Origin of the sequence: Paraburkholderia sp. BCC1884, assembly GCF_900996225.1 — a bacterium.
Classification (GTDB): Bacteria; Pseudomonadota; Gammaproteobacteria; order Burkholderiales; family Burkholderiaceae; genus Paraburkholderia.
In genome coordinates, this window is record NZ_CAAJGL010000068.1 from 513,695 (window position 1) to 571,365 (window position 57,671).

Annotated in this window: 37 protein-coding genes (2 of these 37 running past the window's edge); 23 read left to right on the forward strand and 14 right to left on the reverse strand. The window is 63.5% G+C overall.

Annotated elements, in window-relative coordinates:
• The 3 genes in view from fhuB to FQ705_RS09260 are tightly spaced (at most 50 nt apart) and all read left to right on the forward strand, a layout consistent with a single transcriptional unit that may run on beyond the window.
• Positions 1–1,998: the 3' portion of a Fe(3+)-hydroxamate ABC transporter permease FhuB gene (fhuB, locus tag FQ705_RS09250; protein ID WP_144139992.1), read on the forward strand. Its footprint begins 111 nt before the window's first position; the window shows 1,998 of its 2,109 coding nt (coding positions 112–2,109); the start codon falls outside the window, past its left edge; its stop codon occupies positions 1,996–1,998.
• Positions 1,995–2,834, forward strand: a complete 840-nt coding sequence (gene fhuF, locus FQ705_RS09255) for a siderophore-iron reductase FhuF (protein WP_144139995.1) — start codon at positions 1,995–1,997, stop codon at positions 2,832–2,834. Before fhuB ends, fhuF begins: the two co-directional genes overlap by 4 nt.
• Positions 2,835–2,884: 50 nt before the next feature.
• Positions 2,885–3,916, forward strand: a complete 1,032-nt coding sequence (locus FQ705_RS09260) for an ABC transporter substrate-binding protein (RefSeq protein ID WP_186307817.1) — start codon at positions 2,885–2,887, stop codon at positions 3,914–3,916.
• Positions 3,917–3,989: 73 nt separating this feature from the next.
• Here the strand turns inward: FQ705_RS09260 and FQ705_RS09265 are convergent, their stop codons facing one another.
• Positions 3,990–5,756, reverse strand: a complete 1,767-nt coding sequence (locus FQ705_RS09265) for a cyclic peptide export ABC transporter (RefSeq protein WP_144139998.1) — start codon at positions 5,754–5,756, stop codon at positions 3,990–3,992.
• Positions 5,757–6,043: 287 nt separating this feature from the next.
• Here FQ705_RS09265 and FQ705_RS09270 point away from each other — a divergent pair, with 287 nt between their 5' ends.
• The 4 genes from FQ705_RS09270 to FQ705_RS09285 all read left to right on the forward strand — a co-directional run bounded on the left by FQ705_RS09270 (position 6,044) and on the right by FQ705_RS09285 (position 23,357).
• A complete protein-coding gene (locus FQ705_RS09270; RefSeq protein WP_144140001.1) occupies positions 6,044–15,748 on the forward strand; it encodes a non-ribosomal peptide synthetase in 9,705 nt (3,234 codons plus the stop codon).
• A gap of 64 nt (positions 15,749–15,812) precedes the next feature.
• Positions 15,813–20,840 carry a non-ribosomal peptide synthetase gene (locus tag FQ705_RS09275; protein WP_144140004.1) on the forward strand — a complete coding sequence of 1,676 codons (5,028 nt, stop codon included), beginning with the start codon at positions 15,813–15,815 and terminating at the stop codon, positions 20,838–20,840.
• Between the two features lie 101 nt (positions 20,841–20,941).
• Complete coding sequence (locus tag FQ705_RS09280; protein WP_144140007.1) at positions 20,942–22,321, forward strand: lysine N(6)-hydroxylase/L-ornithine N(5)-oxygenase family protein; 1,380 nt, start codon at positions 20,942–20,944, stop codon at positions 22,319–22,321.
• A 193-nt stretch (positions 22,322–22,514) separates the two neighbouring features.
• Positions 22,515–23,357 carry a formyltransferase family protein gene (locus FQ705_RS09285; protein ID WP_144140009.1) on the forward strand — a complete coding sequence of 281 codons (843 nt, stop codon included), beginning with the start codon at positions 22,515–22,517 and terminating at the stop codon, positions 23,355–23,357.
• Between the two features lie 107 nt (positions 23,358–23,464).
• Here the strand turns inward: FQ705_RS09285 and FQ705_RS09290 are convergent, their stop codons facing one another.
• On the reverse strand, positions 23,465–25,645 hold the full coding sequence (locus FQ705_RS09290) for a TonB-dependent siderophore receptor (RefSeq protein WP_144140012.1): 2,181 nt from the start codon (positions 25,643–25,645) through the stop codon (positions 23,465–23,467).
• A gap of 410 nt (positions 25,646–26,055) precedes the next feature.
• Between FQ705_RS09290 and FQ705_RS09295 the strand changes: the two genes are divergently transcribed.
• Entirely contained in the window at positions 26,056–28,284 is a 2,229-nt protein-coding gene (locus FQ705_RS09295) for an NADP-dependent isocitrate dehydrogenase (protein WP_144140015.1), read from the forward strand.
• Positions 28,285–28,409: 125 nt separating this feature from the next.
• On the opposite strand, the gene FQ705_RS09300 is transcribed toward FQ705_RS09295, so the two are convergent.
• The 4 genes from FQ705_RS09300 to FQ705_RS09315 all read right to left on the reverse strand — a co-directional run bounded on the left by FQ705_RS09300 (position 28,410) and on the right by FQ705_RS09315 (position 32,263).
• Positions 28,410–28,640 carry a hypothetical protein gene (locus FQ705_RS09300; protein WP_144140017.1) on the reverse strand — a complete coding sequence of 77 codons (231 nt, stop codon included), beginning with the start codon at positions 28,638–28,640 and terminating at the stop codon, positions 28,410–28,412.
• 328 nt (positions 28,641–28,968) lie between these two features.
• On the reverse strand, positions 28,969–29,787 hold the full coding sequence (locus FQ705_RS09305; RefSeq protein WP_144140020.1) for an alpha/beta fold hydrolase: 819 nt from the start codon (positions 29,785–29,787) through the stop codon (positions 28,969–28,971).
• Positions 29,788–30,407: 620 nt separating this feature from the next.
• Complete coding sequence (locus FQ705_RS09310; protein WP_144140023.1) at positions 30,408–31,727, reverse strand: DUF3443 family protein; 1,320 nt, start codon at positions 31,725–31,727, stop codon at positions 30,408–30,410.
• Between the two features lie 29 nt (positions 31,728–31,756).
• Positions 31,757–32,263 (reverse strand): DUF2844 domain-containing protein, encoded by a 507-nt coding sequence (locus FQ705_RS09315; protein WP_144140026.1) that lies wholly within the window; start codon positions 32,261–32,263, stop codon positions 31,757–31,759.
• 406 nt (positions 32,264–32,669) lie between these two features.
• Between FQ705_RS09315 and FQ705_RS09320 the strand changes: the two genes are divergently transcribed.
• On the forward strand, positions 32,670–33,779 hold the full coding sequence (locus FQ705_RS09320; protein ID WP_144140029.1) for an alkene reductase: 1,110 nt from the start codon (positions 32,670–32,672) through the stop codon (positions 33,777–33,779).
• Between the two features lie 3 nt (positions 33,780–33,782).
• Here the strand turns inward: FQ705_RS09320 and FQ705_RS09325 are convergent, their stop codons facing one another.
• The 4 genes from FQ705_RS09325 to FQ705_RS09340 all read right to left on the reverse strand — a co-directional run bounded on the left by FQ705_RS09325 (position 33,783) and on the right by FQ705_RS09340 (position 37,269).
• Positions 33,783–34,772 carry a LysR family transcriptional regulator gene (locus FQ705_RS09325; RefSeq protein WP_144140032.1) on the reverse strand — a complete coding sequence of 330 codons (990 nt, stop codon included), beginning with the start codon at positions 34,770–34,772 and terminating at the stop codon, positions 33,783–33,785.
• A gap of 13 nt (positions 34,773–34,785) precedes the next feature.
• Positions 34,786–35,370, reverse strand: coding sequence for a TetR/AcrR family transcriptional regulator (locus FQ705_RS09330; protein ID WP_144140035.1), 585 nt, complete (start codon positions 35,368–35,370; stop codon positions 34,786–34,788).
• Between the two features lie 121 nt (positions 35,371–35,491).
• A complete protein-coding gene (locus FQ705_RS09335; RefSeq protein WP_144140038.1) occupies positions 35,492–36,238 on the reverse strand; it encodes an SDR family oxidoreductase in 747 nt (248 codons plus the stop codon).
• A gap of 320 nt (positions 36,239–36,558) precedes the next feature.
• Positions 36,559–37,269, reverse strand: a complete 711-nt coding sequence (locus tag FQ705_RS09340) for a FadR/GntR family transcriptional regulator (RefSeq protein WP_144140041.1) — start codon at positions 37,267–37,269, stop codon at positions 36,559–36,561.
• A 290-nt stretch (positions 37,270–37,559) separates the two neighbouring features.
• Here FQ705_RS09340 and FQ705_RS09345 point away from each other — a divergent pair, with 290 nt between their 5' ends.
• The 4 genes from FQ705_RS09345 (at position 37,560) to gudD (ending at position 43,790) form a co-directional block, all read left to right on the forward strand.
• Entirely contained in the window at positions 37,560–39,953 is a 2,394-nt protein-coding gene (locus FQ705_RS09345) for a DUF6531 domain-containing protein (protein ID WP_144140044.1), read from the forward strand.
• Positions 39,953–40,234, forward strand: a complete 282-nt coding sequence (locus FQ705_RS09350; RefSeq protein ID WP_144140047.1) for a hypothetical protein — start codon at positions 39,953–39,955, stop codon at positions 40,232–40,234. The genes FQ705_RS09345 and FQ705_RS09350 overlap by 1 nt, the downstream gene beginning before the upstream one ends.
• Before the next feature lie 835 nt (positions 40,235–41,069).
• Entirely contained in the window at positions 41,070–42,314 is a 1,245-nt protein-coding gene (locus FQ705_RS09360; RefSeq protein WP_260854505.1) for an MFS transporter, read from the forward strand.
• A 126-nt stretch (positions 42,315–42,440) separates the two neighbouring features.
• Positions 42,441–43,790, forward strand: a complete 1,350-nt coding sequence (gudD, locus tag FQ705_RS09365) for a glucarate dehydratase (RefSeq protein ID WP_144140054.1) — start codon at positions 42,441–42,443, stop codon at positions 43,788–43,790.
• Between the two features lie 71 nt (positions 43,791–43,861).
• On the opposite strand, the gene FQ705_RS09370 is transcribed toward gudD, so the two are convergent.
• A complete protein-coding gene (locus tag FQ705_RS09370; protein WP_144142282.1) occupies positions 43,862–45,370 on the reverse strand; it encodes an MFS transporter in 1,509 nt (502 codons plus the stop codon).
• 178 nt (positions 45,371–45,548) lie between these two features.
• Between FQ705_RS09370 and FQ705_RS34025 the strand changes: the two genes are divergently transcribed.
• On the forward strand, positions 45,549–45,710 hold the full coding sequence (locus FQ705_RS34025; protein WP_186307818.1) for a hypothetical protein: 162 nt from the start codon (positions 45,549–45,551) through the stop codon (positions 45,708–45,710).
• An 18-nt stretch (positions 45,711–45,728) separates the two neighbouring features.
• Here FQ705_RS34025 and FQ705_RS09375 read toward each other — a convergent pair whose 3' ends face one another.
• Positions 45,729–46,607, reverse strand: a complete 879-nt coding sequence (locus FQ705_RS09375; protein WP_144140057.1) for an NmrA family NAD(P)-binding protein — start codon at positions 46,605–46,607, stop codon at positions 45,729–45,731.
• A 116-nt stretch (positions 46,608–46,723) separates the two neighbouring features.
• Here FQ705_RS09375 and FQ705_RS09380 point away from each other — a divergent pair, with 116 nt between their 5' ends.
• The 7 genes from FQ705_RS09380 to FQ705_RS09410 all read left to right on the forward strand — a co-directional run bounded on the left by FQ705_RS09380 (position 46,724) and on the right by FQ705_RS09410 (position 54,095).
• On the forward strand, positions 46,724–47,614 hold the full coding sequence (locus FQ705_RS09380; protein ID WP_144140060.1) for a LysR family transcriptional regulator: 891 nt from the start codon (positions 46,724–46,726) through the stop codon (positions 47,612–47,614).
• Complete coding sequence (locus FQ705_RS09385) at positions 47,611–48,990, forward strand: phospholipase D-like domain-containing protein (RefSeq protein WP_144140062.1); 1,380 nt, start codon at positions 47,611–47,613, stop codon at positions 48,988–48,990. The genes FQ705_RS09380 and FQ705_RS09385 overlap by 4 nt, the downstream gene beginning before the upstream one ends.
• Positions 48,991–49,113: 123 nt before the next feature.
• On the forward strand, positions 49,114–50,682 hold the full coding sequence (locus FQ705_RS09390; protein ID WP_144140065.1) for an amidase: 1,569 nt from the start codon (positions 49,114–49,116) through the stop codon (positions 50,680–50,682).
• A gap of 190 nt (positions 50,683–50,872) precedes the next feature.
• Positions 50,873–51,868 carry a porin gene (locus FQ705_RS09395; RefSeq protein WP_260854427.1) on the forward strand — a complete coding sequence of 332 codons (996 nt, stop codon included), beginning with the start codon at positions 50,873–50,875 and terminating at the stop codon, positions 51,866–51,868.
• Between the two features lie 32 nt (positions 51,869–51,900).
• Positions 51,901–52,794, forward strand: coding sequence for an alpha/beta hydrolase family protein (locus tag FQ705_RS09400; protein ID WP_144140068.1), 894 nt, complete (start codon positions 51,901–51,903; stop codon positions 52,792–52,794).
• Between the two features lie 46 nt (positions 52,795–52,840).
• Positions 52,841–53,284: a cyanase gene (gene cynS / locus FQ705_RS09405; protein WP_144140071.1), complete on the forward strand. Its 444-nt coding sequence runs from the start codon at positions 52,841–52,843 to the stop codon at positions 53,282–53,284.
• A 103-nt stretch (positions 53,285–53,387) separates the two neighbouring features.
• Positions 53,388–54,095, forward strand: a complete 708-nt coding sequence (locus tag FQ705_RS09410) for a dienelactone hydrolase family protein (RefSeq protein WP_144140074.1) — start codon at positions 53,388–53,390, stop codon at positions 54,093–54,095.
• 60 nt (positions 54,096–54,155) lie between these two features.
• On the opposite strand, the gene FQ705_RS09415 is transcribed toward FQ705_RS09410, so the two are convergent.
• Together FQ705_RS09415 and FQ705_RS09420 are read right to left on the reverse strand one after the other, a co-directional pair.
• On the reverse strand, positions 54,156–54,902 hold the full coding sequence (locus FQ705_RS09415; RefSeq protein ID WP_144140076.1) for an SDR family NAD(P)-dependent oxidoreductase: 747 nt from the start codon (positions 54,900–54,902) through the stop codon (positions 54,156–54,158).
• A gap of 49 nt (positions 54,903–54,951) precedes the next feature.
• Positions 54,952–55,815: an alpha/beta fold hydrolase gene (locus FQ705_RS09420; protein WP_144140079.1), complete on the reverse strand. Its 864-nt coding sequence runs from the start codon at positions 55,813–55,815 to the stop codon at positions 54,952–54,954.
• 185 nt (positions 55,816–56,000) lie between these two features.
• Between FQ705_RS09420 and FQ705_RS09425 the strand changes: the two genes are divergently transcribed.
• Together FQ705_RS09425 and FQ705_RS09430 are read left to right on the forward strand one after the other, a co-directional pair.
• Positions 56,001–56,900, forward strand: coding sequence for a LysR substrate-binding domain-containing protein (locus tag FQ705_RS09425; RefSeq protein WP_144140082.1), 900 nt, complete (start codon positions 56,001–56,003; stop codon positions 56,898–56,900).
• Between the two features lie 166 nt (positions 56,901–57,066).
• Positions 57,067–57,671, forward strand: the 5' portion of a protein-coding gene (locus FQ705_RS09430; protein ID WP_144140085.1) for an alpha/beta hydrolase family protein. 988 nt of this gene lie beyond the right edge of the window; the window shows 605 of its 1,593 coding nt (coding positions 1–605); it begins with the start codon at positions 57,067–57,069; the stop codon falls past the right edge of the window.

The window sequence follows — 57,671 nt, forward strand, 5'->3', positions numbered from 1 at the left end:
TTGATCTCCGTGGTTAGCGCGTTGCGTCTCGCGCCCGGCTTGCATGCGTGGCTCATCGCGCCCGCCCGCAGCGACGCGGCGCAACTGGCGAGCATTCTTCTATTCGACCTGAGCGTGCCGCGCGTGCTCGCCGCGCTGGTGGCAGGCGCTTGCCTTGCCGTGGCGGGCGCATTGTTCCAGTCGCTCACGCGCAATCCGCTGGCGTCGCCTGATTTGCTCGGCATCACCGGCGGCGCGCAACTGGGCTTGCTTGCGGCAATGCTCGTGCCGTCGCTGGCGGGCGTGGCTTCCGTGCCGCTGCTGTTTGCATGCGGGCTCGGTGCGGCGGCATGCGTGTCCGCTGCAGCCGGCGGCTGGCGCGCGACGCCGTTGCGACTCGTGCTGGCAGGCAGCGTCTGCATGCTGCTGTTCTCTGCATTGACTACGTTGATTCTCGCGTTCTTCGAGCAGAGCATCGTCGGCGTGTCGTTGTGGGCGAGCGGTAGTCTCTATCAACCTGGCGCCGCCGGACTGAAGGTCGCCGCCAGCTGGCTCATCGTTCCGTTGATCGCCTTGCCGTTCGTGATTCGTCCGCTCGATCCGCTCGCGCTCGGCGACGACGCGGCGGCTGCCGCCGGCGTGCGCGTCGATGCCACGCGACTCGCGGCGCTCGTGGTCGCGGTCGGTTTCGCGAGTGTCGCGGTGAGTGTGGCAGGACCGCTGTCGTATGTCGGGCTGATTGCGCCGAACCTGTTGCGGCAGATGCGTGGTGCGAAAGCCTCGCGCCTCGCCGCGCTGGTGCCGTTGTCCGCGTTGGTGGGCGGCGCGCTGGTGCTCGTCACCGATAGCGCCGTACAGGCACTCGATCTCGATGCGACGCTTTCCACAGGCGTGGCGATTGCCTTCGTCGGCACGCCGCTGATGCTCGCGATGATCCGCGGCGGCGCTGCATGGTCGGGCGCCTTGCATGCAGGCGAAGAACGCCGGGTGACGCGTACCGGTACACGTCTCGTGCGGAGGCTCGAAGCGTGGCCCTGGCCGCTGACGGCAACAGTCCTGAGCGTGCTCGCGGTCGTGATCGTCGTCGCAGGCGCGTCGTTTGGGCCGACCACGATCGGCTGGCATCGCTGGCTGGCCGTGCTCGATCAGCGTGATGCGCTTGCGCGGATGCTGGTCGATTTGCGGCTGCCGCGCCTGATCTGCGCGTTGCTGGCGGGCGCTTTGCTTGCCGCGAGCGGCGTGCTGATGCAGAGTATCGTGCGCAATCCGCTCGCAGGTCCTGAAGTGCTCGGAGTGACGCAAGGCGCGGGTTTCGCCACGCTCGCGGCGCTGGTGGTGTGGCCGCTTGCCTCGCATTCGACGCTGGCGCTGGCATCGCTCGTGGGCGGCGGCGTAACGCTAGTTTCGACGCTGCTGTTGAACCGCAAGCATCGGTACGCGCCATTGGCAGTTGCGCTTACCGGCATCGTGATCGGGACGCTGTGGACGACGCTGTCGCAATGGCTCATCACGCAGCAAAGCGTGCAGCCCGCGCGCTTCGTGGTGTGGCTGGTGGGCGGCACCTATGGGCGCAATTGGGGCGAAGTGACGACGTTGCTGCCGTGGTGCGCGCTCGCCTTGCCCGTGTTTGCGTTGCTGGCCCGTCCGCTCGATCTGCTCGCTTTGGGCGACGACCAGGCCGCCGCGCTCGGTTTGCCGATCGGCGTGTTGCGCCCGCTAGTGCTGGCCGTCGCAACGCTGGCTGCGTGTGCCGCGGTGGCCGCGGTGGGACCGGTGGGCTTCATTGGTTTGATGGCGCCGCATCTCGCGTCGATGTTGGGTGCACGTGCGCATCGAACGCGTTTGTGGTTGGCGGCCGCGTGCGGCGGGTTGGTGCTGGTGGCCGCCGACATCGGTGCGCGCACGCTGCTGGCGCCACGCGAAATTCCAGCGGGTGTGCTGACCGCGTTGATCGGCGCGCCGTATTTGCTCGCGCTGCTGATCGTGGAGGCAAGGCGCGAAAAGCGGGGCAAGCGATGACCTGCCACGCGGACCCCGTCTGGCTCGATGCCTCCGCGCCCAACGAGACCGCCCGCTGTTTCGCGGCCTTTGCGCCGGAGTCGATCGCACATTATCTCGAGCACGTGTGGCTCGGCGAACCGGGTCCGATGGACGAACCGACGCTTCTCGACGATACCGGTCGCACGATCGCAATCCCCGTCGCGGAGTTGGGTCAGCATCGCAACGTGCTACTCGACGCGATGGTGACGCTCTATGGCGGCGAGCGTGAGACGCATGCTCGTGCGCTGCTATCGCAATGGAGCAAGTATTACTTCGGCTTTGCCGCGACGGCCGGCTTCGTGGCCGCGGCCGTGTTGCGTCGACCGCTCGTGATGGTGCCGCACACCACTTACGTCGTGCTACGCGATGGCTTGCCCGTTGCGCTCCACCTCGCACGCGACGCACTGCGACCATTCGAAGAAAATCCCGCGCACCTTTATGCTCCACTCGTCGAGCATCTCGATACGGTGATCTCGACCTTGTGCGCGATGACGAAAATCGCGCCGCGGGTTTTGTGGAGCAACGCGGGCAATCTGCTCGACTATCTGTTCGAGCAATGCGCGCCGCAATACGACTTGTCGCGGGACGCAGCGTGGTTATTCGGCCCGCTCGACGCGGCCGGCGAAGCCAATCCGCTACGCTTGCCCGTGCGCCAGGCCAAGCCGCGCGCCGCGAGCCTGCCGAACCCGTTCAGCGCGCGGCGTGTGTGCTGCGTACGTTACGAAATCCCTGGAGAGACGCAACTGTGTGGACGCTGCCCCCTGCTATTGACCATGAGCGATGCGCAGATCGCATTGCAGGCGGCCTCGGCTTGACGCCGTCGCGGTACTGCGCGAAACACACGGCCCGTTTCAGGCGGCTTTGCATGGCTGCGGCGGTGACGAGCGCTTTACTCTCCGGTGTATCCGCGTTTGCGCAAACCGGCGCCGTACAGGTGGCCGCTTCGATCGATCCGGTGGTCACGCAAGAGCAGATGCAGCCGCGAGCCTGCACGCCAGCCGCCGACAACCCGATCGTCTCGCAGGCCAGTCCGTCGCTGCCCGCGCAGCCCAGGCGCATCGTCGTACTCGAATTCATGTTCGCCGAAGATCTCGCCGCGCTAGGCATCACGCCGGTCGGCATGGCCGATCCCGGGTCCTACCCGGTTTGGATCGGCTACGACAATGCGCGTCTCGCTTCGGTGCCGGATATCGGTACGCGCCAGGAACCGAGCCTCGAAGCAATCGCGGCGGCCAAACCGGATCTCATCATCGGTGTCGGCTTGCGCCATGCGCCGATTTTCGCGGCGCTCGAACGGATCGCGCCGACGGTGCTGTTCCAATACGGTCCAGGCTTGAGCGACGACGGCGCCCACACCACGCAACTCGATTGGGGCCGCAAGATTTTTCGCACTGTCGGCTGCCTGACCGGGCGTGAAGCCCAGGCACGCGCCGTCGAAGCCAGGGTCGATGCAGGTCTCGCACGCGACGCGCAACGCCTCGCCCACGCAGGTCGCCGTGGCGAGCAGGTGGCGTGGTTGCAGGAGCTGGGCTTGCCGGATCGCTATTGGGCGTTCACCGGCAACAGCACGGCGGGCGGTGTCGCGAAGGCGCTCGGCCTCGGCATCTGGCCGCCTGAAGCGACACGCGAAGGCACGGGCTATGTGAGTTCAGAAGATCTGCTGAAGCAGCCGAAGCTGACGGTGTTGTTCGTCAGCGCAACGGATAAGGACGTACCGCTTGCCGGCAAGCTGGACTCGCCGATCTGGCGTTTCGTGCCGGCCCGCCGTGCGGGACGCGTCGGTCTGGTCGAGCGCAACATCTGGGGCTTTGGCGGACCGATGTCGGCGTGGCGGCTTGCCGATACCATGACCGACGCTGTACTGGCGTTGCCAGCGCCTGCAGATACCGGCAGGTAAAAAGCGCAAGCCTCGTCTGTCCGCGCGCTGAAGCGCCGCAAATGTGCGCGGCGCTTCAGTCGATCACCGCTCTTCATCCCACGGTGCCGTTAGCCATCGCCGGATCGCGCACGACCTGCGCCGAGCCCTGCGTCTCGCTGACGATGCTGCCGTTATCGAGCTTCAACACGCGATCTGCGAGATGGAAGTAACGGTCGTCGTGGCTGATGACCAGCACCGTCTTGCCGCGCGATTGCAACTCCGGTAGCAGTTGTTCGTAAAACACCGCCTTGAACTGCGGGTCCTGATCGGCGGCCCATTCGTCGAACAGATAGAACGGCCGGTCTTCCAGATACGCGACCACCAGCGCAAGCCGTTTGCGCTGACCGGTCGATAGCGCGCGTGTCGAGAACGCGCCGTTCACCACCTGAACCTTGTGATCCAGCGCGAGCTTCGCCACCAGCGCGTTGGCGCGAGCGTCGGCTTGCGCACGCGAGGCATCGTTTGGATCGACGATGCCGAGCAAGGCATCGAACAGGTGGAAGTCGTTGAACACGGCGGTGAAGCGCTGCCGGTACGCGGCTCGCTCCACCAGGCCAATCGGCTTGCCATCCAGTTCGATCGTGCCGTCCTCGGGTTCGTACAGGCCCGTGATGACCTTCGCGAGCGTCGTCTTGCCGCTGCCGTTGCCCCCGACGATGAACACCAGCTCGCCCGGCCTGAAGGTCAGGTTGACCGGCCCGACGCGGAACATCCGCTCATCGCGTTCGTGGAAGTACGAATGTGTGACATCGCGCAGCGTGAGCGTTCGATACGGCTCGTGCGACGCATGTTCGTCCGGCGGCGGCACGGTGAGCAGCGCGCCGAATTCGGCCATCACTTTCTCGATCCGGTCGAGCGAGACACGCGCGGCGTTGAGCGTCGGCACATTGTTGAGCAAACCGTCGAGCGGCAGCAGCATGAACAGGAATACCACGACATAACCCGACGCCGACGGCGCATCCGCATGCACGCCCAGCGCAGGCCAGAACGCGGCGACGCCTAAAAACACATAGAAGAGAAACACGATCCAGCCGACGCCCACCGCATACGCACTGAACGCCTGCCGCCGATGATCGCGGACTTCGTCGATTGCCGAGCCGAGCTGGCCCTCGACGAATTGGCGCGAGCGCGCCTGATGCAGCTTCAGTTCCTTGGCGCCGGTGAAGAGCGCGCCGAGATAGCCGAACAGTTTGTCCTGCGAGCGCCCGGCGGCTTCGAGCGAGGCGATCGCGCGCTTGTCGCCGGCGTGATAGCCGAACGAGCCGACGAGGATCGCCGCCACCGCCAGCAGGCACACCGGCCACGACAGCCACGCCAGGTAACCGAGGCAACCGAACACGATCGAGCCGTGCATCACCAGATTGGGCAGCGCGAAGAACAGCATCGAGACGTTGGTCGCGTCGTCGGTCAGTACCGACTGCACGGGCGCCGCGCCGATGCGCTCGACATCGCGCAACTCGGCCTCGGCGACGCGTTTGGCAACGTGTTCGCGCAACTGCGCCATGGTGTCCTGTGACAGCCGTGCGAACAGCACGCCGGTGATCACTCGCGTGACGAGCGCGATCACCGCGCACAAGGCGAACCGCAACGCGAGCGACATATCGGCCACGCCCGCTTGCGACAGCGCCCGGCTCAAGGTCGCGACCAGCAAGACGCTGGCGATGCCGTTCAGCACGCAGGCGCTCAGGGCAATCGCAAACGCGCCGCGCGAACGCTTGAGCAGCGCAACGATCAGGCGCATGGCGGGTTTGCCCGGCGCGGTGGAAGGGGGTGAGGCGGACGAGGATGGCGCGTCGTGGCGCTCGTTGGCAGCGGTCATCGGCAATGAATGGCAGTGGGTCGCAATGGATCGGCGAACGGCCGCGCAGTCACGCGGTCGTTCAGCGGGACGCAAAGACGCGCCCCTCGTTTTGATAGACGGATGGGCAAGCCAAACATTTACCGTTGACTTGCGGGGTCTTCCCCATCCCCGTCAAAAAACAATGCACTCCGAATAATACGTAACGTGCGGTAAAAATTCGCGGGCGCGGTTCGTCACACCAGTGAAGCGGCCCATTGCGGCCCGCGACTCGACCCAAGCGGTCAGTTCTAACGGATTCGATGCCCATGACGAGCTTCCCGATTGCCTTGCACCACCAGATTCGCGCGATGGCGCGACTCGACCCCGATGCGCCCGCGCTAGCATCGTTCACGCCGCACACCGTGCGATTGACGCGCGGTGAACTGGACTATCGTGCGGCACGGCTCGCTGCGCAACTGAAGGGGGCGGGTGTGAGCGACGAGGTACGAGTCGGCGTCTGCGTGGCGCGCTCGTGTGATCTTTTCGTCGCATTGCTGGCCGTGTTGAAAGCGGGCGGCGTGTTCGTCGCGCTCGATCCGCGTCATCCTGCTGCGCGCCTCGATTGGGTGACGCGTGATGCGGGTCTCGTGCATGGCATTGTCGACGGTTCTGCCGATGCCGCGATGCGGGCGCGCTTCGCACGATGCTTCGACGTTGCTGCCGCTGTTGCGACGGATAACGGGGCGATGCGTGTTGATGAGGAGGATGTGTTGGCTCATCCGCGCGCTGCCGCGTACATGATCTATACGTCCGGTTCGACCGGCACGCCGAAAGCCGTCGCCGTCGAACACGGTCCGCTTGCCGCGCATGGCGCGGCGCTCGCCGAGTGCTTGCCGATCCACGCGAGCGATCGCGTGCTGCATTTCGCGTCGGTGAATTTCGACGTGTCGATCGAAGCGTGGCTGGTGCCGCTCGCGGTCGGTGGCAGCGTCGTGATCAGCGATCCGCCGCCCTTTTCCCCCGAGGCCACGCATGCTTTCATGCTGCGCGAAGGCATTACAAATACGACGATTCCGCCGGCCTATTTGCGCGAGTTCGCGAACGTTTGCGCACGTCTTGGCGTGCCGCCTTCGTTACGCACGCTGCTGTTCGGCGGCGAGGCGATGTCGCAGGACAGCTTCGATGAGATTCGACGAGTGTTTCCGTCGCTGCGTCTCGTCAACGGTTATGGACCGACCGAGGCCGTGATCTCGCCGATGCTGTGGCCAGTCGATCCTGATACGACCGCGCCGCTCGAAGCAGGCAACGGCTTTGCCTCGCTGCCGATCGGCTGGCCGATCGGACGCCGCGTGGCGCGGGTCGCGAATGCGCAGCAAGCGGGGGAGGCAGGCGAGTTGCTGCTAGGTGGCGTGTGCCTGGCACGCGGCTACCACGGTCGTCCGGCGCTGACCGCCGAACGTTTTTTGCCGGACGCGGACGGCGAACCCGGCGAGCGCATCTATTCCACGGGTGACCTGGCGCGCGAGCGGACCGATGGTTCGTTCGATTATCTCGGCCGTCTCGACGATCAGGTGCAGGTGCGTGGCGTGCGCGTAGAACCGGGCGAAGTCGCGGCGTGTCTGCTCACGCATCCAGCCGTCGCCGACGCGGGCGTGCTGGCCGATACGGCTCAAGGCAGAACGCAATTGATCGCTTGCGTCGTATTGCGTGAAGCCACCGACGATAACGCGTTGCAGACGCATCTTGCCGCGCATTTGCCGCAAGCGTGGCTGCCGCATCGTCTGGCGCGGTTCGAGCGCCTGCCTTATACGATGAACGGTAAGCTCGATCGCGCGGCGTTACGCGAGCGGGTTGCCGCATCGCCCGTTGTCGTCGACGACATTCATATTGCGCCGCGAACGCCGACCGAAACGCGCCTCGCCCGGCTCTGGCAAACGTTGCTGAACGACTCCGCACCGATGGGCTGCGCCGATCGTTTCTTCGTCCGCGGCGGCGACTCGCTCGCGGCGATGCAACTACAAGCTGCGATTCGCATCGAGTGGCGCGTGAACCTCAGGCTCGATGTGTTGTTCGACGATCAACCGCTGGAAACGTTGGCCAACCTGATCGACGGCAGCGAGCGCGAGGCGACGGAGAACGCGTTGCCCATCGTCGTTTTGCCAAGTAAAGGCGACACGCCGTTTGTCGATCGCGCGGCGTCGTTCGCACAGCAGCGTTTCTGGGTGCTCGCACACACTCAGGACGCGGGCGCGGCGTATCACGTTGCCGTGCAATGGGATGTGCGGGGCGCTCTGGATATCGTCATCTTGCAAAGCGCGCTCGATACTTTGATCGAACGGCACCAAGCGTGGCGGACCACGTTGGTCGAATCCGATGATGGCCTCGTCATGCAGCGCATTCATGCGCGGTTGCCAGTGACGTTAAGTCTGATCGATCTACGCGAAGGCAGTGATGCCCAACGCACAACGCGACTCGCGGAATTGACCGGTCTGCAGGTCGGCGCGCCTTTCGATCTGTCGAATGGCCCGTTGGTGCGGGCCGCTTTAGTCGCGCTCACGAACGATACGCAGCGCTTCCTGCTGACCACGCATCATTCGATCAGCGATGGCTGGAGTTCGCGCTGCGCCTTTGACGAGTTGCGGACGATCTACACCGCGCTTGCAACGCGGACCACGGCGCAACTGCCCGAGTTGACGCTGCAATATGCGGATTACGCGCAATGGCAGCGTGACTGCCTCGCGGCGGGCGAGGGCGAGCGCCAGCTTGCTTACTGGCGCGACGCCTTGCGCGACGCACCGGAATCGCCAGCCTTGCCGCTTGACCGGCTCCGCTCGCGCGAACACGACTATCGCGGCGGCCGCCTCTCACTGCGTCTGCCGGTCGCACTTTCCGAGGCCGTGCGCGACACGGCGCGCCGCGCGCAAGGTTCGTCTTTCACCGTGCTGCTGGCTGCCTTCGACGCGTGGCTTTATCGACTGACGGGAGCCACCGACATCGTGGTGGCCGCGCCGGTTGCGCATCGGCAACGCGCTGAAACCGCCCCGTTGTTAGGTCTCTTTCTCAACACGCTGGCATTGCGCGCGCGCGTCTCGCCCGATCAATCTTTTGCGACCTTGCATGGCAGTGTGCGTCGCTCCGCGCTCGATGCCTTCGCTCATCAGGACGTGCCTTTCGATCAGGTGCTCGACGCCGTCAGCCCGCCGGTGCGACGCGGCGATGCATGGCTCAAGCTCAAGTTCGCGCAACAGTTCGATCTGGCCTTGTCGGCGGAATTGCCGGGGGCGTCGGTACAGATGTCGCCGGGTCTCGATCTCGCGGCGCGCTTCGATTTCGCGCTCGATTTCACCGATGACGCGCGCGGCATCGAACTGGTCGTGGCTTATGCGCAGGACGGCATCGATGAGTCGACGGCCTACGCGTGGTTACGCAGCTACGCCGCGCTCGTCGCCGACGCGGTGAGCCATCCGCAGCGCGCGATCGGTGAACTGGACTGCGCGGATAGCGTCGGCTATCGCGCGGCGCGCCATGGACGCATGCTCGAACCGGCAGCCGACAATGTGCTCGCGCTCTTTGCGCGACATGCGCGGGACAATCCGCAGAAAGTGGCGCTGGCCGACGCCGACACGCGCCTGACCTATGCCGAACTCGACGACGCGTCTGATCGCATCGCACGCGGCCTGCGGCAACGTGGCGTCGGTGCGGAGCAGGCGGTGGCGGTGTGCATCGAACGTTCGGCGCGATTTGCCGTTGCGCTGATGGGCGTGATGAAGTCCGGCGCTTACGTCGTGCCGCTCGACCCGGCTGCGCCGCAGGAGCGCCTGGCCGTTGCTGTCGATGCTTGCGGTGCGCCATGGATCGTCACCGCGGCGAATGCGCAAGCGGCGGACACCGTAGGCACGGCCATCGTGATCGATTTCGACACGTTGACGCAGGCCTCGCTGCCGGCAGACACGAGCGATGAAGCCGAACGCATTGCGCCGGTACGCTCGCCGGATCAAGCCGCATATCTGATTTTCACCTCGGGATCGACCGGCATACCCAAGGGCGTGGTGATCTCGCATCGCGCGCTGGCCGATTACGTCGCGGGCATGCTGGACGAACTGGCGTTCGCCCCGCAGGCGTCGATGGCGATGGTCTCCACGGTCGCCGCCGACCTCGGTCACACGACGCTGTTCGGTGCGCTCTGCTCGGGCCGCACCTTGCATCTGTTGCCCGCGCAGTGTGCCTTCGATCCCGATCGCTTTTCTCAGGAGATGCGTTCGCGGGAGGTGGGCATCCTGAAGATCGTACCGAGCCACTTGCAGGCGCTGCTCGATGCGCAGCACCCCGCCGACGTTCTGCCCGCCCACGCACTCGTGACTGGCGGCGAAGCCTTGCCGTGGTCGCTAGTCGAGCGGATTGGCGCGCTCAAACCTGCGTGCCGTGTGATCAATCACTATGGTCCGACCGAAGCGACCGTTGGCGCGTTGACGTGCGATACGTCCGCGCCCGCGCAGGCAGCGCTGCGTGCTCAAAACGCTTCGAATCGCAACGCGGCGCAAGCAGTGCCGCTTGGTCTTCCATTGCCCAATGCCTACGCATGCGTGTTCGATCGGCACGGTTCGAGTGTGCCGCCGGGCGGCATCGGTGAACTCTACCTCGGCGGACCTGGCCTCGCGCGCGGTTACCAGAGGCGCGCATCGGCGACTGCCGAACGTTTCGTGCCGCATCCGTTCGCGCCTGGCGAGCGTCTCTATCGAACTGGCGATCGCGTCAGGTTGCGCGCCGACCATCGACTGGACTTTCTTGGACGTCTGGACGATCAGGTCAAGATTCGCGGCTATCGCGTCGAACCCGGCGAAGTCAGTGCGGCACTACGTACGCTCGATGGCGTGACGCAAGCCGAAACGCTGGCGATCGAACACGAAGGGCGCTTGCGCCTCGCATCGTTCGTTGCCTTGGCGCACGGCGCACGGTTCGAAGAAACCGCTATGCGCGCGGCGCTGAGCGCGCGACTGCCGGATTACATGGTGCCGGCCGTTTTGCAGCAGGTCGGCGCGCTGCCGGTGACCGCGAACGGCAAGGTCGATCGCGCCGCGTTGCGAGCGTTGGCCGCCGCGCCTGCGCCTGTCGCGCCGTCGGGTGACGCTCCCCATGGCGCAATCGAAGAGGCGCTGGCCGCAGTCTGGCAGGACGTGCTCAAAGCCGGGCGCGTTGGCCGTGAAGACAACTTCTTCGAACTTGGCGGCGACTCGATTCTGGTGCTGCAAGTGATCGCGCGTTCACGCAAACGCGGAGTGCGATTCACACCGAAGCAACTATTCGACGCGCCGACGCTCGCGCAACTCGCTCGTGTCGCGACGACCGTCGATGCATCGGCACCGGTTCCGGCCACTCAAGCGAAAACGCGGATGGTGTCCCGAGAAACGGAACCAGCCGCCACGCTTCTGCCCGCGCAACTGCGATTTTTTGCACTGGACATTGCGCAACGTGGGCACTGGAATCAATCCATCGAACTCGATACGCAAGCGCCGTTCGACTACGACGCCTTTGCCCGTGCCTTCGAAGCGCTGCTGACGCACCACGAGATATTCCGTCACCGCTTCGTGCAGAACGGGCCGCGAGGGGAATGGGCACTCACGCTGGCCGCCCGCGCGTTCGAGACCTTGCCGCTCGCCGCTACCTCCGCGCGCGACCCAAGCGATGCACTCGCGCAGTTCGACGCGCTGCAATGCACACTCGATCTGGCGCGCGGTCCTCTGGCCTGCACGCTGGCCGCGATGCTGCCCGACGGCACGACAAAGCTCTATCTGGCGATCCACCATCTGATCGTCGACGGCGTGTCGTGGCGCGTGCTGCTCGACGATCTCGACCACGCCTATCGTGCGGCGTGCGAGCGCCGCAGCGTACGGTTTATGTCGACGGGAGCGAGCGCGCCGGACTGGGCGAAGCGACTCGCGCGGGCCGCGCTCGACAGCGGCGCAAGTGCGCCGTTCGCCACCGAACTGACTTATTGGCGCGCGCTCGCCGCGCCCTACGACGATCTGCCGCTCGACCGCCCACACGCGCACGCCACCAACGCGGATGCGCAAACCGTCGTCCAGACCGTCGATGCCGACCTGACCCGCGCCGCGCTGACGCAAGCCAATGCCGCATACCGTACCCAGACGATCGAACTGCTGATTGCCGCGCTCGTGCAATCGCTGGGTATGCCGACTTGCCGCCTCGAACTCGAAGGACACGGTCGCGAGGCACTGTTCGACGAACTCGACGCGAGTCGTACGCCCGGCTGGCTGACCAGCCACTATCCGGTGCGCTTCTCGCTGGACACTACGCCTTCCGCCACGCTTTGTGCGGTCAAGGAGAGCTTGCGCTCAGTGCCCAACAAAGGTCTGGGTTTCGGCGTGCTGCGCCACTATGGCGACGCCGCGACGCGTGCAACGCTCGCCAGCGTGCCGCGTCCGCGCGTGACCTTCAACTATCTCGGCCAGTTCGACGCGCCGCGCGAAGCCGCGCTGGTACCGCGCTTCGGCGGAGCGGGCTGCGAACGCGATCCGTGTGGCCCGATTGGCAACGCCTTGGCCATTCACGCCTATATCGATAGCGACGCCACGCGCACGCTCAAAGTGCATTGGGTCTATGCCGGGACGCAGTTCGAGCGCGCTACGGTTGAAGCGTTAGCGCAACGCTTTGAAACCGCGCTCGCGGAAATGACTGGCGCCTGCGCCGAGCGTCTCGCGCAACGAGGCGGCTCGGCGACGCCGGGCGACTATCCGCTCGCCCAGGCAGGTGGTCTGACGCAAGCCGCCGTGGAACGCATGCCGTTCGACTTGCGCACCATCGACGACATGTATCCGCTCGCGCCGATGCAGCAGGGCATTCTGTTTCACTCGCTGTTCGCGCCTGAACAATCGACCTATGTGAATCAGTTGGTCGCGACGCTGATCGACCCGGATATCGAGCGGTTACGCCGTGCATTCGAGGCCGCTATGCCGCGTCATGACATCTTGCGCACGAGTTTCACGCCGGAGGAGGCCACGCCGATGCAGATCGTGCATCGCCAGGCACGCATGCCGGTAGAGCTTCTCGACTGGCGCGAGTGGGGTGAAGCTGCACTGGATGAGTTCGAAGGCTGGCTCGCCGCCGACCGCGCACGCGGTTTCGATCTCACGTCGCCACCGCTGATGCGCATCGCGCTGATCCGCGTCACGGACGACACATGGCGTCTCGTCTGGACTCGCCATCACTTGCTGCTGGATGGCTGGAGCACCGCACGTTTCTTTGCCGACGTGCTGCGCGATTACATGGAGCCACCTCGCCCGCAACCGTTCGCCGCGCCTGCCAAAGCACGTTATCGCGACTTCATCGCGTGGCTCGCCGGGCGCGATGCCCAGGCCGAACGCGTTTTCTGGATGCAACGTCTTGCGCGTCTGGACGAGCCGACGCTGGTCGCCCAGCGGGATGTTCGGGACGCGGCCACGACTCGGCATCTGACGCGACGCGAATCCTTCGATGCGGAGCTCACCACGCGTCTGAGCGAAACGGCGCGTCGTCTGAAGCTCACCGTCAATACGCTGGTGCAGGGCGCGTGGGCACTTGCTCTGCAGCGCATGACGCATCACACGGCAGTTACGTTCGGTGCGACCGTTGCCGGCCGTCCCGATGCCTTGCCCGATGTCGAGACCGTGCTCGGTCTCTTCATCAACACGCTGCCGGTGATTACGGCGCCGCTGCCGCAGTCGAAGGCCGCAGCGTGGCTGCACGATTTACAGCGCGATAACGCTGCGGCTGCCGAGCACGCGCATACGCCGCTATCCGAAATCCAGCAATGGGCCGGGCACGGTGGCGGCGCGCTGTTCGATACGCTGGTGGTGTTCGAAAACTATCCGGTCGACGAAGTATGGCGGGGACGCGATGAACGCGCGCTGAAGCTGCGTGATCTTCGCAATATCGAAGCGACCGATTTCGTGATGACTCTCGTGATCGAAGCGGGCGCAACGATCACCATCGACTACGGTTACGATGCCGCGCAGATCGACGATGCGCGAGTGGCCGCATTGCATCGCGCGTTCGCTGCATGCCTTGCGGGTCTGATCGCCAACCCGGATGCTCCGCTCGGTACGATTTCGATCGCTACCGCCGACGATCTCGCCGCTTTGGCTCGCTACAACGCGACCGAACATGCCTGGCCGCAGACGCAGCAACAGGCGTTGCACCGGCAGTTCGAAGAGCGGGCGTCGGCGTCGCCCGAAGCGATCGCGCTTGAATTCGCAGACCCGCAAGGGCATACGCAACACATGACGTATGGCGAACTCGACGCCAATGCCGATCGCCTCGCTGCTGCGTTGATCGAACACGGCGTGCGGGCGGACACGGCAGTGGCGCTGTGTGTCGAGCGCTCGTTTGACATGGTGGTCGCGCTACTCGGTGTGCTGAAAGCGGGCGCGGCCTATTTGCCGATCGATCCCGACTATCCGGCTGACCGAATCGCTTATCTGCTCGCCGATGCCAAGCCGGCAGTCGTACTGACCCAGCCGCATTTGCGTGGGCGCGTCGCGGAAGCGGTCGCGGGCCGCGAAATCCCGATTCTTAACGTCGACGAATTGCGCGAAGGCAACGTCACGCTAGCCACGCCCGCCGAAGTTGCGCCGGAGCAACTGGCCTATCTGATCTATACGTCCGGCTCGACCGGTAAGCCGAAGGGCGCGGGTAACACGCATCGCGCCCTCGCCAACCGCATCGCGTGGATGCAGGACGCGTATGGACTCAGTGTCAACGACGTCGTGTTGCATAAGACGCCGTTTGGTTTCGACGTGTCCGTGTGGGAATTCGTGTGGCCGCTCGCGGTGGGCGCGAAGCTGGCGATTGCGGCGCCGGGCGATCATCGCGATCCAGCGCGTCTGGTTGCGGCCATCGAAGCGCATCGGGTGACGACCCTGCATTTCGTGCCGTCGATGCTCGCGGCCTTCGTCGCGCATCTCGAAGACTTCCATGTCGCCGCGCGTTGCACGAGTGTCACGCGGATCGTCGCCAGCGGCGAGGCGCTGGCACCCGAACTGGTGGCACGCGTCGCACGGCAATTGCCGCAAGCGCAGCTCTATAACCTCTATGGTCCGACCGAAGCCGCCATCGACGTTTCGCATTGGACATGCAGCGCGCAGGATGCCGAGGCGCTTGCCGTGCCGATCGGTCACCCCATCGCCAATCTGCAACTGCACGTACTCGATGCGGCGCTGCAGTCGCTACCGGCAGGGGCAATCGGTGAGCTATATCTTGGCGGCGCAGGACTCGCGCGAGGCTATCTCGGCCGGCCCGCATTGAGCGCAGAGCGCTTCGTGCCCGATCCGTTCGTGCAAGGTGCGCGGCTCTATCGAACCGGCGATCTCGCGAGGCGGCGTGCGGACGGTGCGCTCGACTATCTCGGCCGCATCGATACGCAAGTGAAGTTGCGTGGGCAGCGCGTCGAACTGGGGGAAATCGAAGCGCTGCTGCGCGCGTCGCCGGGCGTCCACGATGCAGTGGTGATCGTGCGCGACGAGCAGTTGATCGGCTACGTGGCGCGTGGCGCGGGCCAGCTCATCGATACGGCGGTGCTGCTCGACGGCTTGCGGACGCAATTGCCGTCGTACATGGTGCCGGCTCACCTGATCGCAATGGATGTGCTGCCGGTCACGCCGAACGGCAAATGCGACCGCCATGCATTACCGGCGCCCGAGCGGAGCGCAGCGGGCGAAACCAGTGTGATTCCGCCTGCCACCGACACCGAGCACACGCTAGCCGCGATCTGGCAGCGCGTGCTGCGGCTCGACACGATCGGCCGTGACGACGACTTCTTCACGCTCGGCGGCCATTCGTTGCTGGCAACGCAAGCTAACGCGCAAGCGAATCTGCATTGGACGCTGACCCTGCCGCTGCGCACCGTGTTCGACGAACGCACGCTACGACGCTGCGCGGCGGCGATCGATCGGGCGCTTGCCGAACGCGGTGGCGACGCCGGTGCCGACACGGCAAGCGCGATCGACGCCTTGCTCGGTGAGTTCGAACTGCAATGAGCGATTCGCAACGCGCCATCACCCTTAACAGCCGGCTCGCCGACCCGCACCGAGACAACCCAGCATGAGCACAGCCAAACCGGACCTGCTTTCCCTCGCGTCACGCTTCGCGCTGCTGCCGGACGCGCAGCGCAAGGCTTTTCTCACGAAGCTCGACGCGGCCGGCATCGATTTTCGCGTGCTGCCGATTCCGCCGCGCGGCGAGCGCGCGGCGAGCGTTGCCGCATCGTTCGCGCAAACGCGTCTATGGTTGCATGCGCGCATGATCGACGAACCGGCTGCGTATCACATCACCGAACGCCTGCAACTTGACGGCACGCTCGATGCGAATGCGTTGCGCCTCTCGTGCGATGCGCTGATCGCACGCCACGAGTCGCTACGCACGACGTTCGCCGAAACGCCCGAGGGCGTCGTGCAGAGCGTGCATGCGCCGTCGCGTTGCCCATGGCACGCGAGCGACGTCAGCGCGTTGCCTTCGGACCAGCGCGAGTCCCGCGCCGCAACGCTGGCTCGAACTGACGAAGCGCAACCCTTCGATCTGTCGCTCGGCCCTTTGCTGCGCGCACATCTGATCCGCCTCGACGCGACCACGCATTGGCTCGCGTTGACGACGCACCATATCGTGTCGGACGGCTGGTCGGCGGAGGTGATGTTGGCGGAGTTGGCCTCGTTCTATCGCGCTTATGCGAAGAGTGAAGCCGTGTCGCTCGCACCGCTGCCGATCCAGTACGCCGATTTCGCCCTCTGGCAGCGACGCTGGCTCGACGCGGGCGAGCGCGAGCGCCAATTGGCGTTCTGGCGCGCACGGCTCGATCCGAACCGTGATGTGTTGATGCTGCCGGGCGCGGCCCCACGTCCGGCACAACGCAGTGCGCGTGGCGCGCGGCATCGGTTTTCGATCGACAAGGGCCTGGCGCAGCAGGTCAGAGCGCTCGCCCAGGCACAGCGCGCCACGCCATTCGCCGTGCTGCTCGCGGCGCTGAATGCGTTGCTTGCGCGTGCGTCGGGTGAGGCGCAGATTCAGGTCGGCGTACCCGCCGCGAATCGCGAGCGCGCCGAGGTGGCCGGTCTGGTCGGCTTTTTCGTCAACACGCTGACGCTCGCGACACCCGTTGCGCCGACCCAGCCATTCGCCGCGCTCGTCGACGCAACGCAACAAATTCTGATCGACGCGCAGTCGCATCAGGACGTGCCATTCGATCAAGTGGTGGACGCGCTCGGCGTGGTGCGCAGCGCGAGTCATCACCCGCTGTTTCAGGTAATGGCCGCTTATGGCGCGCATCGGCGGTTGCCGTCGTTGGCCGAGGTTACGCTCACCGGGTTGCCCTCGGGCGCGCCGTTCGCCAAGTTCGATCTGACACTGAGCTTCGAGGAGCGCGACGACGCTTCGATCGACGCGTATTTCATTTATGCGCTCGATCTGTTCGAGGCAGATGCGATCGCGCGTCTTGCAGGCCGATTCGTCGAGTTGCTGAGTCATGCGGTGGGCGCTTCCCGCACGGCGATCGGCGATTTGCAATGGCTGCCTGCCGCCGAACGCGCGCAACTCGACGCATGGAATCAAACGGCGGTCGCGCCCGCCGCTTTTAAGCCTGTTCACCGGCGCATAGCTGACCATGCACACGCGCGGCCGCAGGCACGCGGCGTTGCCGATCTGCATCGCTCGTTGACACGCGGTGAAGTGGACGCACGATCCACGCGTCTGGCGCAGCGGCTCGTCGCGGCCGGCGTGAGCGCGGAGATGCGGATCGGCGTCGCGCTGAACCGCTCGGTCGATCTACTCGTCGGGCTGATCGCAGCCCTGAAGTCGGGTGGCGCATTCGTGCCGCTCGACCCGAGCCATCCGCGCGAACGCCTCGCGCAGATTCTCGACGATGCGCGAATCACTCATGTGATGACGGAGAGCGAAAGCGTGGCCGCGCTGCCGGCATCCGATGACCTGCGGCTGTGGCTGATCGATGAAGAAGCGCAGCGCGACGACTCCGTCGCGGCGGACGTTGAGTTGCCCGCCGTATCGCCACATCAGGCGGCGTATGTGATCTACACGTCCGGCTCGACCGGCAAACCGAAGGGCGTGGTGGTCGATCACGGCTCGTTCGCGCTGCATTGCGCGGCGATTGCCGAGCGCTACGGCGCGGGTGAAAACGACGTGTTCCTGCTATTCCAGTCCGTCAATTTCGACGGCGCGCACGAGGGCTGGTTCTCGCAATACATGTCGGGCGCCGCCGTCGCGATTACGGCGGATACCTTGTGGCCGCCGGCGCAAACCTGCCGGATGATGGCGCGCGAAGGCGTGACGATGACCTACGTGCCGCCCGGTTGCGCGACCCAGCTTGCCGAATGGGCCCTGGCGCACGGTGCGCCGCCGAGCCTGCGGTCGCTCACGGTGGGTGGCGAAGCCACCTCCCGCGAAGCGTTCGCGCTGATGCGCCGTGCGTTCCCGAACGCGCGCATCGTCAACGGTTACGGGCCGACCGAAACCGTCATCACGCCGATGCTCTGGATGTTCTACCCCGGCGACGATCCCACGAAACTCGCGGATAGCGCCTATCTGCCGATCGGCACGCTGGTCGGCGCACGCTCGGCGCATGTGCTCGACGCGCGGCTCAATCCGCTGCCGGTGGATGTGATCGGCGAGCTGTATCTGGGTGGTGAGGGCGTGGGCGTCGCGCGCGGCTATCTGGATCGGCCCGCGTTGACGGCCGGGCGCTTCGTGCCCGATCCGTTCGGCGCACCGGGTGCGCGGCTCTACCGCACGGGCGACCTGGTCAAGCGTCGCGTGGACGGTGTGTTCGACTTCATCGGGCGCGTCGATCATCAGGTGAAGTTGCGCGGGTTGCGAATCGAATTGGGCGAGATCGAGGCGCAGCTCGCCGCGCACGACGACGTGCGCGAAGCCGTGGCGATCGTGCACGGCAAGGGCGCACAGGCCGCACTCGTGGCGTATGTCGAACTGAGCGCCGACGCATGCGGGCGCAGCACGCGTGCCGACGCTGCCGAACTCGACGCACATCTGCGTCATACGCTGCCCGATTACATGGTGCCCCAGCATATCGTCGTGCTCGACGCGTTGCCGCGCAATGCCAACAGCAAGGTGGATCGCGCCGCGTTGCCGGAGCCGCAGCGTATCGTGCGCGCCTATCAGGCGCCGGCCGCCGGGCTCGAAACCGCGCTTGCGCAGATTTTCCGCGAGGTGCTGGGCGTGGAGCGCGTCGGGCGTGGCGATCACTTTTTCGAATTGGGCGGTCACTCGCTGGCGGCGGTACGTGTAGCGACGCGGGTGGCTGAACGGCTCGCCCGTGACGTGCCGGTGCGGACGCTTTTCGAAGCGCCCACGCTCGCGCAGTACGCGCAACGGGTGATGGCTTCGGCACGCAGCGAAGTTTCGGCCGACAGCGCCGTGACGCCTTCGGACGACGCGTCGAGCCGACTGACTGTCGCGGATGCGCAGGGCGTCATGCCGCTGTCCGCGGCGCAATTGAGCTTGTGGTTTCTGTGGCGCGCGCAACCGGATAGCGCGGCCTACAACATTCCCGTGGCACTGCGTTTGCGTGGCTCGCTCGATCTCAGCGCGTTACGTATCGCGTTCGCCGAAGCGGCGGCGCGGCATCCGGCGCTGCGCACGCAACTCGTTGAACGAGAGGGCGCGTTGCCGGGGCAACGGGTGACGGTCCATGCGCCTTTCGAACTGTCGGTGATGGATCTATCGGGTGAATCGGCAGACGACGCTGCTCGTGAAGCCGCCGCCACTGCCCTGACCGACGAGGACGCGCTCGCCCCGTTCAACCTGCTCGACGATGCACCGCTCTGGCGCGTACGGGTCCTGCGTCTGGCCGAGTGTGACCACGTGCTGTCGCTGGTCGTGCATCACATCGTCTCGGACGGACACTCGATCGACCTATGGCTCGACGAAGTCCGCACGCTGTATGTGGCGATCGTGCGGGGCGCGTCGCCGGCGTCGTCGGATGCGGGCTCGGTGTTGCAACGCGAGCTGGTCCTGCCGGTCGCCGCGCCGCGCGCCCGACTGTCGTTCTGGCGCGAGGCGCTTGCCGATGCGCCCCGGCACGTCTTGCCGGCGCCGCCATCGGGGCGTGCCGAGCGGCCGGATTGGAGCGCCGGCCGCTTCGCTTTCGATCTCGATCCGACGCTGGTGCGCGGGGCTCGTGCGATGGCGCTCGACGTCCACGCTACGCTGCCCATGCTGCTGCACGCGGCATTGAACGTCGCGTTTTATCGCATGACGGGCGCCGTGGATCAACCGATCGGCGTGCTCGCCTCGACGCGCGAGATGACCGGCGAAGCCGCGCGCCGCGCGCTGGGCCTCTTCATCAACGCGGTCGTGGTGCGCACGCGGCTCTCGGTCAGTCACACGCCGGCCGCTTTGCTGGCCGAGGTGCGCGATGCCGCGCTCACTGCCTACGCGCATGCCGACACACCGTTCGCCGAGGTCGTCGCGGCAATGCGCGCGAGCCGCCCGCAGACCGGCAACCCGCTTTTCTCGGTGATGTTCAACTACCTGCGTCCCGCCGGCACGGCGCAACGCGATTGGGCCGGCCTCACGCTCGACGACTTCAACGACGTGCGGCACCGCGTGGTGTTCGAACTGGAGCTCGATGTGGTCGAGCATCCCGATGGACGCGTGACGGGTGCATTTTCTTACGCCGACGAATTGGTCGACGGCGCATTCGTAGCGGCGCTCATGGCCGACTATCTCGCGGTCGCGCAGCAGTTCGTGAATGCGCCGCATGAGTCGCTGGGTTCGCCGCCTGCACGATTCGCGCTGGCCGAACCCGTCCGCAACGATCAAGCAGAACCCACCCACGCATTCCATCACGACGACGCAACCGTTCACGCTGCGACGCTCGAACGCGTCTGGAGCGATCTGTTCGAAGGCAACACGCCAGCCCACCACGACGATCTCTTCGAAGCAGGTGCAAGTTCATTCGATGTCGTGCGTTTCGTGGACGCCGCTCAACGTGCTGGCCACGTGCTTTCGATCGCGGACGTCTTCGCCGCGCCGAATTTCGCGCAACTCGGTGCGCGGCTCGTCGCACGGGCCTCGGCGCTCGCGGAGCTACGCGACACCGATTAAAGGACGCGCAAAAGCTCACTTAAAGACCGCATCAACCACGAAATATTTTCCAAAGGCCCGCGCATCCGATGCGCCGGCTTACACCGTTAAGGACCTGCGACATGCACAGAGATACCGTTTTCGATCTGATCGGCATTGGCTTCGGGCCGTCGAACCTCGCGCTTGCCGTGCGCCTCGCCGAAGAGGCCGGCGTGTCGGACCTCGCGCATTGCTTCATCGAGCGCCAGCCGGAGTTCGGCTGGCATCGCGGCATGTTGCTCGACGACTGCCGGATGCAGATTTCCTTCCTCAAGGATCTCGTGACGATGCGTGATCCGAAGAGCCGCTTCACGTTCATCAACTATCTGTTCGAGCGGGGACGTCTGGCGGATTTCGTCAATCTGAAGAATTTCTATCCGACGCGTGTCGAGTTTCACGACTACCTCAGTTGGGTGGCGGCAGCGTTCGACGAGCGCGTGAATTACGGCCAGACCGTGATCGGCATCGAAGCAGTGAAGGGGGAAGGTAAAGCGCAAGATATCGAGGCGCTACGGGTTTTCTCGCGCGATGCCGAGGGCCGCGAGTGGGAACGCTCGACGCGAGCACTGTCGGTGGGCATCGGCGGCGGCCCGCAGGTGCCACCGGCATTCGCCGCGCTCGGCACGCACAACATCGTGCATTCCTCGCAGTATCTGACGTCGATCGATCGTGTGGTCGGCCCGTCGAATGGCGCGCGCAAACGCGTCGCGGTGATCGGCGCGGGACAGAGCGCCGCAGAAGTCTTCGTCGATCTGACGCGCCGTTTTCCGCATGTCGACGCGAGCCTCGTGATCCGTTCGAGCGCGCTCAAACCGGCCGACGACAGCCCTTTCGTCAACGAGATCTTCAGCCCCGCCTTTACCGATATCGTCTATGCGCAGCCGCGCGACGGTCGCCGTTCGCTGATCGAGCGCTTTCGCGACACCAACTACGCCGTGGTCGATCGTCCGCTGATCGAACAGATCTACGAGATGCTCTATTTGCAGAACGTGTCGGCGGACCCGCGTCACCGGTTGCTCGCCAACACCGGTATTGAAACGGCCGTGCGTACGGCAGGTGGACAGATCGAACTCACGTTGCGCGACCGCCTGAACGGGCACGCGCGAGCCGAGTCATTCGACGCGCTCGTGCTCGCCACGGGCTACCGGCGCGATACCCACCTGGATCTGCTGGACAGTCTCACGCCGCATCTGGGCGAAGCACTGGCGCAGGGCGACGTCGAACGCGATTACAGGCTCGTCACTCCGGCGAGCTTCAAACCGCGCATCTATCTGCAAGGTTGCTGCGAAGACAGTCATGGACTTTCCGACACGCTGCTGTCGGTTCTCGCGCTGCGTTCCGATGAAATCGTCGCTTCGCTCGCACGTCACACATCACAGGACCGGTCGGCTAGCCGGACGCCGACATTTCCGTGTACGACGCGGCGGTTCACTGCGGCGTGCGCAACTGACGTTTCGCAGTGAATGCCCAGAACATTTCGATCGCCGCTTCGTGAGCGGCTGCCAGTCCGAGAGCACTTTTTTCTACGGCAATCCGCACACGGTGATCGCCACCGCACGATACGACTGGTCAAGTTTTCGATGCGTGGAGGGTGACGGCAGTGCGTGTCTCTCCACGCGATTTCATTTTTGTTGCACCTTCTCCGAGGAGTCGGCTATGCCGAAGAAGAAACTGGTTTATATCTGGTCGCTGAGAAACGCGGCCGCCGATAAGGCAGGACAGGACGTTGCGTATCGCGACGGCACGCGGTACATGAAATCAGTCTTGGAGTCGCTGGTCGAGGCGCTCAATGAGAGCGACCTCGGCGCACAGTACTCGCTCGAAAGAGTGATCTACGACGACGATGCGGGTTCGGCACGGGATCGCGACAAGCTCAAGGAGTATGGCTTCGCATACGAGCCGGGCAAGCGCTGGTTCTATCCGCCCGATCTGTGTGTGCAGGGCAAACCGGTCAACGACCTGCTGATGGCGATTCCGTCCACCTATCGACGTGAGCCGCTCGGTGCGTCGGGACGTGCTGCGGGCAAGAGCCGCTTTGAAAAGCATCTGCACGATACGCTGGTGGAACTGAAGGCCGATATCGTGGTGCTCGACGGCCTGCTCATCATTCTGGATGAACTCGTGCGGCCGGGTGCGCCGTTCCATCGGAAGATCGTCAACATTCATCCGGGCGTGACGCGCGAGGAATCGCCCTATGAGCGGCGCGGCGCGTATGCGACGCTCGATGCGCTGTACGGCGCGCGCGGCAAGAAGGTGGTGAACTGGAAGACGATGGAAACCGTCGCGGTCGAGCCGCTCTATCTGACTGGCGCGTCGTTTCATTACGTCGACAACGGCATCGATTCGGGTGAGGTGATCCACGACGTGTTGAGCACCGAAATCGACAAGGACGATACGATCCTCGAACTGCGCTGGAACAATTTCAATCGCAGTCTTTTCCCGGCGCTGCACGAGGGACTCGCGATGATGGCCGGGCACGGCGTGCAGGTCGAAGCGTGACCGCCTGAACGAGGCGGTCAGGCGCGTGGGCCGGCCCGGTGCGAGCATGAAGCCGAGGCCGATTGTAAAGAGGCGCCCGATCCGGGCGCCCTTCGTTCACGCGAAGCCTAGAAATTCAGCGTCGCGCTCGCTACTGCGGTACGAGTCGGCGACGGGGCGACATAGTAGCCCCATGCGGTCGTCCAGTAACGGCGGTTGAACAGGTTGTTGATGCCGGCGCGGAAAGTCACGTCCTTGCCTGCGATCTTCGTTTCGTAGCGGCCGCTCAGATCGAACGTGGTGTAGGCCGGCACGAACTGCGTGTTTCCTGCGTCGACGGCCTGGTTGCTCACGTACTTGCCGCCGAAAGCCAGCGTCAGCGGACGCATGTACGACGGGTTGTATTCGACCCGGCCGGTCACGACGAAGCGCGGCGCGCCATAGATGCGTTTGCCTTCCACGGTCGGATCGTCCACGTCGACGGCCTTGCTGTCGAGCCACATCACGCCGCCCATCACGCGCCATTCGTTCGTCACCGCCAGCCAGCCGCTTGCATCGACGCCGGTATAACGCCTGGTGCCGTCCTGCACGAAGATGTTGGAGGAGTTCGTGTAGTTATAGCCCTGGTCCACGCGGAACAGCGCGAGGTTGGCGCCCCACTTGCTGTGGTCGGTTTTGAAGCCGACTTCATACTGCTTGCTCTTGAGCGGACCGAACGTATCCGGGTAGTTCAGGTTGGTGTTCGATGCCGCGCCGCCCTGTTCCAGCGACTCGACGTAGCTCGCATACACCGTCGAATACGGGTCGGTCTTGAACATCAGCGCGAAGGTCGGTGTGACCGGGTCCGCCTGGTATTGCGACGACACCGCGCCGCTCGGGTCGTACACGTGTTCCTGATACTGCGTGTAGCGCACGCCGACCAGCGCCGACAGACGCGACGTGAATTGCACCGTGTCGCTCGCGTAGACGGCAGCTTGCGTGGTGCGCTGCTGACGGTACAGGTCTGCGCCGATGCTGACTTCATCGTTGGTCAACAGCGTACTGTTGTACAGATTGCCGTTGCCGAGGAAATAGCCTTCGTTCCAGCCGGTGCTGTTGCTGTACTCGCTGGTTTGCGTCTCGAAGCTCGCCCCCACCACCACGTCATGCTTGATGCTGCCGGTGTTGAACTTGCCTTCCACCATGCCATCGACGTTCTGGTAGAAGTAGCGCGTCATCGCCGCGTAGAGCGTGTTCGAGTAGTTGCCCGCAGCGTCGCTGACGTACAGGAAACTATCCGAGTTGGTGCGGTTCTCCTTGGCGAAACGGTACTTCACGCTCGCGTGCCAGTTCTCGGAGAGACGGTAATCGAGGCCCGTGCCGAACGAGGCCATTTCCGTCTGGTAGTAGTTCTGCGGCTGCGTCAACGAGTGTGTGACGGTGCTCGCGTCCGGAATACCCAGGCCGCCGCCGAACATCAAACCGAACAGCGTGCCGTTGGTCTTGCGCTTCTGATAGAACGCGTCGGCCGTCAACGTCAGATCCGGCGTGATGCGGAAATCGAACGCGACGGAAGCGACCTGACGGCGCACGTGGCCGTGATCTTCAGCGGTATTGCCTTCTTCGTTCGCCAGATTCAGGCGATAGCCGAAACGGTCGTCGTTGCCGAAGCGACCGCCCAGGTCCACGGCTTCGCTGAACACGCCGGCCGATTTATAGCCGACCGTGATGCTGTGGTACGGCGTGTCGGTCGGGCGCTTCAACACGTAGTTGACGATGCCGCCCGGCGAACCGAAGCCATACATGAAGCCGGACAGACCCTTGAGCAATTCGACCTGCTCGAACGGTTCGAGCGACAGGTCGGTGTCCCACGACGGGAATGTCTGACCGTCCACCTTGACGCTGTTCAGCGTGTCGATCGGCATGCCGCGCACGGTGAAGATCGAGTTTTCGCTGATGCCGTTTTCGCTGATCGCCGAGACGGCCGGATCGTACTTGAACAGATCGTTGGCGGTGGTCGCGAACAGGTCTTGCGCTTCGTCGCTCGTCACGGTGTGAACCGAGAAGGGCGTGTCGACCGCTTTGCGCGTACCCAGCGCGCCGGCGCTGACGGTGTCGGCCTGCGCCACGGTGGTGTCTTTGGCCGCCGAGACGCTCACGGCCGGCAGGGTGGCGCCGGCGTCGCTGGCCGCAACCTGCGCCCAGCCCGAAGTCGACAGCGTGGAAAGCGTCAAACCGACGCTGGCCAGAAGCCCCGCGCTCAGCAGCGAGGGAGTGCGGCGTTGGCCGCGCACAAACGCCGGTCGGCCGGCGACAAAGAATTTCTGCATGTTGTTCGAGTTGGGCAGTGAGGCCTATCGCGCACCGGAACTGTGCGAAACGGCCTTATCGGATGCGAGTGGTTAAGTAATCGAAGTGTAAGAACGCAAGTTCGCTCGAATGGTAATGCATATGATTCGCATTAACAAATGTTTTGTTGACGATCTTGAGTCATCTATAAGACATCTGTCATAAGACATAGGGAAATCTGGCCAAAGCCTTATCTGGCGGGGCTCGACCCCGTGACGAGCGTTTCGGCGATATGTTTGTTTAGCAGCGAGTAGAGGAAAACACGCATATACTCACGCTCTGGCCGTAGAAAGTAGTGCCGAGCGTCGCGTTGACTTGTTGTTTTGCTGCAACGCACCGGTCCGGCACTGCCCAACGCTCTGTCTAACACTCACCTAGCAAAGCATCGAACATGTCCACATCGCCGAAGATCATCTACACCCTGACCGACGAAGCGCCTGCACTGGCGACCTACTCGCTGCTGCCGATCGTCAAGGCGTTCACGCGCTCGTCCGACGTGATCGTTGAAACGCGCGATATCTCGCTTGCCGGCCGGATCATCGCTGCATTTCCCGACTACCTGAGCGCGGAACAGAAGGGTTCCGACGATCTGGCCGAACTGGGTGGGCTGACCACACGTCCGGAAGCGAACATCATCAAGCTGCCGAACATCAGCGCGTCGGTGCCGCAACTGAAGGCCGCGATCGCCGAACTGCGCGATCAGGGCTACAAGCTGCCGGCTTACCCGGACGTCGCCACGACCGACGCTGAAAAAGACGTCAAGGCTCGCTACGACAAGATCAAGGGCAGCGCGGTGAACCCGGTGCTGCGCGAAGGCAATTCGGACCGCCGCGCGCCGCTGTCGGTGAAGAACTACGCTCGCAAGCATCCGCACAAGATGGGCGCGTGGTCGGCAGACTCGAAGTCGCACGTCTCGCACATGAGCGGTGGCGATTTCTACGGCAGCGAAAAGTCGGCGCTGATCGCAGCGGCTGGCGCCGTGAAGATCGAACTGACGGCTGCCGACGGTTCGAAGACGGTCCTGAAAGAAAAGACCAATGTGCAAGCGGGCGAGATCATCGACGCATCGGTGCTGAGCAAGAACGCGCTGCGCAGCTTCATCGAAGCGGAAATCGCCGACGCGAAAGCCAGGGGCGTGCTGTTCTCGGTGCACCTGAAGGCCACCATGATGAAGGTGTCGGATCCGATCATCTTCGGTCACGTGGTCTCGGTGTTCTACAAAGACGTGCTGAACAAGCACGCTGAAGCCCTGGCCAAGGCCGGCTTCAACCCGAACAACGGTATCGGCGATTTGTACGCGCGTCTGAAAGACCTGCCGGCCGAAACGCGCGAAGCGATCGAAGCCGACATCAAGGCCGAGTACGCGCAGCGTCCGCAACTGGCCATGGTCAATTCGGACAAGGGCATTACCAGCCTGCACGTGCCGAGCGACGTGATCGTCGACGCGTCCATGCCGGCCATGATTCGCGAGTCGGGCAAGATGTGGGGCGCGGACGGCGCACTGCACGACGCCAAGGCGGTGATTCCGGACCGCTGCTACGCAGGCGTGTACCAGGCTGTGATCGAAGACTGCAAGAAGCACGGCGCGTTCGATCCGGTCACGATGGGCACGGTGCCGAACGTCGGCCTGATGGCGCAAGCAGCCGAGGAATACGGCTCACACGACAAGACCTTCCAGATCCCGGCAGACGGCGTGGTCCGCGTGACGGACGCAGCCGGCACGGTGCTGATCGAGCAGCCGGTTGAAGCCGGCGACATCTGGCGCATGTGCCAGACCAAAGACGCGCCGGTGCAGGACTGGGTCAAGCTGGCGGTGAACCGCGCGCGCGCCACCGGCACGCCGGCCATTTTCTGGCTGGATTCGGCTCGTGCGCACGACGCGCAGATCATAAAGAAGGTCGAGCAATATCTGAAAGACCACGACACCACGGGTCTGGACATCCGCGTCATGACGCCGGTGGAAGCTACCAGGTTCTCGCTGGATCGCATCCGCGCGGGCAAGGACACGATCTCGGTCACCGGCAACGTGCTGCGCGACTACCTGACCGACCTGTTCCCGATCATGGAACTGGGCACCAGCGCGAAGATGCTGTCGATCGTCCCGCTGATGGAAGGCGGCGGTCTGTTCGAAACGGGCGCGGGCGGCTCGGCGCCGAAGCACGTTCAGCAACTGGTCGAAGAAGGTTTCCTGCGCTGGGACTCGTTGGGTGAATTCCTCGCGTTGGCCGCGTCGCTCGAACATCTGAGCAATGCGTATCACAACCCGAAGGCGCAGATCCTGGCCAAAACGCTGGATCAGGCAACCGGCAAGTTCCTCGACAACGACAAGTCGCCGGCGCGCAAGATCGGCGGTATCGACAACCGCGGCAGCCACTTCTACCTGGCGATGTACTGGGCGGAAGCGCTCGCGGCGCAAACGGAAGATGCCGCTCTGCAGGCGCAGTTCGCTGGCGTGGCGAAGGCCATGGCTGAGAACGAAGCGAAGATCATCGAAGAACTGGCTGCTGCGCAAGGCAAGCCGGTGGACATCGGTGGTTACTACCGTCCGAGCGTCGACCTGACGAGCAAGGCAATGCGCCCGAGCGCCACGCTGAACAAGATCGTGGACGCAGCGGCCTGAGGCCCAGAAGAAGAAATCGCGCACTGAACCACGCGCACAGCGGTAAGCCGTAGCAAGCAGGACGATGGCGCTCTCGAGCGCCATCGTCTTTTTTACGTCCAGTCGGGCAGCCGTCATACCTGCCATCACACGTGAACGATTTCCCAGTCGCTGAGCTTCTCGGGGATTTCGAGCGTCGAAGTATCGTCGCCCTCCGACAGATGCGAGCAGGTCAAACCACGCGCGAGGTCGTCCGCCGCCTGTTGCGGGCTCGAGAACTCGCCGAGCGTCTCATTGCCGTAGCTGGCCGCCCAACCGTCCTGGCCCGGCATGATGTAGAACGCTCCCTGGGTCGATCCAAAGCGAAAGCCTTTCATTTTCAGTCTCCCAATTACCAATTAAAAACCGGTTTGCGAAGGCGCTTCGTCCGCCTGCTCTTGTAAAAGAGTCTACGTCAGCACTTCGCGGCGCAAGGGGCTGTTAGATGGCTTGTTCGAGAGAAAAATATCGTTTAAAAATAATGGCTTGGGATCGACGTTTTACGATGTGCAACGTGGGGCGACATTGCGAAATGCCGAATTTGTGCCACGCACCACGATTTTTTACGAAGCGCGGGAGCGTGTCACATCGTGAAATTTCGAGCCCGATGCGATGATTGCGCAGAAGAAATTCATCTGAACCTCAGCCTGAACGCGGCCGAACCGATCAGAGCGCGAGCCGATCGAGGAAAGCGAGCATCGCGCGATTGAATTGCGCGGGCCTTTGCAGCGGCGCGAAATGGCTGACTTCCGGCAATGAGATCAGTTGTGCGCCTGGAATGCTGCGCGCCAGATAGGCGGCGTGTTCCGGCCAGATGAATTCGTCGTGCTCGCTTTGCACAATCACCACCGGCACACGCACCTCGGCGAGATCGCGTGCGGTGTAATTGGGTTGCGTCTTCATCATCTCGCTGACGGCGGCGACGAATGCTTCGAAGTCGGCGGGTGTCGCCGACAGTTGCGCGTAGTCGCGGGCATGCCGGCCGAAGCAGCGGCCGATTATCGGCGTCTCCACAAACGGCCTGGTGCCGCCCGGGTCCATATTGCAGCCGAAGAAAAACACCCCGGTCACGCGCTCGGGCGCGGTGCGGCCCAGCACCATCGCGATACAGGCGCCGTCGCTCCAGCCCACCATGGCCGCGTGTTCGAGCTGCAAGGCGTCCATCACGGCGAGCACGTCCGACGCCATCAATTCGTAGGTGTACGGCTGGGCGTCGCGCGTGCTGCGGCCGTGGCCGCGGCTGTCGATCACTACCGCGCGATATCCCGATTCCATCAGCGCGGCGACCTGGTAACCCCAATTGCCGCTGTGACCGAGACCGCCGTGCAGCAGGATCACGGGCTTGCCCGTGCCATACGATGCAAACCAGATGCGCGCGCCTTCGTATTCGACGTAGCCGTCTTGCTTCGAAGCCGGCAGCGCCAGCGCGCCGCCGGCTTCGAAGCGCTTGAGGTCGTCGTCGTGCGGGGGAGTTGAGGGTTGCATCGTCGTAGGCTCCTCTGTTGCCTTGGAACGGCTAGGTTGCCACTGTTACGACGCCGGCATCAACCAACTACGAGTTTTTGCACGACGGCGCAACGCGGCAACTTCAACGACTCGCGAGCATGCCGATCTTCGACGGCACGCTGCGCTTGCAGATTGAGCGCGATTCGCTGCGCCGCTGATGCCGTGCGGCACGACGCGAGCAGTTACCCGGGTTGTGCAGGCGGTGACGCGGCCCAATGCTGACCGGCGCCGAAACGCAGTACGCAGGGTGAGGTTGGATCGCTGAAAAGCGTGAGCGGGGCATTCGTCGGCGGGTTCGACGAATCAGCGGCCATTGATGCCACGCCCGGCATTCGTCGGCCACGCTTATTCTGCATTTTATATAAATGACGTGATAAAGAGACTGGCGCGTTTATTGATTAATCTGCGCCTTAGCCACACTATCGGCAGGAACTTGAATAACTTGAGTGGATGAATATCGAAATATCGTTTTCGGAAGTATTCGATCCGTTGTTAAAGACCGCATTGCGCGATTAACTAAAAAACCCGGCGCGCGGGCCGGGTTGGTCGAGGGCCGCGCAATCAGCCGCGCGGCCATTACGCCTGGTGAAACCCGGCGCTTACTTCGACACGTATGCCACGTAAGGCCCCACGCCGCCGCCCGTCGACGTCTTGCCGTCGATCCCGTAGTACACGTGACGGCCGAAGAAGAACGGCAGGCCGTAATCGAACTGGTGGGGCGACGCCTGATAGGCGCCGATGTTGTTGAAGGCGTGGTTGCCGGTCGCCGCCAGGGTCAGCACGCTGGCAATATTGAAGCCCAGCGTGATGCTCGACGAATTGCTGCCTGCCAACGTCGCCGTGCGTCCCACCGGGGTGCTCGGCACGTAGTACTGCGTCGACGACACGATTTGCGTCGGGATCGTCAGGTCGGGGAAGAACATCACTGTCGAGCCGGAATCGAAGAACGTCCGGCTGTACGTGAAGCCCCCGTAGTTCGACGTGAAATCGTTATAGACGTCCGTCGGGATCAGCGACGCCCCTGTACCCGTCAGCGCGTTATTGGCCTGGGTGTCGATGCCGAAGACGAGCGTGCCGTAGGTCGATGCGCTGCCGGTGTCGGCCACCTGCGCCATTTCCAGAATCACGCCGTTGTTGTCCGGGGTAGCGAACTTCGCGACCGGATTCGTGATCTGGTTTGCCAGCAGCACTTGCGCCGTGTTGCCGGCATTGGTGTAGTAAAACTGCGTTTGAACCGTGTTCTGACAAGCCAGGCCGCAGTCGGTCTGACCCGAGCCGATGCCGAGAATACCGTTCGCGTGCAAGTCGCTGGTCGTCACGAGTGCGCGGCCGCCGCCCTGCGTGCAATCGGTCGGCGCGGCGGTGATCAGCGCCGGGTCGCTGATCACGTGAATCGGCACTGACGAGGCCGTCTCGCCGGACAGCAGGACGTCCGCCTGCTGCACCGTTCCCCATGCATAGCCACTGCCGAACAGCGCGCATTCGGCAAGCGTCTGACCGTTGCCATCGGGCTCGCGGGTAAGCAGGGCGGCGGTTGCAGACGGAATCGCGGAGCTGACGAGGCGCAGCCCCACCGAACCCGTATCGACGATGACATTGTTGATCGTCGCGCAGTTGGCGCTCGAACCCGGCGGACAAACGGTGACGCTGACCATCGGCTGATTGTTGATGGCCGTTGCCCCCACCGTCACCGGCACCGTATTGGCCTGAGTGGAATCCGTGGGCACTGCAGTCGCGTCGACGGCGAGTACGTTCGGCGGCGAATTATTCGTCACCGCCGGCGAACTCACGGCGAGCGGCGCGCTGACCGTCGAACTATTCGAGTTGGCTGAACTGTTGTTGCTACTTCCACCACCCCCACCGCAGCCGGCCAGACTCAGGCCGAGCGCCGCGGCAATGATCCATGCGATTTTGCGCACTTTTTATTCTCTCGTTTGATTGGTGTGAATTACTTGATATCGGCAGCGCTCATGCCTTGGGGCAGCGCTTGCGGCAGATAGGCACGGCCTGCGAAGGCGCCCATGTGACCGCCGATTTCCACGACGAGGCCGGACTGATGCACCACGGCCGAGCTATAACCGCCGCCTTCGGACGCGTGTGCGTCGGTCAGCGCCTGAACGTAGGTGGGGAAGTACGTGTCGAGCAGCGTCTTGAGCGGCGGCATGGTCGGGCCTTGCCAGGTCAACGCGAACACGGTGTTCCCCGCCGTGAGGTACTCGTCGACGACCGTGCCCGAAGGCAACGTGGTCTGGCTGATCGTGTAGGCGGGCGCTGCGGCGCTGGCGCCGGCGGAATAGCGCGCAACGGTCGCGCCGCCCGGACTGACTGCGCCGGCGGTGGTGCTGCTGAACGTGACCGGATAGGTCGGCGCGCCGCCTAAGCCCGCGTAAGCGGGCGCGATCGCGGCGAACGTCGCGGTGGCCACCACGAGCGTTCGAAATCGGCTGATTATCATTTTTTGATTTTGGAAGTTTTCGGAAGATGCGTGAACGCTGAATCCCGTCGACGCAGACGCGATATTAAGACATTGCGGCGTTTTAAATAAGATGAATAGCGCGGTTAATTCGATTCTGTTTGATTTTAGAGTCAAACTTCCTGTCGACTGTAATTAGACAGCCGGTCAATTCGCTGTCACCGGCACGCGGCGGAAACACAGTTGCCGTGTGGTTGCAACAATCGGAGTGGGCTATGCAGTCCTTATGGCGCAAGGGTTTCGGCGCATTGCGGACGGTGCAGTCCGAAGTCTTGGGAAGCGCAGCCTGTTTTTCCCGACCGGCCTTGCCTATAGATTGGTATCCAACGCGGACCACCGCAAGACGCGCACCGCGGCTTTATTCACTGGATAACTTCGAGAGAACATCATGAGCAAGCTTTTTACGTCGGTCAAAGTGGGACCTTACGAATTCGCGCACCGCGTCGTGCTCGCCCCGCTCACGCGGATGCGTGCCGAAGACGGCGCACGGCCCGGCCGCCTGATGGCCGAGTACTACGCACAGCGCACCTCGCCCGGCGCGCTGCTGATCGGCGAAGCCACGATCGCCGCGCCCGAAGGCAACGGTTACCTCGGCGCCCCCGGTCTCTATGAAGATAGTCAGATTGCCGGCTGGCGCGAAGTGACGGACGCGGTGCACGCCAAGGGCGGCACGATCTTCCTGCAGCTGTATCACGCGGGACGTCAGTCGAACGCGGAATTGCAGCCCGACGGACGTCGACCGGTGGGGCCGTCCGAAGTCTTGCATGGCGGTGTGGCCTACACGAACGCCGGCTGGATTCCGAATACGCCGAACCGCGCGCTGGAGGTCGACGAGATCGCCGCGATTGTCGAGCGTTTCCGCACGGCCGCCGAACGCGGCGTGAAAGCGGGCTTCGACGGCGTCGAATTGCATGGCGCGAACGGCTATCTGTTCGACCAGTTCCTGCAGGACGGCAGCAACAAACGCACGGACGCCTATGGCGGTTCGTTTGAGAACCGCGCCCGTCTGCTCATGGAAGCGACCCGCGCGGTGATCTCCGTGTGGGGCAGCAACAAAGTGGCCGTACGCCTCGGCCCAAGCGGTTCGTTCGGCGACATGTCGGATCAGGATCCGGTCGGCCTCTTCAGCTATGTCGCGCAAGAACTCGCCAAGCTCGATCTCGCGTACCTGCATCTGATCGAGCCGCGTATCGTGGGCAATGTCGAAGACGAAAGCCGCGACGCGAATCCGGTCGCCGCACAAACCATCCGCAAGCACTACGCGGGGACGATCATTGCGGCGGGCGGCTTCAAGGGCGCGTCGGCTGAAGCGATTCTCGCCGATGGCGATGCCGATCTCGTGGCGTTCGGCCGCGACTTCATCGCCAATCCCGATCTGCCGGAACGGCTGCGCCGCGACTTGCCGCTCAACCCGTACGATCGCCCGACCTTCTTTGGCGGCACGGAAGTGGGCTACACCGACTATCCGTTCTACGAAGATGAAGCGGTGAGCGCGTAAGCGTCAGGAGGCGGCGCGCGTTGCCGCCGCCTCGACCGGAAACAGATGTTCGCTCAGATAGTCGACGAAGACTCGCGCCTTGGGCGAGATCTGTCGCCCGGACGGCCACAGCGCGCGAAATACGGTGAGTGTTTCCAGATAGGGTTGCAGTACCGCCACTAGCGAGCCTTGCGCGAGTTGGGCACGAACCGTGAAATCCGGCGCACAGGTGAGGCCGAGGCCTTGCTCGGCAAGAAAGGTCAAGGGTTCGACAGCCGTGACGATCGCGACGGTCGGCAGTTCGATGTCGATCGTCTCGCCGTCGCGGGTCAAGGGCCAGCGGCGCAACTTGTTGGTGGTCGGAAAACGATGCTGCAAACAGGCGTGATCGCGCAGTTGCTCGGGCTCGGTAGGCACGCCGTGTTTCGCAAAGTAGCCGGGCGAGCCGACGATCACGTTACGGTAGGTGCCCATCGCGCGCGTGACGAGTGTCGAGTCGATCGCGTCGCCGGTGCGGGTCACCACGTCGAAGCCTTCCTCGATCACGTCGACCATGCGGTCGGAGAAATCGATGTCGAGCGTGATGTCGGGATAGGTCTTCATGAAGGCGCCGATCACCGGCATCATCAGCTTGCTCACCATCGGCATACTGACATGCAGGCGTCCGCGCGGCTCGGCATTGGCGAGCGCCAGTTCCGTTTCGGCTTCCTCGATTTCGAGCATGATGCGCTGACAGCGCGTCAGGAAGGTCGCGCCTTCGGGCGTCAGTGCAATGCTGCGCGTGCTGCGGTGAAAGAGCCGCACGCCGAGCCGTCCTTCGAGTCGCGAGATCGCCTTGCCGACCGCCGATGAGGAAATCCCCAACTGGCGTCCCGCTTCGGTGAAGCTGCGGGTTTCGGCCGCGCGCACGAATACGTTGAGCGAGCCGAAGCGATCCATCGCGCCGGGCGTGGCGCCCGAGTCGCTGGAAGCGATCGGCGTGGCGGGCGGTCCGGCGGGTCTGGGCGGCGTCATCGGAAGCTCCTGGTCAGGGGCGTTGTAACACTCGGGAAAACAGCACGTCCTTCACCTTGACGACCGGCGCAACATTGCGCTGCGCCTTGGCCAGCAGAAACGCGCCTTGCATCGACGAGACGATGAACGATGCAATCTCCGCGCAGTTCGTATCGGCGCGCAACTCGCGCTCGCTGACCGCCGCTTGCAAGCAATAGAGCACGGCCTGTTCGATCTCGCCGAAGATCGCGTTGATGCGCGCGCGGATCGTCTCGTTGTCGCTCGAGTCCGCGGCGAAGTTGCCGAGCAGGCAACCGTTGCGCGATTCGTTCTGGCGAATCAGTTCGATATGAAGGTCGATGTATTGGCCGAGACGAAGCAACGGTTGAAGCTCGTCATTGAACAGCGTGTCGTTCAGGTCGTCGCGCGCGCGTTCGAAATACCGCTCGATCACTTCGAGACCGAACGCTTCTTTCGACGCGAAGTGATTCGTGAACGAGCCATGCGGCACGCCCGCCGCCTTGACGATATCCCGCACGCTCGATCCGTTGAATCCGAATTCGTGGATGACACGCATGCCTTCGGCGATCAGCGTGTCTTTATGTGAGGGTTTCGGCATGGTCGGAAGGGTCGTTGGCAGTTCGGTCGCCCCGCATTGTGTCATGCACGGCTGCGGGGCGGGTCAGAGCGGGCGCCGGCAACACCCTGCGATGTGGCCGGCGCCGCCCGGAGATGAAGCGTTACACACCGGCGAACATGTCGTTGAATTGCGTGACGAAGGCCGCTTCGTTCGGACCGGCGTTGTTGCGCAGCGGCCGGGCGATCTCGACGATGGCTTCGTCGGCATCCGTGCCCAGTTCCTGCATGGTCTGCTCGATGAACGGTGCGAGCGGCATCGCGCGTGGCTCTTCATTGCTGTTGAGCAGATCCGTCTGCACCCACGGCGGGGCGATTTCGACGACGCGCACCGAGGTGTCCTTCAGCTTGTAGCGCAACGATTGCGAGTACGAGTGCATCGCGGCCTTGGTCGACGAATAGACGCCGGCGATGGCCATCGGCACGAAGCCGAGGACCGACGAGACGTTGACGATCGTCGCGTCTGTCTGTTGCTGCAGATGCTCGACGAGTGCGCCCGTCAGACGGATCGGGCCCATCAGGTTGGTGGTGAGCGTGGCGACGATCAGGGCGTCGTCGACCGGCTTGCCGAGGTCGTCGAGTTGCATGATGCCTGCGTTGTTGATCAGGACGTTGAGCGATGGATATTGCGCGATCAGTTGCTGCGCGACCGAGGCGATGCTTTGCGGATCCGAGATGTCCAGTTCGACGGATTGCATGCCGGGATTGGCTGCGATCGTCGCCGCGAGATTCGCCTGGCGGCGACCGGCGATGATGACCTGATTGTCGAGCCGATGGAATGCTTCAGCGAGTCCGCGACCAATGCCTGAGCCGCCGCCCGTGATGAGGATCGTGTTGCCCGTGAGTTTCATGGTGTGTCTCTTGAGTGATTGAAGGTCCGCGTGGTCCGAGGAACGGCGACAGGCGATGTGGAGAATATGTACGAACGTATTGACTCGATCAAGCGGATCGGAATGAATGCACTGTTTCGCTGGGGCTAACAATTGGATTGGGGCTGGGGCCGGCGTCGGCGCTCTGGGGAGGCGGTTGCGGCTTGGGCAGAATGAAGCTGGGGTCGGGCGCAGTGAGTCAAGGCGGGCGCGTTGGGTTGGCTCGGGCGTCGGCCGGACACCTCCCGACCGTCGATCGAAGCCGCCAGGCGGCGCGGGCTTTGCACCCGCTCGCCGCCGACTCAGCCGCCGGCCTTGCTCGACTCGTGCGCGCGGCGCAATCGTTCGCGGCTGTTGCTCAGGTGCATGCGCATGGCGGCGCGGGCGTCGTCGGGGTCCCGCCGTTCGATCGCGCGATAGATCAACTGATGCTCGTTGAGCACGTTACGCAGATGGTCGATCTGGTCGAGTTCGGCGATCTCCGCCGTGCCGAGTCGCGTGCGCGGACTGACGGCGCGGCCGAGTTGGCTGAGCACGTCGAAGAAATAGCGATTGCCGCTGGCGCGCGCGATCTGCAGATGAAATTCGATGTCGTGCGCGACCGTGTCCGTGCTGCCCCGTTCGAGTTCGGACTCGAAACGCTCCAGCGCGCCGCGCATCAACTTGAGGTTGTGCTCGCTGCGCCGCGCGGCGGCGAGCGCGGCCGACGCGGCCTCGACGTCGATGCGGAATTCGATGATCGCCATCACGTCGAGCATGTTGGAAAGATCGGCGGCGGGCAATTGCACCGGTTTTTCCGCGGACGGCGCCAGCACGAAAGTGCCGATGCCGTGACGCGTCTCGACGATGTTCGCGGCCTGCAGGCGTGAAATCGCCTCGCGTACCACGGAGCGGCTCACGCAGAGCTGCTTCATCATCGCGACTTCGGTGGGGATGCGGTCGCCGGGCCTTAGAAGACCACGGCGGATTTCGTCGGAAAGGGTGGCCACCACCTTCTCGGTCAGGCTGCTCATTGCTGGGGTTGGTTGGGTTAGTCGGCTGGGGATGGGGTCATCATAGCGGTTGTCTGATGACGTGTGGGGCGATGGTTGATGACTGGGTTTGGCGTTGAGTGAGTCGTCGAGCGGTTGTCGCGGATGACTTGCGATTGCTTTGGCTCCTACACGGTGTGTAAGAGTCGGCATAGGTTCGCGTGGTTTGGGTCAAGAAGAATGCAATTTTAGGAGTTGTCGGATAGGTCGATATTTAAATCTCCTTAAGAGTTGTGGCGCCGCACTCGCCATAAAAAAACTCAAGGAGAAGCATGAAAGCCCGGATAGTCCATCGACCATCGACAGACAGCGTAGTTCGCCGGTTTGTCGTGTCCTGTTTTCTGCTGATTGGCGTTCACGCCAACGCCGCAGATTACGGGCAGTGCATGCAGATTTATCAGAGATCCCTCGGGGTGCCCGGAACCCCGAGTTGCGCGATCCAGGTGGCTGGCACGTCACCGATGTCGAGGGGCGCAGGCGATCCCTTCGGCAGCATGAATTACTCCAACTGCCCGAACGCTCTGGACTGGATCAAAGACTATTGCGCCGGCGCGCCGGTCCCACCTTCTCCTGAAGGCTCGTGCCCGGTAGCGGACCCGGTGTTGCCGGCCGAGGGCATGGTCACGCTCTTCGAGACTGACTTTGCGAACGGCGACGCGTTACCACTAGCCTTTGGACGTACCTATCTTTCCCGGCCTTATGACACGACGCAGACGGCGATGGGCCGCAACTGGGTCAACAACTGGCAGCGAAGGATCGACCTGTCGGCGGTCAATGCGAGCGCGCCGCAACTTACTGTCTATCGGGGCAATCAACAGCCCTTGACGTTCAACTGGAACGGGAAAGCGTGGACGCTGCTGGGAAATCGTGGGCTCTCGCTAACGAAAGCGGCCGACGGTTACTACTACCTGAAGGATGAACTGCTCGGCACGACGGAGGCCTATGCGGTCAGCACCGGCGAGTTGTATTCAGAAACCACGCGCACAGGAATGCTCCGCAAGTTTCTGTTCGACTTCAGAAACCGGATGGTGCAGATCAATGAGACTGCAGTCGACAACATCACGTTTAACCGATTCAAGGTAGGACTCGAGTACGACGATAGCGACCGCATCGTTGCGATGACGGATCCGTTGGGCAACGTCACGCGTTATAGGTATGACGCAAAGGGCAATCTTGCTTCGGTGACTCACCCGGATGCCTCCATTCGTCAATATCTATACGAAGACAGCCGCTTCCCGAATGCCTTGACTGGCGTCAAGGATGAATCGGGATCAAGAATAGCGACGTGGACTTACGACGCCAATGCTCGCGTGACATCGGTCACGCATCCCGATACGAAACGCAATGCTTCGTTTAGCTATGCCTCTGGGAAGACGACGCTCAGCAGCCCGTACGGTACGAGTACCTTCAGCTTCAGTTTCCCGGATGCGTGGCGTGCGGGTTCGATTGTCACGCCGGACGGGACCGTCTCGCGCCAATGGGACTCGGCCGGAAATCTGACGCAGAGGACGACCCCCGAAGGGACGACGCAATACACGTGGGACAGCGCCAACCGGCCGACGAAGGCCACGGCGACGATCGGCGGCAATCGGACGGTGACGACGATCGAGTACGCCGACGCTAGTTCGCTGCGTCCGCATCTCGTGGCAACACCCGGCCGGATTCGTGCGTTTGTCTACGACGCAAATGGCAACGTCACGGGCTACGCCGATCAGGAGTCGACTGACGCCACAGGCGAGCTCGGGATGCAGGCGCCCAGGGCCGGTAACGTTATGACGGTGGGCGCTCGCTACGATGCGGCAGACCGTCTGATAGCGGCTACGATCAGCCGCAATGGCGCGAAGACCGAAGACTGGACCTACACGTACGACGCGCGCGGCAACATCGCGACGACGACGGATGCCGTTTCGGGTTGGTCAATGCGAACGCTCGAACGTGACGCGGCGAATCGCGCGACGGTTATGGCAGGCAATACCGGCCAGGCCACGATCGGTTACGACGATCGCGGCCGCGCGATGGCATTCCAGTACGACGAGAGGGCGGCAGTTGCAAACGGTGGACTCGCTCGCAAGCTGTTGGTCCGGTATGGCTATGCACTGGACGGCACGTTATCGACGCGAACCGCGACCGTGGCGACGAATGGCGGTGCTGCTCAAGCGATTAGCGACGCTGAACTGGGTGTGTGGCTTACCAACTGGGAGTTGGGTAACGATCCGGTTGCGCCAACGGCGAATCTCACGGGGCTTAAGTCGGATGCTGACGGGTTTGTTCCGAAGCTTTGCGTCGAGTGTTATTTGACGTGGAAAGCGAAGCTGACGTGGAAACTCTTCAGCGGGGAACTAGAAGCGGCATACGGGAAGTCTGGCGACGCTATGGAATTGGTGCTAAGCGACCAGTCGCAGATCCCTTATCCCACTCTTGTGCCGGACTCGACGCGTGCGGCAAAGACTTTATTGCTTTACACCGGCGTGTTCGGAGCCGAGGGCGATGGAGGTGCAATGGTAAAGTGCGGCGGCCGAGAGGATCACGAGAACCAATGCTTCCAGCAATATGATGCTCATATCGAGATGTGTGGCTTCATCGCTCCTAAAATGGGTGGGGCCCGTGCAGTGGCTCTGTGCAAACAAAGAGCGTTCCAAATTTACCAAACGTGCCGAGGTTTTTGATGGCCAAGCATCCACCGTATTCTGTTGTGCTGACCTATTTTGAAGACCGCCAGGAGTTTGCGCTGCAAGCTGTGGCGCGATCGAAACTGGCTCCGGCCATCGCTGGAACATTGGAGATTCCTGTGCTGCTAGACGAGCACAGTTTCAAACTTGACGATGCATTCGCCAGACGGCTCGGCGCCATGATGCTCAGTCTTGTCGCGTTGGGTCAGCCTGACCTTGAACAGTACATCAGCATCAGCCAGCAGCCAATCGACGAGCCGAGCAGCGGAGATGATTGATGGAAATTAATCCAATCTATCCGTGGTTTTGAATTACAAAGAAAATCCGCGGCAGTTGACCATGCAAGCGGTCGACCCCGAACTCAAAACATACTTTACGGTTAAGCAGTACCCAATCGAGGGACCGCCCAGGCGATGAGGCCGGTAATCGGAAGTCATCCAGCGGTTATAACTTACGACGAAGACACTCCACAGCTGGGTGTGCAGTTAGTCGAGCCAGCGAAGCTCGGCCCCGCTGCAGCTGCCGCGTTCAAAGCGCCAATTCTGCTGGACGACTTCGATTTCAAGCTTGATGACGAATTTGCGCGGCGATTTGGCGCTTCTATGCTCAGTCTAATCGCGCTAGGCCAACCGGGCATCAAGCATTTCATGTCCGTTAGGCTGTATCCACTCGACAGTTCCGGCAACAGACAGGTCACTGACGACGACTAAAACCAATGTGTTCGAGCAACTCATCGACGTGAGCAGAGAGTAACTTGGATCCACGAGCAGAAGGGCAGCACGCGTTGCCCCTCTGCGTACTCACCGCTGCAGAGCAACATGACTGATCCTGCAGTCATCGGACGTCTTATTTTAATCAAATATTATGGTCGCGCGACGCATCACCACGCCGACTAGCCTATAAATAGGCAATTTAACAGGGTAAACACCACACTGACTTCCCCCACCCGCTCCATGTAATATGTCATCAGACAACGTATCACGCGTTTCGATCAAGCCACCCGCCGGCCGAAACTGGAGACAACTCGTGACATCTGCATCCGCGCATCCCACCGACCCGCTCGAATCCGCGGTCGCCAAGGTCAAGCGACACATCCTGCCGCTGTTCCTCATCATGTTCATCGCGAACTACATCGATCGCGTGAACATCGGCTTCGTCAATTCCCACATGCAGACGGACCTCGGCATTGGTGCCGCAGCGTACGGCTTGGGCAGCGGCCTGTTCTTCATCGGCTACGCGCTGTTCGAAGTGCCGTCGAACGTGTTGATGCAGAAGTACGGCGCGCGCGCCTGGCTCACCCGCATCATGGGCACGTGGGGTCTCGTCGCGGCGGCCATGGCCTTCGTCTGGAACGACACCTCGTTCTACGTGCTGCGTTTCCTGCTCGGCGTCGCCGAAGCCGGTTTCTTCCCCGGCGTGGTCTTTTACTTCACGCAGTGGCTGCCGCAAAAAGAACGCGGCAAAGCGGTCGCGGTATTTCTCGCCGGCTCGGCGCTCGCATCCGTGCTGTCGGGTCCGATCACGGGCAGCCTGCTGTCGATTCGCGGCTTCGGTCTGCACGGCTGGCAATGGATGTTTCTCGTCGAAGGCGGCTTCTCGATCGTACTGTGCGGCGTCAGCTGGATGCTGCTGAAGTCGCGCATTCGCGACGCCTCGTGGCTCACGGCCGACGAGCAACGCGTGCTCGAAACTTCGATTGCCACGGAGCAGGCCGAACGCGACGCGCACGGCGGTGCCCATCTGCCCGCCGCGAAGCTCCTCAAGGACCCGCAGATTCTGCTGTTCTGCTTCCTCTACTTCGCGATTCAATTGACTATCTACGCAGCCACCTTCTGGCTACCGACGATCATCCGCAAAATGGGCGGCCTCTCCGATTTCGAAGTCGGCATGCTCAACGCGATTCCGTGGCTTATCGCCATGTTCGCGATGTACTGTTTCGCGGTGTTGTCGGCGAAGTGGCGCTTTCAGCAGGCGTGGCTGGCCGTGGCGCTGGTCATCGCCGCATGCGGGCTGTTCGCTTCGACGTCGGGTAATCCGGTGTTGTCGTTCGTCGCAATCTGTTTTTCGGCGATCGGTTTCAAAGCGGCGGCCTCGCTGTTCTGGCCGATTCCGCAGGGCTATCTCGACGCTCGCGTAGCCGCGGCCGTGATCGCACTGATCAACTCGGTCGGCAACCTCGGCGGCTTTTTCGCGCCGGCCGCCTTCGGCTATTTGCAGCAGCACACCGGCTCGATTACTGGCGGCCTGTATGGCTTGGGCGTGGCCTCGTTGATCGCGGCAGGCGCAGGCTTCCTGACGCGTAATCGACGCGTGAATCACGACGTGTTGCCAGAATCGCTGCAACATAAAGCCCACTGACCGACACAAGCCGATCGTGCGCCAAACAGAATCCCCTTTCCGTCCGACGCCGCCGTCGAGCGCAATTGCGCCACGCGTTGATGCTCGCGCGCCGGCTCACTAAACCAACCTATCAGGCACGTCACCATGTCCACGAACACAACTCAAGCCAACGCGACGCCGGTCGTCACCGAACTGCGTGTCGTGCCGGTCGCCGGCCGCGACAGCATGCTGATGAATCTGAGCGGCGCGCACGGCCCGTTCTTCACGCGCAACATCGTGATTCTGCGCGACAGCGCGGGGCACACCGGCGTCGGCGAAGTGCCGGGCGGCGAGAGCATCCGCAAGACGATCGACGACGCGCGTCCTCTGGTGGTCGGCCAGTCGATCGGCAATCTGCAAGCCATCCTGAACAAGGCGCGCACACAATTCGCCGACCGCGATGCGGGCGGTCGAGGTCTGCAAACTTTCGATCTGCGCACCACGATTCATGCGGTGACCGCGCTCGAAGCCGCGTTGCTCGATCTGCTCGGTCAGCATCTCGGCGTGCCGGTGGCGGCCTTGCTCGGCGAAGGTCAGCAACGCGACGAAGTGGAAATGCTTGGCTACCTGTTCTACATCGGCGATCGCAAGAAGACCGATCTGCCGTACTCCAGCGGCGTCGAGTGCGGCGACGACTGGGACCGCGTGCGCACCGAAGAAGCGATGACGCCCGAAGCCGTCGTCCGTCTCGCCGAAGCGGCGCAGGCGCGTTACGGTTTCAACGACTTCAAGCTGAAGGGCGGCGTGCTGCCGGGCGATGCGGAGATCGAAGCAGTCACCGCGCTCGCCGAACGCTTTCCCAAGGCGCGCGTGACGCTCGATCCGAACGGCGCCTGGTCGCTCGCCGAAGCGATTCGCCTGTGCCGCGACAAGCACGACGTGCTGGCCTACGCGGAAGACCCGTGCGGCGCGGAAAACGGCTACTCGGGCCGCGAGGTGATGGCGGAATTCCGTCGCGCGACCGGCTTGCCGACGGCGACCAATATGATCGCCACCGACTGGCGTCAGATGGGTCACGCGATCCAGTTGCAGTCGGTGGATATTCCGCTGGCCGATCCGCACTTCTGGACCATGCAGGGTTCGGTGCGCGTGGCGCAGATGTGTAACGAATGGGGACTCACGTGGGGCTCGCATTCGAATAACCACTTCGACATTTCGCTCGCGATGTTCACGCACGTGGCGGCTGCCGCACCCGGCAAGATCACGGCGATCGACACCCACTGGATCTGGCAGGACGGCCAACGTTTGACGCGCGACCCATTGCAGATCATCGGCGGCAAGGTCAAGGTGCCGCAAGCAGCCGGCCTTGGTATCGAGTTGGATATGGACGAGATCGAGAAAGCGCACGCGCTGTATCAGCAGCACGGCCTCGGCGCGCGCGATGACGGCGTGGCCATGCAGTACCTGATTCCGAACTGGAAGTTCGATAACAAGCGTCCGTGCCTCGTGCGCTGATTACACGGCGAGCCAGATCTGGCGTTACAGCAGCGGCTCATGTGAGCCGCTGCGCCGTTCAGTTGCGCCGTTCAGCTACGCCGAAACACCACGTGCGAAATCCGCTGCACCAGCAAGGCCGCCACCAGCGCGGCCACTGCAGTCAGCCACACGCCGATATGAATCGACTGCACCAGCGCATCGCGCGCCGTATCGATCAGCGCGGGCGTGTTGAGCCCTGACGGTTTCATGTCGGCGATCAGTTTCAGTCGCGAGGTCTCGTCGATCAGAATGCGCAGATCGACGAAGCGAGGCCGCCATTGCGATGCGGCCGGCTCGCCGAGCACGCTCATCGTGCGCGTGACCACATCACGGTAATGATGCGACACCACAGTCGCCACGATGCTGGTGCCGAGCATCCCGCCGACCATGCGGGTGGACTGCAACAGCGCGGTCGTGATGCCGAAGCGCTCGCGCCCGGCAATTTCCTGACCGAACACATTCAGATTATTGAGGATGAAGCCGAGGCCGATGCCGACGGCGCCCATTGGCAATTCGATCCAGATATGCGGCGTCTCGGGATTGGCAAAGGCCAGCGCGATCGAGGCGAACAGCAGCAGCGCAAAACCGATCGACAGAATCCGCGTGGGCTTCTTCATGTGAATCACGATGCGCGTGTTGAGCAGGCTGCCGAGCGCGATGCAGGCCGCGATCGGCGTGGCGAGCAGGCCCGCCTGCTGCGGCGATAGTCCGAAGCCGCCTTGCAACAACAGCGGCGCGAAGAAGATCAGCGAAAACATCACGAAGCCGGACAGCATGCCGAGCGTGAAGAGCGTGACGAGTTGCGCGTCCTTGAAGAGATCGAGTGGAATGATCGGATGGGTGGCGCGCTTCTCGCAGATCAGCAGGGCAATCGCGCCTGCGATCACGCATACGGCCAGCACGATATTGCCGGCGGTCAGGCCGTTCTTCGGTACGCCTTCGATGAACGCCTGCAAGCCGCCGAGCACGGCGGCGACCAGCGTCGCGCCGAGCCAGTCGATTTTGACTTCGCCGTCATGCGGGCGCTTGAAGCTGGGCAGATGCGCCCAGATGAAGTAAAGCGCAGCCGCGCCGACCGGCAGGTTGATCAGGAACGTGGAGCGCCAGCCCCAATGCTCGCTCATCCAGCCGCCCAGCGACGGGCCCGCCGCCGTGCCGATGCCGTACGCGGCCGCCATCACCACTTGCCAGCGCACGCGTGCGCGCGGATCGGGAAACAGATCGGGGATCGACGCGAACGCCGTGCCGACCATCATGCCGCCGCCGATACCTTGCAAGCCGCGCGCGATCACCAGAAACAGCATGTCGTTGGCGACGCCGCACAGCACCGACGCCACGGTAAACACGATCACCGCGGCGATCACGAATCGCTTGCGGCCGAAGTAGTCGCCGAGACGCCCGAACACCGGCACCGTGACGACCGACGCCAGCAGATACGCACTGGCGATCCATGCGTAGTACTCGAAGCCGTGCAATTCGGCGACGATCGAAGGCAGCGCGGTGCTGACGACGGTCTGGTCGAGCGCGACCAGCATGTTGACCAGACCGATGCCGAGCATCGCGAACAGGGCGTTTCTGAAGGGCAGGGCAGTAGCGGTCGGATTCACGGATCTGGGCGGACGGCGTTTGGAGGGGAGACTGCGCGGCGGTGCGCAGGTCGGGGTTTGACAAGCCAAGTCCTCTAGTTGTCCTACCTCTATGCTGGGATTATACGGGTTTTCCCCAGGGTGAAACTATTTGCGTCTCAACATTACCGGCGAAGGCCGCCTCGCGATTGAGCGCACCAAGGCAGGCCTCGCCGAGGTCAACAAGCGCCTCGACGAGGGTTTCACGGACGACGAGATGGACGTGGTGGCGTGCTGGCTCGCCGCGTTGCAGGACAAGTTTCCGCCGGGCTAACGCCCCGCGCTCCGCATCTCAACCCTTGGCCCAGGCCTCGGCCATTTCTTTCGCGAAGTCCCGATACGAGCGAGGCTGACGGCCCAGCAGGGTCGCCAGACGATCGATATCCGCTTGCAATGCCGCCGCGCCGTCCTGCTGATAACGGCTCATCATCAGACGCATGTCGTAGGCGAGCCACGCGGGCGCGGCGCCTTTCAGACGCTGCTCGAGCAAGTCGAGATCGTCGCCGCCATAACGCACCGTGCGGCCCAATTCGTCGGCCCAGATCGCCGCCACGTTCTCCGACGTGATCGCCTCCGGCCCGACCAGCGCATAGGTCTCGCGCGGCAGACGGCTCGCGGCACGTTCGCGGCGCAGCAACTCACGGGCGGCCGCGTCGCCGATATCGCGAACGTCGACCATGGAAATGCCCTTGCCGCCGATCGGCATGCCATAAACGCCATGCGTGAGCAGCGGCTCTTTCTGCCGCGCATCGTTCTGGATGAAATACGCGGGACGCAGCACGGTGGCCGGCATATCGAGGTGTTCGATCATGCGCTCGACCGTGTACTTGCCGGTGAAGTGCGGTACGTCGACATAGTCGGCGCCCTTGAAGACCGACAGATACACCACGCCTTTCACGCCGGCGTCGCGTGCGACGCTTAAGGTTTGCAGTGCCTGCGTGAGTTCGTCGGCGGCGTTGGGCGCGAGCAGAAACAGCGTGCTCACGCCGGTCAGGACGCGCCGCAAACCGTCTACGTCGGCGAGGTCGCCTTGTACTGCCGTGACGCCGGCCGGGAATTGCGCCTTCTCCGGCGAGCGGGTCAGCGCGCGGATTTCCGCGCCGCTGCCGTTCAGATGTTCCAGAACCTGCTTACCGACGACGCCTGTGCTACCGGTAACGAGAATTGCCATGATGTTTCTCCTGGTTTGGGAAAGGCTGTAGTCAGCCCGTAGACACACAATAGACGTTCCACTTTTCGCTAGATAGTGCAAAAATGAAGACGCCTTGTCTCATTTTCGGAACGATCATGGATCTTATGTCGCTGGCCGATTTCAATGCGGTGGCGCTGCACGGCGGCTTTGGCCCGGCCAGTCGCGCGCTCGATCGTCCCAAGGCCACGCTGTCACGGCGCGTGGCGGAGCTGGAAGAGCAACTCGGCGTGCGGCTGATCGAGCGCGGTTCGCGGCGCTTGAGGTTGACCGAAGAGGGACTCGTCCTGCATGAACGTACGCGCGGCCTCATGTCGGAAATCCAGGAAGCGGGTGAGGCCGTGGCGTCGCGCGCGCCGGTGCCGCGTGGCCGCTTGCGCATCAGTGCGCCGGTTGTTTTCTCGCATGTCGTGCTGTGCGCCATCGCCACGCGTTTCGCGCTCGCTTATCCGCAGGTCGAACTCGAACTGGTGGCGGAAGATCGCGTCGTCGATCCGGTCGAGGAGGGCTACGACCTCGTCATTCGCATCGACCCGCCGCATGACGAGCGCCTGATCGGACGGCGCATTCTCGGCGACGAGCGCTTCGTGGTCGCCGCCCCCACCTTGTCGTTACCCCCGGCAGCCGCAAGCGGAATGCCCGCGCCGACGGTGCCCGCCGTGATGTTCGGCGCGTCGTCCGACGCGGCGTGGACGCTGCGCACCGCAGATGGCGACACGCGTACGCTCACGCCGAGCCCCGTGCTGCGGCTGTCGTCGCTGTTGATGGTGCGCGACGCGGTGCTGCAAGGCCTGGGCGCAGCGCGGTTGCCGAAGTTGCTGGTCGAGCACGATGTCGCAGCCGGGCGTCTGGTGTGCTGGGGTATCGAAGATCGGCCGCCGGTCGAAATCTGGGCGCTGTATAACTCGCGGCGCTTGCTGAGCGCCAAGGTCAGGGCGTTCATGAACCTGCTGCAGGACTTGCCGGCGCGTGATGGGCGGCCCGCATGACAGCGAACCAGCTGTGCGGCCACCTCGTGCCCGCGTTGGAGTCGGGTTCCTATCCGGTGCGCCCGGGCAACCGGTTGCGTGCGCTGATCGATAGCGGCCCGGCGTTCCGGCGCATCTGCGAAGCGGTCAATGCGGCGCGGCACAGTGTCTGGCTCACCATTACGTTTGTCGCGCCTGACTTCCCGATGCCGGACGGACAGGGCAGCTTTCTCGACGTGCTCGACCGCGCGGTCGAGCGAGGGCTGGATGTGCGCGTGCTCTTCTGGCGTCCGAATCCCGAGAGCCGCGGATATGGGCAAGCGTTCGCCGGGTCGCCCGACGACATGGCGTTGCTTCGTGCGCGCGGCTCGCGTTTTCTGGCGCGTTGGGACCGTGCCCATGGACGTTTTTGCCAGCATCAGAAGACGTGGCTGATCGACGCCGGGCAGCCTTCCGAAACAGCGTTTGTCGGCGGCATCAATCCGACTTTCAGGCTAGTGGAGCCGGGACATGCGGGCGAAGGGCAGCGTCACGACGTCTATTGCGAAGTCACCGGGCCGTGCGCGACCGATGTGCATCACAACTTCGTTCAACGATGGAATGAGGCGAGTGAGCGGCATCGGCCGGACGGCACATGGGCGCATAGCGGCGACGAACCACTGGCGTTTCCGGTTGCGCCATCGGCGCCCCGCGGCAGCGCTGTCGTGCAGATCCAGCGCAACGTTCATGCGGGCTCCTATCGCGACCGTCATGCCACGCCAGGCGGTGTCGACTACGACATCGGCGCGGGCGAGCGGTCCGTCTCCGATCAATACGTCTTCGCGATCAAGGCGGCGCGCCAGTCGATCTACATCGAGAATCAGGCATTGCCCATCGCGACCATCGCGGACGAACTCGAGCAGGCGCTCAAACGCGGCGTGCAGGTGGTCTGTCTCGTGCCGGGAGAACCGGAGATTCACGTTCATCACTGGCGTCAGTCTTCCGACTATGCGGCGTTCTTTGCCGGGATCGAGGCGCTCGGCCGCTATGAAAGCTTCACGCTGGCGGGCATCGCAGGGCGCACACCGTCCGGTGAACGCAGCCATGTGTACGTTCACGCCAAGCTGATGCTGATCGACGACGCATGGGCAACCCTCGGCTCGTGCAACCTGCACGCGAATTCGCTCAACGGCCATAGCGAAATGAACGCAGCGGTGTGGGACGCCGACTGGGTGCGCGCGTTGCGCTGTCAACTGCTGCTCGAACATCTTGCAGAGGACACCGGCGACATGGACGCCCGTGAGGCCTTGCAGCTTTATCGCCGCATTGCGGATGAAAACACGTCGCGTTGGCAAGCCGGCGATTCGAACTGGCAAGGACTCGCTTTCACACTCGATCCGGCGACGTACGGGATGTAGCCGACACGGATTGCTTTCGACCGCATTTTGGTGAGGTAATCTCGCGAGCTTTGGCTGCACGTGCCGACACGCCGACCGTGCCGGAACATAGAACGACACACGACACCTCCAGACAAAACGCCCATGCGACGACGCGGATTCTTCAAGTCCTTCGGCCTGCTGGCCTCAGGCTTAGTCTCAAAAGGCGCGGCCGCCGCGCCGCCACTAACGACATCGACATCGGCATCGCCGGACATGGCTGCAAGCGCGACGCAAGCCACGCGTCATGCATTGAGCCGCATCGACGCTCTTGACCGCCATGGCCCGCGTCTTCGCAGCATGATCGAACTGAATCCCGATGCATTGAGAATCGCCGCCAACCTCGACAGCGAGCGCGCTCGCGGCAAGCAGCGCGGTCCGCTGCATGGCATGCCGGTCGCCATCAAGGACAACATCGCGACCGGCGACCGGATGGCGACGACTGCGGGGTCGCTCGCCCTCGACGGTGTGCACGCGACCCGCGACGCCGAACTCGTGCGCCGCTTGCGCGCGGCAGGCATGGTGATCGTCGGCAAGACGAATTTGAGCGAATGGGCGAATATTCGCTCCACGCGTGCGACGAGCGGCTGGAGCGGGCGCGGCGGCTTGACGCGCAATCCCTATGGGCTGGACCGCAACACCAGCGGCTCGAGTTCGGGCTCCGCAGCGGCGGTTGCAGCGGGCCTGGTGCCGATGGCAATCGGCACGGAGACGGATGGATCGATCGTCTCGCCCGCATCGATCTGCGGTCTGGTCGGACTCAAGCCGACCGTCGGCCGCGTGAGTCGCGACGGCATCGTTCCGATTTCCCATTCGCAGGACACCGCGGGACCGATTACGACGTCGGTGCGCGACGCGGCGTTGCTGCTGTCGGCCATTGCGGGAAGCGATGCGCGCGACCCGCAGACCGCGACGGCGCCCGCGCCCGGTGACTATCTGCGAGCGCTGGGCAAGGGCGCGCTGAAAGGCGCGAGAATCGGCGTGGCGCGCGAGTTCTTTACGGGCCACGACGAAGTCGATCAACAGATCGAGTTGGCCATCGCGCAACTCAGGCTGCTTGGCGCCGATGTGGTCGATCCGATCGATTTGCCGCGCGTCGGTTACGACAAGGAAGAGTTGTCCGTTCTGTTGCACGAATTCAAACACGATTTGCCGCGCTGGCTCGAGACGTTCGCGCCTCACGCGCAGGTTCGCACGCTCGCCGACGTGATTGCGTTCAACGACGCGCATCGCACGCTCGAGCAGCCGTATTTCGGCCAGGAACTGTTCGTTCAGGCCGAGGCGTTGGGCGGTCTGGACAGCGACGCCTATCTGGGCGCACTGGCGACGTGCCGAACCCAGTCGCGTGACGAAGGCCTGGATCGCGCGCTGCGTCGGCACAGCCTCGATGCGATCGTCGCGCCGACGGGCGGCACGGCGTGGCTTACCGATTTCGTCAACGGCGACAACTCCGGCGGCGGCTTTTCGACGCCTGCCGCGGTGGCCGGCTACCCGCATCTCACGGTGCCGGCCGGACAGGTGCGCGGTTTGCCCGTTGGCTTGTCGTTTGTCGGGGCTGCGTGGAGCGAAGCGCGTCTGTTGGCCTTCGGTTACGCCTTCGAGCAGGCGACTCAATGGCGTCGGCCGCCACGCTATCCGATGCACACCGCTTTGCCTTCGCTCATAGGCACTTAAAAAGCGATGAGATTTCGCGGCGGCTATTTGAACTGATACCCTTCGCTGACTACGCCCGTCTGCTCAACGTGTTGCTGGAGGACTGCCTCTGTTCCGCGTCGCGAAAACTTCGGTCGAGAAAGCGAATGTGTCCGGCACACGGGGCAGGGTCGCCTGCCGTGCTGCGTCGATGCGCCGGTTGGGTCTTTGCATGGGTCTGCTGTTCTGCGCGCGGGGCGTGGCGGCGGCAGACGGCGGCACTGTCGCCCTCTACGGCGTGTTCGACACCAGCCTCGAAATCACCAATCCCGGTTCCGGCTGGACATCCCGCCTCGACTCGGGCGCCTACCGTGGCTCGCGCGTCGGTCTGCGCGGCGCGGAGCCGATCGGCGACGGCACCGATATCGTTTTCACGCTGGAGAACGGTTTCAGTTCCGTCGATGGCTCGCTTCAGACCGCCGGTGTGTTATTCAACCGCCAGGCATGGATCGGCGCGCGGGGCGCGTGGGGCGAACTGCGCTTCGGGCGACAGTACACGCCGCTTTATATTCCCTTCAAAGGCGATCTCGATGCGTTCGGTGCGGGCACGATCGCGTCCGGGCTGAACAACCTGTCGAAGATCACGCCTTATGCGAACAACGCGATCACTTATCTGTCGCCCGACATTCACGGTTTCAATGCGACCGTCATGATGGCGACACGCGATCCTTCGGAAAACGACGGCAACGGGATCGACGGCTACTACCTCACCGCCACCTATCAGATCGACGCGCTCAGGCTCCTGTACGCGCGCCAGCAGACACACGGCGCGGGTGCGCTGCGAGCGAACCTCGGCGGCGCGACTTACGCAGTGGACAAGCTCCGCGTGTGGCTCGCGTTTTTCAACGGCGACGGCGGCACGCCGCTCTATCATGGCGCGGGCGGCGCACTGTCGGCGCAATACAGTTTTTCGTCGGTGGCGCGGGCGTCGCTCGGTTATGCGTACGTGCGCGACTATTCCACGGGCGGCGCCAGTGCCGACCAGTTCAGCGCGGCATTCGAATACAACCTGTCACGCAGCTTGCTGCTCTATTTCAGCGCGGCTTATCTGTCCAATCATGATGACGCCCGCTTCACGTTGCGCGGCGTCAACGTGACCGGTCTGCCGGTGGCTTACCCCGGCGCGCCGGTTAAAGGCGTGCAGTTGGGCGTGATCGAGCGCTTCTAGCTGGCCGAGGCATGACCCCTATCGCGAGAGCCATGCGAGGATTTTTTTCGAAGCTATTGGCTTATGTCGTCCTGCAAGTCGTGGCCATGACGGCATGGCCCATCGACGTTCAGGACTATCTGGCCATCAGCGGCCCGAATCCGCAGGCCACCTTTGCCTATGGCACGGCGCCTTCGCAAAAGGTCGAATTTTTCCATCCTGAAGGACGCGGTCCGTTTCCGGTTGCGATCCTGATCCACGGCGGCTGCTGGCTGACCCGCTATGGCGGCCTGGCGCAATTCCGCATGCTGGCCGCGGCGCTCGCGCGCCAGGGCGTCGCGACATGGAACATCGAGTATCGACGTGTCGACGAGGCGGGCGGCGGCTATCCCGGCACCTATCGGGACATCGCCGCAGCCGTCGATCTGCTCGCCGACAAGGCTCCGCAACTCGATCTCGATCTGCAACGTATCGTCGCGGTCGGACATTCGGCGGGGGCGCAACTTGCGCTGTGGGCGGCGGCGCGCGCCCGCTTGCCTGAATCCAGTGCGCTGTTCGAGCCGACGCCCTTGCACATCCCGACGGTCATCAGCGTGGGCGGGTTGCCCGATCTGCAAGGCAATGCGTCGACGATCAGCCGTTCGTGCCGGATCGACCCCACGTCATTGACCGGCGCCCCGACTAATGCACGCCCCGACGTATTCGCCGATACATCGCCGGCCGCGCTGCTGCCCGACGGCGTCGACACGATCGGCATCAACGGCTCGCGCGACACTATCGCGCCGCCTGCCATCGCACAGGCCTTCAAGGCGCTTGCGCGGGCCAGCGGCGACCGGGCCCGCACCAGCGTCGTGGAGGGCGCCGACCATCTGGACGAGGCGACGACGACATCGCCGGTTTGGCCCGTGCTCGACGCCGACATACTCGACGCACTTATGGCGAGGTAGTGTCTTCAACGTGCAAGACCTGACTCTTCTTAACAAGGACGACATCATGGATCGCAACGAAGTCACGAAGAAAATCCTCGCCGCGAAGGTCGCGAGCAAGCTGACGTGGGCGGAAATCGCCGGGAAAATCGGCAAAAGCAAGGAATGGACGACCGCCGCGATGCTCGGGCAGATGACGCTCGACGCGAAACAGGCTGGCGTCGCGCGCGAGCTGTTCGATCTGACCGACGAAGAAACCGCCTGGCTGCAAATCGTTCCGTATAAGGGCTCGCTGGAAAGCGCCGTGCCGACCGATCCGCTGATCTATCGCTGGTACGAGATCGTGAGCGTGTATGGGACCACCATCAAGGAGCTGATCCACGAGGAATTCGGCGACGGCATCATGAGCGCGATCGACTTTTCCATGGACATCCAGCGTGAACCCAACGCCAACGGCGACCGGGTCAAGGTGGTGCTGAGCGGCAAATTCCTGCCCTACAAGTCGTATTGATCGCGGGTCTGGCGGTACGCCACGGGCCGGTGGGGCGTCGTCTGAGCAGACTCCATCACGGAGGGCTATGCTACCGCTTCGTCCACCCCCCGAGGAGCAACCGATGAAACCTGCATCAGGATCCATGATCACGTATAGCCGTCCGGATGGTCAGCAACTGCAAGGCTATCTCGCGAAGCCGGAGAAACTGGAAGGCGCGCCCGCTGTCGTGGTGATTCAGGAGTGGTGGGGCGTGAACGAGCAGATTCGCGGCGTGGCGGACCGGCTCGCGCGAGCTGGTTATCTGGCGCTGGTGCCCGATCTGTTCCGCGGCAAGACAACCGTGGAAGAGGCCGAAGCAAGCCATCTGATGAGCGAGCTCGATTTCGGCGACGCGGCTGCCCAGGACGTGCGCGGTGCGGTCCAGTACCTGAAGCAGTACGCGCAGAAGGTGGCGGTGTCCGGTTATTGCATGGGCGGCGCGCTGACCTTGCTGGCGCTGTGCAATGTTCCCGAGGTATCGGCCGGCGTGGTGTGGTACGGCTTCCCGCCGCTGGAATACATCGACGCATCGAAAATCAAGGTGCCGCTGCTCGCTCACTGGGGCACGCAAGACGAATTCTTCCCCGCCGAGACCGTCGATGCGCTGGAGAAAAAACTGGCCGGCGCGAGTGTGGACTTCGAGTTCCATCGCTATCTCGCGCACCATGGATTCGCCAACGAAACGGCGGTCGGTCCGGGCCGCATCGCCAAGACCCAGTTCGATCCGCTCTGGTCGCAGGATGCCTGGGACCGCACGCTGACTTTCTACGGACGCACACTCTGGAAGTAAACGACTCGCGCCTGGCCGCCAGGCGCCAGGCGCCAGGCGCAAATCGTGGCAACGTTGGCTTTAAAGCTTCGAGCCGCCGTCCACGTGCAACGTTTCGCCGGTGATCCAGCGCGCAGCGTCCGAGGCCAGGAAGGCCACGGCGCCGCCGATGTCGTCCGGTTGCGCCAGACGCTTGAGCGCCTGCATACCGAGCGTGACGGCGCGGCCCGCGTCGGTCTTCGTGAAGTTCGACATATCCGTTTCCACCACCCCCGGCGCAACTGCGTTCACGCGAATGCCGCGTTCGCCGAGTGCGGAGGCGAAGTGCTTGACGAGCGTATCGACCGCGCCCTTGGTCGCGGCATAAGCCGGCAGCGTGCCGACCGCCGCACGGGCCGCCAGCGACGACAGCAGCACCACGCTACTGCCTTTGCACATCACCGGCAGCAACTGCTGCACGAGAAAGTACGGGGCGCGTACGTTCACGGCAAACAGATCGTCGAAATCCGCGACGGTCGTGTCTTCGATACTTGCCGCCTTCGAAATGCCGGCGTTCGCCACCAGGATGTCGAGCCGCTGGCCGATCACGGCGCGGACCTGTCTGGCGAGTGCGTGAGGGCCATCCGCGTCGCGTAGATTCGCAGCGACTTTCTGGGCGTTGCCGCCGGCCGCCCGAATTTCAGCGACTACGGCGTCGGCCTCTTTCTCTCCGCTGCTGTAATGCACGAGGACCTGTGCGCCCGCCTGGGCAAGGGCGAGAGCGCTGGCGCGGCCGATGCCGCGTGAGGCGCCCGTGACGAGCGCGGTCTTTCCGGTAAGGCTGTTCATGGCGAGACTCCGTGAGGTTGAATCAAAAGGGTGAGCGTTGGGCAAGTGGTCAGGCTGAGGCGTTGTTTTCGGTCAAAAACTGCGTGACGTGCGCAACGAAGCGCTCCGGGTACTGGAACAGCGAGCCGTGGTTCGCATCCGGGTAAATGATCAGCTGCGCATTCGGCAGGTTCTGCTGCAGGATCCACGAGTTGATCGAATAGATGATCACGTCGTGGTCGCCGTTGACGACGAGTGTCGGCTGCTTGAGGTCCTGCAGATAATCGAACGGGTTCTCGCGCGGTGCGCCCCACCTGGCAAGCGCGGCGAGCTGGGCCGGCGCGACCTTCTCGTTGGCTTCCGGATCGCGTCCTTCAGTGCGCAGGCGAAAGCGTTGCAGGAATTGGCGTCCGGCAGCCTGGGCGGCGTCCGACGGCGAGAAGTGCACACGCAGCCACAGATGATCCGGCTCGGCATACGTCGAACCGAAAATCTCTTGCGCCTCGGGCGTGAGCGAGTCCATGGCTTCGCCGCTGCGCGGGCCGGTGCCGACCAGGATGACACGGCGCACCAGCTTCGGCTCGACGATCGCCAGCGTTTGCGCGATGAGGCCGCCCATCGAATAACCCAGCACATCGACGCGCGTCAGACCGAGCGCCTTGATAAACGCCGCGGCATTGGCCGCCATCTCTTCGATCGACTCCGGCACGTCGCCTGAACTGCTCGAAATGCCGGCGTTGTTGAAAAGGATCACTTCGCGATCTTTTGCGAGACCGTCGGTGACGGCCGGGTCCCAGTGGTCCATCGTGCCGGTGAAGTGGATGTTGAACACGAGCGGCACGCCACCCGTCTTGCCGAAGCGGCGATACGCGAAGCGCACGCCGTTGGCATCGACGTACTGGGTGGGAGCGGTTTGGTGGGTAGGCTGGGTCATTTTCGGTTCCTCTGCGATATAGGTGGAAGGCATGGATTGCGGCGATTTTGCGAGGTGGCGGGAAACTCCGGGTTGTCGCTTGTGTCGCTACCTGATGGGTAATGTAGTGGGGACTTGCGCAAAGGAAAAAGACTTTGTAGGCTGACGGGCATGCCTGTGAGGCATGCCTTTTAACGTGAGGGTATATGGAGCTTCGACATCTGCGGTATTTCGTGGCGGTCGCCGAAACGGGCAGTCTCACCGTGGCGGCGGAGCGGCGCCTGCACACCTCGCAACCCTCGCTGAGCCGGCAGATCCGCGATCTGGAAGACGAAGTCGGCGCGGAGCTGTTCAGCCGCAGCGCGCGTGGTGTCGAACTCACCCCAGCGGGCAAGGCTTTCCTCGACCATGCCCGCCTCGCCCTAACGCAAGTCGACGCCGCCACCGAGGCTGCACGCCGTGCCGCGCGCCCGTCGAAGCAGGTGTTCGCGCTGGGCTTTCTGACCGGTCAGGAAATGACCTGGCTGCCGCGTGCGATGCAGGTGTTGCGCGACGAACTGCCGAACATCGACGTCACCGTATCGAGCCACTATTCGCCGGATCTCGCCGATGCGCTTGCGCGCGGCAAGCTCGATCTGGCGTTTCTGCGCGCCGAGCCGGGTTTCGATCTCGATTACCACGTGGTGAGCAGCGAGAAGCTGCTGGTGCTCATGCCCAGCGATCATCCCTTGACGGAGCGCGCGGCAGTTCGGCCCGAGGATTTCGCTGGCGAGACGTTCATCATGGCGTCCAACAAGGCGAGGGTTTTGCACGAGGTAATCCAGCGCTATCTGCAGGACAACGGCATCACGATCACAGCCGAGCACAACGTCGACAATCTGGCGATGGCGATGTCACTGGTGGCATCCACGCGAGGTCTCGCGTTGATGCCGGAGTACGCGAACAATCTGCTGCCGTGGTCGGTCGTCAGCCGGCCGCTCGAAGGTGACGCGCCCACGGTCGACCTCGTGATCGGCTATAGCCGGTCGAATACATCGCCGGTGCTGAAGCTGTTTCTTTCCCGCGCCGAAGAGCTCGCGAAGCAAGGCGCGAGTGCCGCACGCTGACCCGTGGAGCGCGCAGTGAAGCGCGCAAACCTGGGCATCCTCATGAAGTGTTCCCCTGCAAAAATCCCGCACGATAGCACTGGCGGCGTACCGTTTCGTTTACCTATACTCCCTGCACTCTGTAAGGCCGCTTACTCGTCGTAATACCAACAAGACGGAGCCTCACATGCCAGTGACGATGCGAACGGCAACCCTCGGGCTGCTCAGTTGCTTCACTTTGAGCGTTGGCGCGGTGGCATTCGGCGGGTCGGGCCCGGATTGCAATGCAGGTTGCAATAGTCGAGGACAACTTCTCGATCATCATGTCTCGTTGCGGCTGAGCGCTTCGGCGTTTGCGAAGCTGCTCGCTTCGAGTGCGTCGCTCGGCCAACTCGCGCAGATTGCCGGTGCGCCTGCTTGCGGTGTCGAGATCGTCTACTTCCGTTATCGGACAATTGGCGGCGCCGGCGAGCCGACCGACGCGAGCGGCGCGTTGATGTTGCCGACGGGACGTTCGTCCACGTGCAGCGGACCGCGTCCCCTGATGATCTACGCGCACGGCACCACGGCCTACCGCAACTACAACATCGCGGATATCACGCAAACCGATCCCGGCAACGGCGACGGTGCCGGTGAGGGCATCAGCGTGGCCACCATGTATGCGGCGCAGGGTTATATCGTGGTGGCGAGCAACTACGCAGGCTATGCCGGCTCCGATCTCCCGTATCACCCTTATCTGAATGCCGACCAGCAATCCGCCGATGTAATCGACTCGCTGCGCGCGGCGCGCGC

What these genes read in the sequence shown, in the direction of transcription:
- FQ705_RS09290 (WP_144140012.1), bottom strand. Translation starts at nt 25,645, where the DNA reads ATGCAGAAATTCTTTGTCGCCGGCCGACCGGCGTTTGTGCGCGGCCAA.
- gudD (WP_144140054.1), top strand. Translation starts at nt 42,441, where the DNA reads ATGTCCACGAACACAACTCAAGCCAACGCGACGCCGGTCGTCACCGAA.
- FQ705_RS09340 (WP_144140041.1), bottom strand. Translation starts at nt 37,269, where the DNA reads ATGAGCAGCCTGACCGAGAAGGTGGTGGCCACCCTTTCCGACGAAATC.
- FQ705_RS09295 (WP_144140015.1), top strand. Translation starts at nt 26,056, where the DNA reads ATGTCCACATCGCCGAAGATCATCTACACCCTGACCGACGAAGCGCCT.
- FQ705_RS09335 (WP_144140038.1), bottom strand. Translation starts at nt 36,238, where the DNA reads ATGAAACTCACGGGCAACACGATCCTCATCACGGGCGGCGGCTCAGGC.
- FQ705_RS09305 (WP_144140020.1), bottom strand. Translation starts at nt 29,787, where the DNA reads ATGCAACCCTCAACTCCCCCGCACGACGACGACCTCAAGCGCTTCGAA.
- FQ705_RS09275 (WP_144140004.1), top strand. Translation starts at nt 15,813, where the DNA reads ATGAGCACAGCCAAACCGGACCTGCTTTCCCTCGCGTCACGCTTCGCG.
- FQ705_RS09345 (WP_144140044.1), top strand. Translation starts at nt 37,560, where the DNA reads ATGAAAGCCCGGATAGTCCATCGACCATCGACAGACAGCGTAGTTCGC.
- FQ705_RS09285 (WP_144140009.1), top strand. Translation starts at nt 22,515, where the DNA reads ATGCCGAAGAAGAAACTGGTTTATATCTGGTCGCTGAGAAACGCGGCC.
- FQ705_RS09260 (WP_186307817.1), top strand. Translation starts at nt 2,885, where the DNA reads ATGGCTGCGGCGGTGACGAGCGCTTTACTCTCCGGTGTATCCGCGTTT.
- FQ705_RS09395 (WP_260854427.1), top strand. Translation starts at nt 50,873, where the DNA reads ATGGGTCTGCTGTTCTGCGCGCGGGGCGTGGCGGCGGCAGACGGCGGC.
- FQ705_RS09375 (WP_144140057.1), bottom strand. Translation starts at nt 46,607, where the DNA reads ATGGCAATTCTCGTTACCGGTAGCACAGGCGTCGTCGGTAAGCAGGTT.
- FQ705_RS09380 (WP_144140060.1), top strand. Translation starts at nt 46,724, where the DNA reads ATGGATCTTATGTCGCTGGCCGATTTCAATGCGGTGGCGCTGCACGGC.
- FQ705_RS09415 (WP_144140076.1), bottom strand. Translation starts at nt 54,902, where the DNA reads ATGAACAGCCTTACCGGAAAGACCGCGCTCGTCACGGGCGCCTCACGC.
- FQ705_RS09270 (WP_144140001.1), top strand. Translation starts at nt 6,044, where the DNA reads ATGACGAGCTTCCCGATTGCCTTGCACCACCAGATTCGCGCGATGGCG.
- FQ705_RS09425 (WP_144140082.1), top strand. Translation starts at nt 56,001, where the DNA reads ATGGAGCTTCGACATCTGCGGTATTTCGTGGCGGTCGCCGAAACGGGC.
- cynS (WP_144140071.1), top strand. Translation starts at nt 52,841, where the DNA reads ATGGATCGCAACGAAGTCACGAAGAAAATCCTCGCCGCGAAGGTCGCG.
- FQ705_RS09420 (WP_144140079.1), bottom strand. Translation starts at nt 55,815, where the DNA reads ATGACCCAGCCTACCCACCAAACCGCTCCCACCCAGTACGTCGATGCC.
- FQ705_RS09390 (WP_144140065.1), top strand. Translation starts at nt 49,114, where the DNA reads ATGCGACGACGCGGATTCTTCAAGTCCTTCGGCCTGCTGGCCTCAGGC.
- FQ705_RS09360 (WP_260854505.1), top strand. Translation starts at nt 41,070, where the DNA reads ATGTTCATCGCGAACTACATCGATCGCGTGAACATCGGCTTCGTCAAT.
- FQ705_RS09280 (WP_144140007.1), top strand. Translation starts at nt 20,942, where the DNA reads ATGCACAGAGATACCGTTTTCGATCTGATCGGCATTGGCTTCGGGCCG.
- FQ705_RS09385 (WP_144140062.1), top strand. Translation starts at nt 47,611, where the DNA reads ATGACAGCGAACCAGCTGTGCGGCCACCTCGTGCCCGCGTTGGAGTCG.
- FQ705_RS09315 (WP_144140026.1), bottom strand. Translation starts at nt 32,263, where the DNA reads ATGATAATCAGCCGATTTCGAACGCTCGTGGTGGCCACCGCGACGTTC.
- fhuF (WP_144139995.1), top strand. Translation starts at nt 1,995, where the DNA reads ATGACCTGCCACGCGGACCCCGTCTGGCTCGATGCCTCCGCGCCCAAC.
- FQ705_RS09350 (WP_144140047.1), top strand. Translation starts at nt 39,953, where the DNA reads ATGGCCAAGCATCCACCGTATTCTGTTGTGCTGACCTATTTTGAAGAC.
- FQ705_RS09330 (WP_144140035.1), bottom strand. Translation starts at nt 35,370, where the DNA reads ATGCCGAAACCCTCACATAAAGACACGCTGATCGCCGAAGGCATGCGT.
- FQ705_RS09265 (WP_144139998.1), bottom strand. Translation starts at nt 5,756, where the DNA reads ATGACCGCTGCCAACGAGCGCCACGACGCGCCATCCTCGTCCGCCTCA.
- FQ705_RS09370 (WP_144142282.1), bottom strand. Translation starts at nt 45,370, where the DNA reads ATGCTCGGCATCGGTCTGGTCAACATGCTGGTCGCGCTCGACCAGACC.
- FQ705_RS09320 (WP_144140029.1), top strand. Translation starts at nt 32,670, where the DNA reads ATGAGCAAGCTTTTTACGTCGGTCAAAGTGGGACCTTACGAATTCGCG.
- FQ705_RS09325 (WP_144140032.1), bottom strand. Translation starts at nt 34,772, where the DNA reads ATGACGCCGCCCAGACCCGCCGGACCGCCCGCCACGCCGATCGCTTCC.
- FQ705_RS09410 (WP_144140074.1), top strand. Translation starts at nt 53,388, where the DNA reads ATGAAACCTGCATCAGGATCCATGATCACGTATAGCCGTCCGGATGGT.
- FQ705_RS09300 (WP_144140017.1), bottom strand. Translation starts at nt 28,640, where the DNA reads ATGAAAGGCTTTCGCTTTGGATCGACCCAGGGAGCGTTCTACATCATG.
- FQ705_RS09400 (WP_144140068.1), top strand. Translation starts at nt 51,901, where the DNA reads ATGCGAGGATTTTTTTCGAAGCTATTGGCTTATGTCGTCCTGCAAGTC.